This is a genomic window from Chitinilyticum litopenaei DSM 21440 (genome assembly GCF_000428145.1).
Classification (GTDB): Bacteria; Pseudomonadota; Gammaproteobacteria; order Burkholderiales; family Chitinibacteraceae; genus Chitinilyticum; species Chitinilyticum litopenaei.
The window spans coordinates 1-56,532 of record NZ_ATZJ01000024.1 but is presented as its reverse complement, the minus strand read 5'-3'; the positions used below and the strand labels follow the sequence as shown (position 1 = coordinate 56,532).

The window sequence follows — 56,532 nt, the reverse complement described above, 5'->3', positions numbered from 1 at the left end:
CATCGAGTTCTGGCGCGCAGAACAGCAGGTCCGGCGGCAGCAGGTGGATCAGCACCCATTGCCACCGCGGCATGCCGGTGTCGGCCGTGTAGCCATACACATCGTACTTGGCCTGGTAATCGGCCGGATTGTCCCGCGCGGCCTCGACGGCGGCGACAATGGGGCGGGCATCGTCGGCGTCCATGAAGCCACCGGAAATCAGATTGATCAACTCATTGATGCTGGCGGCCATCGCGGTCTCCCTCAGATGGCTGCGACGCTGAAGCCCAGCGCGCTGGCCAGTTCGGCAAAGCGCGCCACTTTGGCGCTGCGCACCAGCACGGTCTGGCGGCGCGCGTCGACGGGCTGGGCGAAGTCGAGCAGCGTGTAGCTGGGCGCCAGCTCGGCGCGAATGTGCTGCAGCGCCGTGGCGTCGTCGAGGCCTGCCAGCGCCTCGGGGGCCAGGTCCAGCTCGTCTTCGCCAAAGGCGTCGGTGATTTCGGCGTAGATCGCTGCCGGCGTGCTGCCGCGAAACACCATGCCGCCTTCGAGCTGCTCGAGCAGCACCCATTGCCACAGCGGCATGGCCGCCTCACCCAGCCTGGCCTGGAAGGCGGGATAGCCGCTGGCGCTGTCCGCTGCCAGATAGGCGTCGGCATCGGCGGCGGCCTTGCCGACTTCCGCGCTCAGCGCGTCAAGGTCGGCGGCATCCAGGCCGCCGTCGGCGAGGATTTCAAACAGTTCGTGGATTTGCTGTTGCATTGCGGTAGTCCTTCATCATGTGCGGGTGGCGGCGCGGGGCCGCGGCTCGCGCGCAGCTTACGCGTTTTCGCGCGCTTGTGCAGCGGCGGGGGCGCTGGCGCGGCGCCGTGCCAGCGAGACGGTGAACACGCCCCATTCGTCGATGCGCTGTTCGAGCTTTTCAAAGCCGGCGGCTTCGACGAGCTGGTCCATTTCCTGCTGCGTGCGCCGGCGCATCACCCAGGCCTGGCCGTCCTTGTGGCTGGTGAGCGTGCGCGCGATCAGTTCGATCTGCGGGTGCCAGGGCTGGTTGGTGTAGACCAGATAGCCGCCTTCCGGCACGGCAGCCGCCAGGCCCGCCAGCGAGTCCTTGATCGGCGCATTTTCGGGGAACAGCTCATAGAGGCCGGACACCACGGCGATGGTCGGCTGCGGATCGAGTGTGGCGAGGCTCTCGCGGTCAAACGCATTGCCCTTGGCAAAGCGCGCGACGTGCTGCATGCCGCGGTCGATGATCATCTGCTGGCCGGCCTGCACATTGAGGTCGCTGTAGTCGCGCAGCAGGATGCTGGTAACCGGCAGGCGGTTTTTGGTGATGGCGTCCATGATGTAGCGGCCGTGGCCGGCGGCAATGTCGACGATGCGGATCTCGCGGCCTGCTTCGTCGAGCTGGCGGATGGCCTTGGCGATCAATTCTTCGAGATTGATCTTGCGCTGGCGGATGCCTTTCCAGCCGACGCTGTCGAGGTAGGCGCGGTCGCCCAGCTTGCCCAAGAGCGTCGTACCCCTGGCTTCGTTGCGGTACACGTAATCCAGCGTGCTGCCCGAATCGAAGCCGGTCTTCAGGCCCAGCTTCACGCCTTCCGACAGGCGTCCCAGCGTGGCGAGCGAGCGGCGGCTGATGCCGAACTGCCAGCGCTTCAGGCTGGTAATGGGCAACGGCTGCTGCAGGCTGGTGTATTCCTTGTGGGTGTAGCCCTCTTGGTCGGCGCGGGTCAGGTCGGGGCTGGCAATACCCTGTTCGACGCGGCGGATGAAGTTGCGGATCAGCACGAAAGCCTGTTCGCGGTTCAGTTCGCCCAGCGTGTCGTGATAGAAGCCCGGCAGTTCGTGCTTCTCCTTCACCTCGCTGCCCAGCTTGTCGTAGAAGGCATGCTGCGGGCCGTGGTGGACGACGAAATCGGCGCCGGAAATCAGCAGCTGGGTCGGCACGGTGATGGCGCCGGCGTCGGCAATCACCCGTTCCGCCGTTTCGTAGAGCGCCAGCAGGATGTTCACCGAAATCGGCCGGGTGATCAGCGGATCGTTGTTGTAACTGGCGATGCGCTCCGGGTCGTGCGTGAGGTATTTGGCCTTCACGTAGGAGTTGACGAAGAAGTTGCCGCGCAGCTTTTCCAGCAGCTTCAGCCCCGGCCGGGCGGCAGGAACGTAGAGTTTCACCTTGAACGCCGGCGCGGCGAGCACCAGCGCGCGGATCTTCGGTGCGTAGTCGTGCACCCAGGTGGCCGCCAGCACGGCGCCGACGCTTTGCGCGATGACGATGATCTCGTCCTGAGCGTAGCCGTATGTGTCGCCGATGTGCCGCACGAAGCAGTCGAGGTCGCGCACCGTGCTCCCCAGGCTGGGCGAGAAGCCGCGCGGGCCGTCGTTGCGGCCATGTCCGCGGCAATCCCAGGCAAAAAACGGCGTATCGGCAAGCCCCAGTTCATCGACGATGTGCTGCACGCGACCGGAATGCTCATGCCCGCGGTGCAGCAGCACGATGGCACGGCGCGGGGGCTGGGCGTCCGTGATGGCCGGCCAGTGGCGATAGAAAAGCGGGCTGTTGTCGAAGGTGGTGAAGCGGTTTTCGATGGCGCTGCGCATGCGGCGTTTACTCCTTGGTTGGGTATTGCCATAGGGACTAGTCCTGATAAGGGCTGGATGGCAATACCTTGTCACGCAATTGCAAGAGGCAATCACGCAATCCTTGCTTGAATGCCTGGCGGTTTTCCTGCCAGTGCTGCGCGCGGCCCACGGCCACGTCGACAAAGAAGGGCACCGGCAGCCACTGTCCACGCCCGAGCGCGCGGCCCAGGCCGTGCATGTAGACGGGAATGACTGGCGCGTCGCGAAACTCGCCGGCCAGGTGCCAGATGCCGGATTTCACCTCCGAGAGCACCTCCGGCTCGCCGCGCGTGCCTTCCGGAAACAGGATGAGGATGCGTCCGTCAGCCAGCGCGTCGCGGCAGCCGGCGAGCGGGTCGTCGCCCTTTTTGGTGCCGCGCTTGACCGGGATGATGCCGACCACCTGGGTGGCGAACCACGCCACCAGCGGGTTTGCCAGAAAGTAGTCGGCGGCGGCGGCCGGCTGGACGTTGCGGATCACCGCGAGCGGAAACAGTGCGTACAGCGTCAGGATGTCCAGATGGCTGTTGTGGTTCGCCACGACAATGGCCGGGCCGGTCAGTGGCAGGCGTTCCTGGTGGCGAATGGTCAGCCCCAGCCACAGCCTGACCACAGGACGGGCGACGAGCAGGACGAAAAGGACGCGCAGCCAGGGCATGATCAAGCTGGACAAAGCTTGGCGTTCACGTTGTTGGCCAGGTCGCTCTTGAATCTTTCCACATCTTTCTGAAATTTCATCCGTCCCGCGTCCCGGTATTCGATCAGATGCATGTAGGGCAACGGGGCGGCCAGAATCTTGTTCATGTAATCCAGCTCGGCAGGGTAAACACGCCATTGTTCTCCCCTGGGGTAGCTGTTTTCAGCCTGCCAGATTTCGAATTCTTCACAAAAGCTGGCATGTTTGGGCCGGGTAAGCTTGGCAAAGAAATCTTCGCCAAGCAGTCTGGCGCAGTGGTACAGACCATGAATCTCAATGGCAAAGCATTTTTCGACTTTCTTCATCAGATAGCCCCGTTTCTGATGGGCTAGGCAGAGTTGTTGCAGGTATTCGCTGGCGGCGTTGTCGTCGCGCTGCACCAGTGCAATGAAATACAGCACAACGTAGCGTTCCCACAGGGTGAGCTTGCCAATACCGTGGCCGGGTCTGCCTGTTTCGAGGAAGTGCTGTGCTTTGGCAATGGCTTCTGTTTGCAGATCATCCTGGCTGTAATAGATCACCTTCAGCAGGTTGACTGCATTCTCGGTGTAAAAATGACCTGCCGAGTGGGGCAGGGCCAGCGGAAAGAAATGGTCGATGATCCCAAAATCATTGCAGGCAAAGGCTGCCAGTGCTTTGGGAAGAAGGCTGCAATGATCTGCGCTGCTAACAATGGTGGCAGAATCCAGCAGGTTGTGCCGCGCGTTTTGCCAGATGGCCTTGTTCAGCAAAGCGCAATCGTCTTGCTCAAAGGCCTGCAGGTAGGCAAATACGTTCAGATCACAGAGTAAACGTATATGAAGTGTGGTTTTGATTGTGCTGCCATCGATTTGGTCTGCCAGATGTTCTTTATGGATGTTGTGTTCCCAGACCAGTAATTCTTCATGGTTGCGTGGCGGGTAGTAATAGCCCCATTTCTTGAATGATTCTTCAGTGGCAGCCAGGTAGTGTTTCAGGTAGCTCTTGGTGATTTTCATGGTGGGTCTTGCCCTTAGAAGTACAGATAGCGCACGTAGTGGAAAAACAGCGGCGCGGTATAGGTCAGCGAATCGAGCCGGTCGAGGATGCCGCCGTGGCCGGGAAGCAGCGTTCCTGAATCCTTCACGCCGATGTCGCGCTTGACCGCCGAGATGACGACGTCGCCGATAAAGCCCGACACGCCGATCAGCAGGCCCGCCAGCGCGCAGTGCAGCAGGCTCATCGGTGTGAGCCAGGGGCCGATCAGGCAGGCGAGCAGCGTGGTGGTCGCCGCGCCGCCCAGAAAGCCGCCGACCGTCTTGTTCGGGCTGACCGTGGGGGCGATCTTGCGCCGGCCGGTGGCCTTGCCCCACAGGTATTGCGCGACATCGTTGCTTTGCGTGAGGGCGACCAGGAAGAACAGCAGCGACGCGCCGTGGCCGACCGGCGCGCGGTTGCTGACCTCGGGCAGGATGAGTAGCGCCGGCAGGTGCGAGAGGCTGAACACGGTAAGCATCAGCGCCCAGTGCAGGCTGGATGCCGCACGCAGGAAACCGCGGGTTTCGCCAATCAGCACCATGCGCATCGGCAGGATCAGGAAGGCGTAAACGGGGATGAAGATGATGAACATCCCGTACCAGTTCACGCCGAGCCAGAAATACTGGAAAGGGATGCTCATGTACGCCCAGAACAGCACCACATGATCGGCCTCGCGCGTGGCCGACAGCGTGAGGAATTCCTTGAAGGCCAGAAAGCTCACCAGTGCGAAGACCGTGAGCGCCAGTGCCTTGCTGCCCAGCAGCGTCAGCGCGAAGATCCCGACGATCCAGTACCAGGTGCGCACACGCTGCTCAAGTTCCAGCCAGTTCTTTTGCGGCTTGCGGCGCTTCAGCAGGGCGATGGTCAGCGAGGCGACCACCAGCAGCACGCCGACGACGGCCAGCCCCCAGCACAGCGGCGCGGGCAGGCTCGGATTGATCCAGTCATTGAGCATGGGCGACCTCGGCGAGCATGGCGCAGCAGCGCTTGATCACTGTCAGCGCGAGCAGAAGGCTGACCACGGCAAAGACCCACTCCGCGACGTGGGCCGCTGCCGGATGGAGTGCATAGGCCAGCGCGAAGGCGCCAAAGACCAAGGCCCGGTCGCTTTTGCCCATCGGTCCGTCGTAGCGGCGCGATGCGCCAAGCAGGGGGCCGAGCAGGCCGGCGAATTCGCTGAGCAGGGCGAGAAAAATGACGGCAAGCAGCCATGGGACGGCATCCGGGGCGATCAGCAGGAAGGGCAGGAAGAGCGCCGTGTCGGCAAGCACATCGCCAATTTCATTGAGAATCGCGCCCAGGGGTGACTGCTGGCCGAATTCGCGGGCCAGCATGCCGTCCATGGCATTGAGCGCCATGCGAACGAAGAGGAAGGCCGGGAGGATGAGCCAGGTCAGCGGCGTGCGGGCAAAAAACAGCAGAGCACCGACGGCGATGGACAGCAGCAGTGCCAGCAGTGTGATCTGGTTGGCGGTGACGCCCGCGCGTGCCAGCCCCGCCACCATGGGCCTTAAAAAATTCTGGAAGCGCGGCTTAAGCGAATAGATGGAAGGCATGACAGTACCCGGTCAGAAACTGAGCGGATTGAAGCATGCGCGCCGGCCTGCCGGCAATGCAGCAGGCCACTTTATGCCAGGAGGCTAAGCGAATGCGACACTGCGGCTCACCGCGTGAGCCGTGCGTGGCCTGGAGGTGAGAAAGTGAGCGTGCTCACTCCTCGTCAGGCTCGCACAACAGTGCGGCCTGCACGACCTGGCGGGTAAGGTGCGGCGCGAACAGTTCGATGAAGTCATAGGCGTAACCGCGCAGATAGGCATCCTTGCGCACACCGATGTGGGTGGTGGACTTTTCGAACAGATGGCTGGCGTCGATGGCCGCCAGGCCGTGATCGCGCTCGGGCTCGAAGGCCATGCCGGCCAGAATGCCAATGCCCAGCCCCAGGCCGACATAGGTCTTGATGACGTCGGAATCGATGGCGGTCAGCACCACATTGGGTTCCAGACCGGCATCCTCGAAGGCTCGATTGATCTTCGAGCGGCCGGTGAAGGCAAAGTCGTAGGTGATCAGCGGATGGGCGGCGACGTCGGCCAGGGTGATCGGGCGCTCCAGCTGCGTCAGCGGATGGCCTTCCTGTACGACGATGCAACGGTTCCAGTCGTAGCAGGACAGCATCGCCAGTTCACTGTAGTGATCGATGCCTTCGGTGGCGATGGCCAGGTCAGCCAGGCCTTCGACGACCATTTCGCTGATCTGGGTCGGGCTGCCCTGCTTGATCGACAGGCTGACCTTGGGATAGCGCTCCAGAAAGGCGTGCACGACCGGAGGCAGCGCATAGCGGGCCTGCGTGTGGGTGGTGGCGATGGTCAGGCTGCCCCCTTCGACGTTGACGAATTCTTCGCCGACACGCTTGAGGTTGCGTGCCTGCATCAGCATCTGTTCGGCGATGCGCAGGATTTCGCGTCCCGGCGCGGTGACGTCAACGACACGCTTGCCATTGCGGATGAAGATCTGCACGCCCAGTTCGTCTTCCAGCAGGCGGATCTGCTTGGAGATGCCGGGTTGCGAGGTGTGAAGCTTCTCGGCGGCTTCGGATACATTCAGGCCCTGCTTGGCGACTTCGACCAGGTAGCGTAATTGCTGCAATTTCATGGCGCGCTCCAAATAATCGGGGGCTATTAAGTTCTAACTTCTATTTATAAAGGATTATAAGGTTCCTTTGCTATCATTGTCATCCGGCCGCCCATTCGGGCGGTCTTGGTTTTCATTGGCAAGGCATACGGAATCGACATGGAATATGGCTACATCATTGCCGGCTTTGCCGTCAGCTTCATTGTCGGCATGACCGGTGTGGGCGGCGGTTCGCTGATGACGCCGCTGTTGCTGTGGATGGGGGTAACCCCGGGCACGGCCGTCGGGACCGATCTGCTGTATGCTGCCATCACCAAGGCCAGCGGCATTGTCGCGCATCAGCGCAACCGCAATATCGACTGGGGCATCACTGGCTGGCTGGCGCTGGGCAGTGTGCCGGCGGCGGCGATCACGGTCTGGGCGCTGCACGGCATCCATGCCGATACGCAGACGGTGAACATGGTCATCAAGCTGGCGCTGGGGCTGGCACTGCTGCTTACCGCAGTCGCCCTGGTCTGCAAGAAGGCGCTGCTGGCTTTTGCCCAGCGGCATGCCGCTGACTGGCTGAATCTGCCGCCAGGCAAGCTGAAGGTGGTCACGGTGCTGGTCGGCGTCGTGCTGGGTGTCATCGTGACGCTGTCGTCGATCGGTGCCGGTGCGCTGGGCACGCTGGCGCTGTTCCTGCTCTATCCCCTGCTGCAGACCAATCGCCTGGTGGGAACCGAAATCGCCCATGCCGTACCGTTGACGCTGGTGGCGGGTCTCGGGCATGCCGGTCTGGGTAATATCGATTGGGTATTGCTCGCTACCCTTTTGATTGGTTCGATTCCAGGCATATACCTGGGTAGTCAGCTCACTGGCCGCATTCCCGACCACTGGCTGCGCCCGGCGCTGGCCACCATGCTGGTCATTGTCGGCGTGTCGCTGGTCAAGCCCGCGCTGGCGGCGCTGGCCTGATCTCGCAATTGCGGGCATGATGCCGCGCATTCCCGATTTGAATTGTTTTTCCGGAGTTAACGCATGGACCTGCAAGCCAAACTCGACCAAACCCTGGACGTACTCCAGCAGATCGACCGCGATTTCAGTCCCGCCGTCTTCGCCAACTCCTTTGGCGCCGAAGACATGGTGCTGATGGATCTGATTGCCAGGCACAATCTGCATATCGCAGTGTTCTCGCTGGACACCGGGCGCCTGCCGGCCGAAACCTATGCGCTGATGCAGCAGGTGGCCGAACGCTATCCGGCGGCGCCGGTGCAGGTCTACTTTCCGGACACTGCCGCGACCGAGCAGTATGTCAACACGCACGGCATCAATGGCTTCTACCAGTCCATCGAGTTGCGCAAGGCCTGTTGCCATGTGCGCAAGATCGAGCCGCTGCAGCGCGCGCTCAAGGGCAAGAAAGCCTGGATTACCGGTCTGCGCCGCCAGCAGTCGCCCACGCGCACCGATTTGGGCTTTCGCGAATACGATGCCGGCAATGGCCTGGAGAAATTCAATCCGCTGATCGAGTGGACCGAAAAAGAAGTCTGGGCCTACATCAAGGAAAACAACGTTCCCTACAACGCCCTGCATGATCAGCATTACCCGTCGATCGGCTGTGCCCCCTGTACGCGCGCCATCGCCATGGGCGAGGATGTCCGTGCCGGGCGCTGGTGGTGGGAAGATCCCGAAAACAAGGAATGCGGCCTGCACGTCAAGCGCTGATCCCCGCACCACACAACGCCCGCTTTGCCGGGCGTTGTCGCTTTATCAGTATTTGTTGCATTTGCATTGATGCAGGTCGTTGACGCGAGGCTGGCGGCTGACTAGATTGGACGATTCCTTTATCGTGTGCGGGTTGTCTGCGCATAGAAAGACAGTCAAACAAGAATTTGCGGATTTGAGGCGTGTGAGGAGTAGTCCATGAGTGAAGTGAAATACCTGATTGGTGTCGATGGCGGCGGTACCGGTACCCGGATCGCGATTGCCGGATTGGATGGCGTCGAGCTGGTGCGTGCCGAAGCGGGGGCATCGGCGCTGGGGCAGGGCATCGACAAGGCTTGGACCAATATCACCGCAGCCATCAAGGATGGCTTTGCCAGGCTGGGTTTGGGTGACGTGCCATTTTCCCAGTGCGCGGTCGGTTTTGGTTTGTCCGGCGTGACCGTCAAGGCCTGGGCCGACGAGTTTGCTGGCAAAAACCCCGGTTTTGCCCGCATCGCGGTTGAAACCGACGGTTTTTCCACTCTGCTGGGTGCGCATAATGGCGAGCATGGCGGCATCATCGCCATCGGCACGGGCTCGATCGGCGAAGCCTGGCTGCCGGATGGTGCCCGCCTGGAAGTGGGGGGCTGGGGCTTTCCGACTTCGGATGAAGGGTCGGGCGCCTATCTCGGCCTCAAGGCCATCAACCACGTGCAGCGTCTGATGGATGGTCGTCGTGAGCTGACCGATTTCGGCCGCAAGCTGCTCTCGATCACCGGTGACACTCGCGAGAAGGTTTTCGAGTGGATGGGCAAGATGAAGCAGGGCGAATGCGCCTCGCTGTCGCCGGTGGTGGTCGAGTTCGGCGAAAGGGACGAGGTTGCCAAGTCCTTCCTGCTCGACGCTGGCCGTGAGGTTGAAATCATTGGCCAGGCTCTGCGCAAGACTGCACCGGAGCTGCCGCTGGCCATCTGTGGCGGTGGCTTGTCGGAAGCCTTGCGCCCCTATATTCCGGCGGGTTTTCTTGCCACAACCAGTCGCGCGCAGAAGGATTCCTGCGCCGGCGCACTGATCCTGATCCATCGCATCGCCAAAGCCTGATGGCAGGCATGACACCGGCTGTCGAGACCGAGCGCCTCGCCGTCTTGCGTCCCGATTTCGATAGCCCGGTCCCCCTGTATCTGCAACTCAGCGAGCGACTGGCGGCAGCCATTCATGCCGGTTTCTGGCGGGCCGACGAAGCCCTGCCATCCGAGCGGGCGCTGACCGAGTTGCTTGATGTCTCGCGCGTGACGGCGCGCAAGGCGCTGGATCTTCTGTGCGAGCGGGGCCTGATTTCCCGGCGTCACGGCTCGGGCACCTATGTCGCGCCACAGCTGGAATCCTTTCTGTCGCGTTACCGCACGGTTGAGCAAATGCTGGCGACGCGTGGCTTCCCGGTGCAGCCGGAAAAGCTGGAATGTCTGGCCGATCTGGCCGATCAGGACGAAATGCTGGCGCTGGGTCTGGCCGCGAATGCACGGGTCTGGCGCATCAAGCGCTGGTTTGTGGCTGGCGACGTTCCGTTTTTCTTCGAACGCGCCTCCCTGCCCGTAAGCATTCTGGATGAGGAATGCCCTGGTCGCGAAGGGGAGTGTCTGGATCGCTATCGGGCAAGTGTTGTACGGGTGATACAGAAAATTACAGCGGTGCCGGCGTCGCCAGCGCTGGCGGCCTGGTTTGGTCTGGGAGCCTGCGAGCCTCTGCTCTCGCTTGTGCAACAGGAATTTTCTTCGTCCGGACAGGTGGTTGTCTTTGCCGAACAGCTGTTTCGGGGGCGGGACTACAGTGTGCTCGCCGATCTGCGTAAATAAGGATTTGATATTACAGCGTTTATCCCCGCCCTCGCTTGAGCTGTTGTAGTTTTCGCGAGGGTGTGGGCGTGGCAGGGCTACAAGCCTGCATCGCTAGGCTGGTCGCCGGGTTGTCTCTTCCGGCAAGTCACGGCCGGCAAGCTTCGATGGCTTTGCTGACGATGTGCTTGCGCATTCATCCGACTGCCCGGATGTGCTGTTTGCGCTTGTTGGGAATTGCGGTAATCTCGCCGCGTAGGGTGTTTCACTGATTATTGTCGGGCAGACACGCTGGCGATCACAGCGCAAATTTCGATCACCAGCGGCCAAGTGTCCCGAAGAGACTCTTCTGCCCCGAAACACATTAATTTCTCGTTGACTTCAGGGAGTTGGCATGAATTTCAAGCGTTCCGTTCTTGCAGGTGCCGTGCTGTTTGCCGCATCGATGGTGACTGCACAGGCAGCCGAAAAGGTTAAGGTTGAATACTGGTCCAATAGTCTTTCGCCCAAGTTCGATGCGGTGATGAAAGACCTGACCGCGAAATTCAATGCCTCGCAAACCCAGGTTGAGGCCGTGTGGGTTGATGTGGGCTGGGATGCCTTCCAGGCGCGTGTGGTAACCGCAGTCGCTTCCGGCAAGGTGCCGGGTCTGGTTAATCTGCCCAAGCCGTGGATGGATGATTTCGCCCAGAAAAAGATGATCGTGCCGATCACCAAGGAAGCGGCTTCTTTCAAGAATGTCTACACCAAAGGCGCCCTGGCTGATGTGACCTACAACGGTCAGCAATATGGCCTGCCCTGGTATCAGGTCACTGGCGTACTGTTCTACAACAAGGATCTTTTCGCCAAGGCCGGCATCAAGGAAGCGCCGAAGAGCTTTGACCAGTTGCTCGCGGCCGCCAAGCAGGTAAAGGAAAAGACCGGTGTGACCGGCTTTGCGCCCAAGCTGCAGGATGGCTTTTCCGGCTGGTTCCTGTATGACGGTCTGCCGCTGCTGAAGGACAACAAGGCTGTCTTCAATAGTCCCGCTCACGTGAAGCTGCTTGAGAAGTTTGCCGCAGCCTACAAGGATGGCTCCATTCCGAAGGACGTCTTCAAGATGGGCTTCGAGGAGCAGATTGCTGCATACAACGCCGGCAAGATCGCCATGTTTGCCGAAGGCGCGCACGCGCTGAAGCGCACGCAAACCGACTCCAAGAAGATCTATGAAGCAACCGGCGTGGCCGGCTTCCCGCAGGGTGCGGGCAAGACGCCGTTTGGCGGCTTTCTGTTCCTGTGGTCGGTGCCGAAGGGCTTCAAGGATGTCGATGCCGCCGTCAAGCTGGGCCAGTTCCTGACCAATGACGAATCGCAGCTGGCGTTCGCCAAGGCGTCTTCCACCTTCCCGTCGACCAACAAGGCGCTGGATGATGCCTACTTCCAGGCTGGTGCCAAGTCCGCCGATCCGGTGCAACAGGCGACTGCCGTTGCCGCGACACACATCAAGGCTTCGCGTACGCTGACCATCTCCGGCCTGCCGGATGAAGCGGCAATGAACAAGAAGCTCAACGATGAAGTGGAGGCTGCCGTGACTGGTCGCAAGTCGGCCAAGGAAGCGCTGGATGCGGCCGTGGCAATGTGGAACGAAAAACTCGCAGCCAAGAAGTGAGTGCAAGGTAAGGAAGTGTGTCGCAAACTTGCACAGGTATGCGGCACATCAAGTTTTGTGACGGGAGTTTTCTGGTAGACTCGCGTCACAAATAAAATCCGCAAAGCCCCAAGGGCGGAAGTGGGTAGCAATACGCAAGGAAGCAATTCCTGCAATTTGTCGATAACTCAAGAGGAAGACAAAATGAAGCTGAAGAAGATGTTGACCGTTGGCGCTGCAGTGTTTGGCCTCGGCCTCGTTGCTGCACAAGCTCAAGCCGCTGACAAGGTCAAGCTCGAGTTCTGGACCATGAACCTCGCTCCGAAGTTCGAGCCGTACTTCAAGCAAGCCGTAACCAAGTTCAACGCCGCCAACCCGACTCTGGAAGCTGTATGGGTTGACATGAACTGGGATCAAATCCAGCCGAAGCTGATCGCCTCCCTGGCTGCTGGCAACCCGCCGGCCCTGGTTAACTTCAATGTACCCTGGGTTCACGAATTCGCTGCCCAAGGCAACATCATCCCGCTGGATCAATACCTCGGCGCTGACAAGGCTGTCTACAGCACCCAAGCCCTGGCTGACGTGACCATCAAGGGCAAGGTTTACGCCTTCCCGTGGTACAACTCCGTATCCATCATTGCGTACAACAAGGAAATCTTCGAAAAGGCTGGCGTGAAGGCTGACCAACTGAAGTCCTTCGACGCACTGCTGGCCGCAGCCAAGCAAATCAACGAGAAGACCGGCGTTGACGGTTTTGCTCCGAAGATGTCCGACCCGATCGGCATGTTCTACTACCTGGGCCTGCCGGTTGTTGAAAACGGCAAGGCTGTCTTCAACTCGCCGAAGCACGTAGCTGCCGTTCAGAAGTTTGCTGATCTGTACAAGGCTGGCGCCATGCCGAAGGACATCTTCAAGATGGCCTTCGAACAAGAAATTGCTGCCTTCAACAGCGGCAAGATCGCCATGATGACCACCGCTCCGCAAGCTCTGAAGCGCACCGAAACCGATGCCAAGGCTGTTTACGAGAAGACTGGCGTTACCCAGTTCCCGCTGGACGCAGGCAAGATGTCCTTCGGCGCCTGGATGATGGACTTCGTGATTCCGAAGGGCTTCAAGAACCCGGCTGACGCTGCCAAGCTCGGCAAGTTCCTGACTGGCGACGAACAGCAACTGCTGTTCTCCAAGGCTACCGAAACCACCTTCCCGACCACCAAGAAGGCTAACCTGGATCCGTACTTCCAGGCTGGTGCCAACAGCAAGGACGTGGTTGAACAGGCTCGTGCCGTAGCTGCCAAGTCCATGGACGGCGCTCGTACCCTGACTCTGGCCCCGGGAACACTGCCGGACGAAGCTGCCATGCAGAAGAAGCTGGCTGACGAGTTCCAGGCTGCCGTTGAAGGCCGCAAGCCGGTCAAGGCTGCTCTGGACGCTGCTGTTGCCGCTTGGAACGAGAAGCTCGCCAAGTAATAGTTAGTATTACTAGCTCGCTGCTCTAAAAACAGGGCCGTCTTTCGGCGGCCCTGTTCTATTTCCGACAAGATCAATAAAACACAGTCGAGTTACGCCGTGAAAAACTCCAGCAGTTACACCGCCGTTGCCTATCTGTTCTTGGCGCCAGCCTTGATCCTGATGGCCATCTTTACCTTCTGGCCGGTAGGTTACAACACCTATCTGGCGTTCCAGGATTATGCGATTGCCGATGGCACCGCAACCTGGAACGACTTTGCCCACTTCAAATACATTTACGAAGAAGAGCTGTTTCACAGTGCACTGAAAAACTCGCTGCTGTATCTGCTGGTTGTTCCGTGTATCCAGCTCGCCGCTCTGGTCATTGCCAAGCTTGTCAACAACAAGCTGCCGGGCATGACCTTCTTCCGTGCTACCTACTACATTCCCGTCATCACCGCCATCTCCGTGGCTGGCGTGGCCTGGGCATTCGTCTACAAGTATGACGGCATGCTCAACGGCTTCCTGACCTGGATCGGCCATGCACTCGGCATGCTGCAGGGCGAGTTCACCCGTGTCGAAATCGACTGGATCGGCAATCCCGACATCGCGATCTACTCCGTGATGGTCTTCACCTTCTGGAAGGGTCTGGGCTACTACATGGTGCTCTACCTTGCCGGCCTGCAAGCCATTCCGGCCGAGGTGGAAGAAGCGGCGATTCTCGATGGCGCCAATGCCTGGGACCGTTTCTGGAAGATCACCGTGCCCATGGTCAAGCCGACCATCCTGTTGTGCACGCTGCTGTCGACCATTGCCGCGATGAAGGCCTTCCAGGAAGTGATCGTGCTGACCAAGGGCCAGTCCGATACCTACACCGCGCTGTTCTATGTGTATGACCAGGCCTTCCGCAACTACAACTTTGGCCGTGCCGCTGCTGCCGGTCTGGTAGTGACCTTCTTCTGCATGATCCTGGCGATCATCCAGTTCCGTTTCTTCGGCGACAAGAAATAAAACAGCGAGGAATCCTGATCATGGCAATGAGTAAATCCGTACGACAAGCGCTGGGGCTGACCGGGCATTACGCCGGCTTGATTGCCTTTGCGATTTTCACCACCTTCCCGTTCGTTTGGGCGCTGTGCTCCGGTCTGTCCGTTGACGCCTCCAAAATGTACACCTTCCCGGCCGGTTTCTGGCCGCACGAACCGAGCTTCATGTGGTTCGAGCGTGTGTTCCAGGAAATGCCCTTCCTGACCTACCTGAAGAATTCGACCATCATGTCCTTCTTCACCATCATTGGTGTGGTGGCGATTTCGGTGCTAGCGGGTTATCCGCTGGCGCGCATGAAGTTCCCGGGTCGCGGTCTGATCTTCGTCGCCATCATCGCCACGATGATGCTGCCATCCGAAGTGGGTATCGTGCCGAACTTCATCACGCTCAAGCACTTCGGTGATTTCGGCAACTGGATTCAGGAAAGCATTGGCCTGGGTTCTGACTGGAATATGCGTGCGTGGATTGGTCTGGACAGCTATTTCGGCGCCATCGTGCCGAACTTCGCCGGCGCCTTCGGCATCTTCCTGATGAAGCAGGCCTTCGAAGCCATCCCGCAGGACCTGATCGACGCCGCCCGTGTGGATGGCGCGACCGAAATGCAGATCCTCTGGAAGGTCATGGTGCCGGTTACTGCTCCGTCGATCGCGGCACTGGCGATCTTCACGCTGGTGAACGCCTGGAACGACTACCTGTGGCCGTCCATCGTGATGACCTCCAAGGAAAAGCTGCCGCTGGCCGTGGGCGTGTTCAATGATCTGACCGGTCCGTTTGCGACCTCGGACAACATCCTGATGGCTGCGATTGTGATGACCGTAGTACCGGTGCTTGTCTTCTTTGCCTTCACCCAGCGCTACTTTATCTCCGGCATGGACGGCGCGGTGAAGTAAGCAGGTTACCTACAGAATCCAACACATATAAATAGCAAGGAATCGAAAATGGCTTCGGTTACACTCAAGAACATCAAGAAGAATTACACCAAGGACGTCACCGTCATCAAGAACGTGAGCCTGGACATCCAGGACGGCGAATTCGTCGTCTTCGTCGGCCCCTCGGGTTGCGGCAAGTCGACCATGCTGCGCATGATCGCCGGCCTGGAAGACATCACCGCCGGCGAACTCTACATCGGCGACACGCTGGCCAACGACGTGCACGCGTCCAAGCGCGGCATCGCGATGGTGTTCCAGTCCTACGCCCTGTATCCGCATATGTCCTGCGCCGAAAACATGGGCTTTGCCCTGAAACTCGCCGGCACGCCGAAGGCGGAAATCGACGAGCGCGTGAAAAAGGCCGCCGAAATCCTGGAAATCACCCACCTGCTGGAGCGCAAGCCCAAGGCCCTGTCCGGTGGCCAGCGCCAGCGCGTGGCCATCGGCCGTGCCATCGTGCGCAATCCGAAGGTCTTCCTGTTTGACGAGCCGCTGTCCAACCTGGATGCCGCCCTGCGTCTGAACATGCGTGTCGAACTCTCCAAGCTGCACCAGGAACTGAAGACCACCATGATCTACGTGACGCACGATCAGGTGGAAGCGATGACCCTGGCCGACCGCATCGTGGTCTTCCACGCCGGTCTGATCCAGCAGGTGGGCACGCCGCTCGACATGTATGACAACCCGTCCAACCTGTTCGTGGCCGGCTTCCTCGGTTCGCCAAAGATGAACCTGCTGGAAGCCGAAGTAGTGGCCGCCTCCGCCACGGAAGTCACCGTCAAGCTGCCCAAGGGTCTGCTGGTGCGTGCCGCGGTTGATGGCAGCAATGCCAAGGCTGGTGACAAGGTGACCATGGGCATTCGTGCCGAGCACATGCGCCTCGTCGAGGCCGGCACGCCGGACGCGCTGCCGGCGCGTGTCGACCTGATCGAGCATCTGGGCGACATCGTACTGGCCTACATCGAGATCCCGGGCATCAACCAGATCCTGTGCATGAAGCTGCCGGCTTCCATGACCAGCCTGAAGTATGGCGACGAGATCAACCTGGTCTTCCCGAAGGAAGAAACCATGCTGTTCGATGCCGAAGGTCTGGCCTTCAAGCGCATCCGCTAAGCGCTTTGCCCGACAGAACAAAAAACCCGCGCAAGCGGGTTTTTTGTTGGCTGCGAAGGAGTTCACGCTGCTCCTGCCTGGAGGGTATGTGGCCAGGGGCAATAATGGCATTGGCTTGTGTGCCAATACCCAAAGAAAAGCCGCAGGTTCTGCACTGCGGCTTTTCTGTTTTGCATGGCAGGATTCTGCTGCCATCTTGCTGCCATTGCGGCAGCACACAGCGAAAGACATCTGGCGCAGGTCTGCCCAACAGCATGCCGGCGCGTACCGGGATGGCTTGCGCGGATCAGTTGCGTTTCAGCATCCGTTACTGCTGAGCAGCAGGGGCGATCTTGCTGCGGATGAAGGCCTGTACCGCATGCACATCTGCTTCCAGAATGTCGCAGCGTTGCGGCAATTCTTCGATGCCGTGCAGGTGTTCCGGGCGGGACGGCGCGCGGCCCAATGCTTCGACCATGGTGGCCTCGAACTTGGCCGGCAGCGCGGTTTCCAGGATCACCATGGCGACCGCCGGATCACGGTGGGCCTTGGCAGCCTTGTAGCCATCGGCGGTGTGCGGGTCGATTTCCACGCCATATTTCTCGAACACTTCGCGGATGTGCGCGACGCGCTCAGTGTGACTGCTCTGCTCGGAAACAAAGCCGAAGACATTCTGCATGCGCTCGAAATCGGGCGAGGGCAGGGTAAAGCCTTCGCCCTTCTCGACGCTTTGCCACAGTTCGGCAAGCCGCTTGCTGTCGCGGCCGACCAGGTCGAACACGAAACGCTCCAGATTCGATGCCTTGGCGATGTCCATCGATGGGCTGGACGTTTCCAGCGTCTCCTGGATGGTGCGCGGGCGGTAGGCGCCGGTCTTGAAGAACTCGTCGAGCACGTCGTTTTCATTGGTGGCAACGACCAGTTTGCGGATCGGCAGGCCCATCTGGCGTGCGATGTGGCCGGCGCAGATATTGCCGAAGTTGCCGGATGGCACGCAGAAGTCCACCGGATCACCCACATTCTTGGCGACGGCAAAATAGCCCTTGAAGTAGTACACCACCTGCGCAACGATGCGGCCCCAGTTGATCGAGTTCACCGCACCAATCTTGTACTGCGCCTTGAATTCGGCGTCATTGTTGATCGCCTTGACGATGTCCTGGCACTGGTCGAAGAAGCTCTTCACCGCCAGATTGAAGATGTTCTTGTCCTGCAGGCTGTACATCTGCGCGCGCTGGAAGGGGCTCATCTTGCCGTGCGGGCTGAGCATGAACACGTTGACGCCCTTCTTGCCGCGCATCGCGTACTCGGCCGCGCTGCCGGTGTCGCCCGACGTTGCGCCGACGATGTTGACCTGCTCGCCGCGCACGCTCAGTACGTGTTCAAACAGGTTGCCCAGGAGCTGCATCGCCATGTCCTTGAACGCCAGTGTCGGGCCGTTGGAGAGTTCCTGGATATAAAGATTGTTCTCCAGCTTCAGCACCGGCGTGATTTCGCGGGCGACCAGCGGGTCACGGCCGTTGCAGTACACCTCGGCCGTGTAGGTCTTGTCGATCAGCTTTTGCAGCGTGGCGTGATCGATGTCGTCGACAAAATGATGGATGATGGCAAAGGCCAGATCACGGTATTCAAGGCTGGCCAGTTTCTTCAGTGCGTCGAGCGAGAAGTGCGGATAGATTTCCGGAATCGACAGGCCGCCATCGGGAGCCAGGCCGCCCAGCAGGATGTCGCTGAACGGAAGCGGGGCCATGCCGCCGCGGGTGGAGATGTAACGCATGGGTATGTGCCTGTAATGTAGGATGGGTGGAGGCCACAGGCCGATACCCATCATGGATGGTGTTGCAATGATGGGTATCGCTGCGCTCAACCCATCCTACGTGCTAAGCCATGTTGGGTGCGCAAATCTCGGATTTGCGCACGCGGGGCATCAATCAATTCGGTGCGCAAACCCCTGCGGGATTTGCACACCCTACGATATCGCGAATCAACCGAGGTGTTCGAGGCGCAGCTTCACCACCGGGCCGTTGATCGTTGCCAGCGCTTCGATCTTGGCGATGGCGGCATTGACGTGCTTCTCGATGGCCAGGTGCGTGACGATGATGATGTCGGTGCGGCCGGCTTCGCCCGCTTCCTTTTGCAGCATCGCGTCGACCGAAATGCCGCCATCAGCCAGGATGCGCGTCACATCGGCGAGCACGCCGGCCTGGTCCTGCGCGTTCAGGCGCAGGTAGTAGCAGGTCTCGATCTCGTCGACGGGCAGGATGGGCAGGTCGGCGAGCTTGCTCGGCTGGAAGGCCAGATGCGGCACGCGGTGTTCCGGGTCGGCGGTGTGCAGGCGGGTGATGTCAACCAGGTCGGCAATCACCGACGAAGCGGTCGGCTCGGCGCCGGCGCCCGGGCCGTAATACAGCGTCGCGCCGACGGCGTCGCCCTTGACCAGTACGGCGTTCATGACGCCATCGACATTGGCGATCAGGCGCTTTTGCGGGATCAGCGTCGGCGCCACGCGCAGCTCGATGCCGTTCGGGCGGCGGCGGGTCACGCCCAGCAGCTTGATGCGGTAGCCCAGCTCCATCGCGTACTTGATGTCGGTGGCGTCGAGCTTGCTGATGCCTTCGAGGTAAGCCTTGTCGAACTGCACCGGGATGCCGAAGGCAATCGCGCTCATGATGGTCAGCTTGTGCGCGGCGTCATGGCCTTCGATGTCAAACGTCGGGTCGGCTTCGGCGTAACCGAGGCGTTGCGCTTCCTTGAGCACGTCGGCAAACGCCGCGCCCTTGTCGCGCATCTCGGTCAGGATGAAGTTGGACGTGCCGTTGATGATGCCGGCCACCCATTCGATCTTGTTGGCGGTTAGCCCCTCGCGCAGCGCCTTGATGATGGGAATGCCGCCGGCGACGGCCGCTTCGAAGGCGACGATCACGCCCTTTTCCTGCGCGCGCGCGAAGATTTCGTTGCCGTATTCGGCAATCAGCTTCTTGTTGGCAGTGACCACGTGCTTGCCGTTCTCGATGGCCTTGAGCACGATCTCTTTCGCAATGGTCGTGCCGCCGATCAGTTCGACGACGATGTCGATCTCGGGATTGTTGACCACCGCCAGCGCATCGTCGACGACGGTGACATCCGGGCCGCAGACTTCACGCGCGCGTTCCAGGTCGCGGTTGGCGGCCATCTTGACCACAATCGGGCGACCGGCGCGGCGGGCGATTTCTTCCGCGTTGCGTTTGAGTACGGTTGCCGTGCCGCCGCCGACGGTGCCGACGCCACACAGGCCTACATAGATCGGTTTCATTGCTCGTTTCCTGATTGCCAGTGATGTTGATTGGATACGTTCTTGTGTATTGCTCTGACTGCTTTTATTAGTAAGGGCTCTGGAGGTATACCCTCAGGTGCCGTGGCGCTTGCGCCAGCCGTCCAGGAAGCGCGCGATGCGGGCAATGGCGTCCTGCAGGTCGTCGCCCTGCGGCAGGAAGACGACGCGGAAGTGGTCGGGCTGGTGCCAGTTGAAGCCGGTGCCTTGTACCAGCAGCACCTTTTCTTCCTGCAGCAGTTCCAGAATCAGCTGCTGGTCGTCGCTGACCGGATACAGCTTCGGGTCGAGTTTCGGGAACATGTACAGCGCCGCCTGCGGCTTGACGCAGCTCACGCCGGGAATGCTGGTCAGCAGTTCGTGCGCGATGTCGCGCTGGCGCGCCAGCCGCCCGCCCGGGCGTACCAGATCGTTGATGCTCTGGTAGCCGCCCAGCGCGGTCTGGATCGCATACTGCGCAGGGACATTGGCGCACAGGCGCATGGTCGAGAGGATGTTCAGCCCCTCGATGTAATCACGGGCGATCTTCTTGTTGCCGGAAACGACCATCCAGCCGGCGCGATAGCCGCAGGCACGGTAGTTTTTCGACAGGCCATTGAAGGTGACAAACAGCAGGTCGTCCGCCAGCGAGGCGATCGAGGTGTGCGTGCGCCCGTCGTAGAGCACCTTGTCGTAGATTTCATCGGCGAAAATGATCAGTTTGTGCTGGCGGGCAATCTCGATTAGCGCCAGCAGCATTTCGTCGGAGTACAGCGCGCCGGTCGGGTTGTTCGGGTTGATCAGCACCAGCGCGCGGGTGCGGTCGGTGATCTTGGCGCGGATGTCGTCCAGCGCCGGCATCCAGTCCTGCTGCTCGTCGCACAGGTAGTGGCGCGGCTTGCCACCGGCCAGGCTCACGGCGGCCGTCCACAGCGGGTAATCCGGCATCGGCACCAGCACTTCGTCGCCGTTGTTCAGCAGCGCCTGCATCGCCATCACGATCAGCTCGGACGCGCCATTGCCGATGTAGATGTCGTCCACCGTGACATCGGCAATGTTCTTTTCCTGCGTGTAATGCATGATGGCCTTGCGTGCCTGGAACAGGCCCTTGCTGTCCACATAGCCGGCAGCGGCCGGCAGGTTGCGGATCACGTCCTGCACCACTTCCTCCGGCGCGTCAAAGCCGAACGGCGCCAGGTTGCCGATATTGAGCTTGATGATGCGATGGCCGTCTTCTTCCATCTGCCGCGCTCGCTCCGGTACCGGGCCACGGATTTCGTAGCAGACGTTGAGCAGCTTGTTGGACTTCAGGATGGCTTCCATAAACGGCCTGGGGCTAAGGGTGGGGAAAACCCCATATTCTAGCGAAACTTGCCGGCCTTCGGCGGATGAATTGCGCTGATTCCCGTGGCCCGGGCTGGTAGAATCCGCCCTGTTTTTTATTGCCGCGAGAGACCGATGAAGCTGCACCAAAGCAAGGCTGGCAATCTGAACCAGTTCACCGCCTACGGCGACGATTTTGTCGAGGTCAACCAGCAACGCCACCATGGACCCGTGCTCGTGGCCAGCGCGGCTGTCGTGCCATGGTCGGCGCAGGCGCTGACTGCGCTCGGCCCCACCGAGATCGAAGCCATTCTGGCGCTGAATCCCGAGGTGGTGCTGATCGGCACCGGGAAAACGCTGCGTTTTGGCCATCCGGCCAGTTATGCCGCCCTCAGTGCCGCACGGATTGGCGTGGATTTTCTCGATAACGGCGCACTGTGCCGTACGTTCAACATCCTGTGCGCCGAAGGCCGGCAGGTGGTGGCGGCAGTGCTCTACGACTGACTTTACGCAGGGTATTGTTCTGCAGCTAAAGGCCTGCTGAGGTTGTGGGTCGATACCCGGCTAATTTTTGTTGCGGCCCTTCCGCAGTTCGGTTGCGCCTGCAAGTGCAGGCGCGCTGGTGTAGGTCGGCGCGGCAAGAAAAAACCCCCGCACAAGGCGGGGGCAAAGTGTCTGCCGTGAAAGCAGTTGATACTCGTGTCGGAGCGTCTCAGATGGCGCTCTGGCGCAGTTGCTCCAGAATCGCCGGGTTTTCCAGCGTGGAGGTGTCGGCGGTGATTTCCGCGCCCTTGGCGATGTCACGCAGCAGGCGGCGCATGATCTTGCCCGAGCGGGTTTTCGGCAGGTTGTCGCCAAAGCGGATTTCATCCGGCTGGGCGATCTTGCCGATTTCGTGGGCGACCCATTCGCGCAGTTCCTTGGCGATCTTCTTGGCGTCTTCGCCATCCGGGCGGCTGCTCTTGAGCACCACGTAGGCCACGACCGATTCGCCCTTGATGTCGTGCGGCTTGCCGACCACGGCGGCTTCGGCCACCAGCGGGTTGGCCACCAGTGCCGATTCGATTTCCATCGTGCCCAGGCGGTGACCGGAGACGTTCAGCACGTCGTCGATGCGGCCCATGATCCAGATGTAGCCGTTCTCGTCGCGGTGCGCGGAGTCGCCGGCCAGGTACAGCTTGCCGTTGTAGTCTTCCGGGAAGTAGGTCTTCTTGAAGCGCTCCGGGTCGCCCCAGATCGTGCGCACCATCGACGGCCACGGCTTGCTGATCACGAGGAAGCCGCCCTTGCCGGCTTCCACCGGTGCACCGGATTCATCGACGATGTCGGCGATGATGCCCGGCAGCGGCAGCGTGCATGAGCCCGGCTTGGTGGCGGCCGCGCCCGGCAGCGGCGCAATCATGTTGGCGCCGGTTTCGGTTTGCCACCAGGTGTCGACGATGGGGCAGCGACCGCCGCCGACCACTTCGTGATACCACATCCAGGCTTCCGGATTGATCGGCTCACCCACGGTGCCCAAGAGGCGCAGGCTGGACAGGTCGTAGTTCTTCGGCAGATCGCCGCCGAGCTTGATCAGCGAGCGGATGGCGGTCGGTGCGGTGTAGAATGTGGTGACCTTGTGCTTTTCGATCATTTGCCAGAAGCGCGAGGCATCCGGATAGGTCGGCACGCCTTCGAAGACCACTTGCGTCGCACCGATGCCCAGCGGGCCGTAGGCGATGTAGCTGTGGCCGGTGATCCAGCCCACATCGGCCGTGCACCAGTACACATCGCTTTCCTTGTAGTCGAATACCCACTTCATCGTTACCTGCGTGCCGAGGAAGTAGCCGGCGCTGCTGTGCTGCACGCCCTTGGGCTTGCCGGTGGAGCCGGAGGTGTAGAGGATGAACAGCGGATCTTCGGCATTCATCCATTCCGGCTCGCATTCACCAGCCTGATCCTTGATCAGCTCGTGCCACCAGATATTGCGGGCATCCCAGTGATCCGGCGCATTCTGCGTGCGCTGGAAGACCACAATTTTCTCGACGGAGTCGCAGCCGCCCAGGCCCATGGCTTCGTCGGTGATGGCCTTCAGCGGCGTGGTCTTGCCGCCACGCACGGTTTCGTTGGCGGTGATGACGATCTTGGCGGCGGCATCCTGGATGCGGTCGCGCAGCGCGCCGGCGGAGAAGCCGCCGAATACGACGGAGTGAATTGCGCCGATACGCGCGCAGGCCTGCATGGCGGTAATGGCTTCGACGCCGTGCGGCATGTAGATGACCACGCGGTCACCCTTCTTCACGCCCAGGCTCTTGAGGCCGTTGGCGAACTGGCAGACGCGGGTATAGAGCTCGCGATAGCTGACATGGGTAACGGCACCGTCGTCGGCTTCAAAGATGATCGCGGTCTTGTCGCCGTGCGCAGCCAGGTGGCGATCCAGACAGTTGTAGGAAACATTCATCTCGCCATCTTCAAACCACTTGAAGAACGGGGCATTGCTGTCGTTCAGTACCGTGGTGAAGGGCTTCTTCCAGCTCACCAGTTCGCGGGCCAGGTCGCCCCAGAAGCCGGCGTAGTCACTGTTGGCCTTATCGCACAGGGCGTTGTAACCGTCCATGCCGGATACATTGGCCTTGACGCGGAAATCGTCGCTCGGCGGGAAAAGGCGGTTTTCTTTCAGTACGGAATCGATAGTGCCCATGAGTGCTCCTTCTTGGCCAAACAGTAAGGATGAAATTGGTGAGCAAACTTTATGGGCGGGTCGGGTTTTTATCCAATTGTCTTTTCTGATGTGCCGAATCAGTGGCGCTGATTGTTGGCGCGCTGCGGCTTGCGCTGTCCTGAACTAAGCTCAACGGGCGAGCAACTTCGCGGTCTGCTGGACAATCCATGCTGGAACAATTGCTGAACACCATCGTTAATGCTCAAGCCGGCTTTCTGTCCGAAGGCGATGAGCAAAGCGTCTTCGACAATACTCTTGCCGATTTGCTGCATTTAACCGGCAGCGAGTACGGCTTCATTGGCGAAGTGCGTTACCTGGCTGGCGCGCCGCAGCTGGTCACGCATGCCATTACCAACATTGCCTGGAATGAGGCAACACGTGCGTTCTACGCCGAAAATGCGCCGCGTGGCCTGGTCTTTACCCGGCTTGATACGCTCTTTGGTGCGGTGCTGACCTCCGGCCAGGTGGTGATTGCCAACGATCCTGCCCACGATCCGCGACGGGGAGGGCTGCCCCCGGGGCATCCGCCGATGCTGGCATTCATGGGTTTGCCCATTCTCGCCGGGGATGAACTGGTCGGCATGATCGGTGTCGCCAATCGCCCCGGCGGCTATGAGGCAAATTGGCCGGATGACCTGCGTCCTTTGTTGCTGACGCTGGGCAACCTGATTTGCTATCGGCGGCTCAAGGCGGACCGTGAGTTGCTTGACGCACACCGGCAGCAGCAGCAACGCGCCCTGCGAGCCCTGAACCGCATTGCCGCGCTGACCGGAAATGATGAGCGCGAGCTCTTGCGCAAGGCGCTCAAGCTCGGGTGCGACTATTTTGGCTTGCCGATGGCCATCATCAGCAACATTCGGGGTGAGCTGTACCGCATCGATGTGCAGTACAGCGAGGGGAATGTGCTGCAGGATGGCATGGACTTTATGCTGGGCAAGACGTATTGCTCCATAGCCCTTGGTCACGATGATGTTTTGGCGATTACCCATATGGGTAATTCGGAGTATGCCCATCACCCCTGCTATGGCGAGTTCGGCCTGGAAACCTATATCGGCACACCATTGCGCGTGGCTGGCGAGGTAGTCGGCACGCTGAATTTTTCGGCCGCGCCGCCGCGAGCCCGGCCATTTGACGAGGCCGACATCGAGTTCGCACGTCTGATGGGGGGCTGGGTCAGTGCGGTGCTGGAACGTCTTGCCCAGCAGCGGGTGCGTGATGAGCTGCTGGCCCGTCTGCAAAAAATCGGTGACCTGCTGCCTGGCGTCATTTATCAGTTTCTGCTGCGCCCTGATGGTTCCAGCTGTTTTCCCTACGCCAGCGCAGGTATCGAGGAAGTCTATGGCGTCAAGCCGGCCGATGTGCGCGAGGACGCCAGTGCCGTCTTTGCCGTCTTGCACCCCGAGGATGTCGCAGCGGTAAGGGCCAGTATCGAGCGGTCCGTCAGCGCTCTGGAAACCTGGCACGCCGAATATCGGGTCAAGCATCCGCACAAGGGCACCATCTGGGTCGAGGGGATCGCCAAGCCGGAGCGCCAGCCCGATGGTGGTGTGCTCTGGCATGGTTTCATTGACGATATCAGTACTCGCAAACTGGCCGAAGAGAGGCTGCGCAGCAACGAGGCCGAGGCCCGCAAGCTGTCGCTGGCGCTGAGCCGTACGTCGAGCGCCGTGGTCATCGCCGATGCGGCAGGGCGGGTGCTCTGGGTCAACCCGGCCTTTGAGCGCATGACGGGCTATGCGCTGGACGAAGTGCGCGGGCAGGTGCCGGGCAGATTGCTGCAGGGCCCCCTGACAGACCCGCAGACGCGCGCCTATCTGTCGGAGCGGCTGGGCAGGGCGCAACCGTGCCGCGCAGAAATCATCAATTACCGCAAGGATGGCGCGCATTACTGGATTGCTCTCGAAATTGAGCCGCTGCACGATGAGGAGGGCAAGCTGCAATTCATCGCCGTCGAGAGCGACATTACCGACCGCAAGCGGGCGGAAATGGCCCTGCAGCATGAGCGCCAGCGCTTGCAGCAGATCATTGAAGCCACGCATATAGGCACCTGGGAATGGCACGTCCAGACGGGCGAGGTGCTGTTCAACGAGCGCTGGGCGGAAATCATCGGCTACACCCTTGACGAGCTGGCGCCGATCAGCATCGAGACCTGGCTCAAGCATGCCCATCCCGACGATCTGGCCGAGTCGGGGCGACTGCTGGAACAGCATTTTGCCGGTGAAACGCCTTACTATGATTGCGACTGCCGCATGCGGCACCGCAACGGCGAATGGATCTGGGTGCATGACCGTGGTCAGGTCGTCGAGCGCGATGCCGAGGGTAAGCCCTTGCGCATGACCGGCACTCATGAGGACATCACGCCCCGCAAGGTGCGGGAAGCCGAGCTGCAGGCAGCCCAGAATGCGGCCGAAGCGGCAAGCAAGGCCAAGAGCCAGTTTCTTGCCAATATGAGCCATGAAATTCGCACCCCCATGAATGGGGTGCTGGGCATGACCGGGCTATTGCTGGATACCGAGCTGACCGAACAGCAGCGCGAGTATGCGGAAACCATTCGGCAGAGTGGTGATGTCCTGCTGGGAGTCATCAACGACATCCTCGACTTCTCCAAGATCGAAGCCGGTCGCATGGAGCTGGAGCAGCTTGATTTCGATCTGCACGCCCTGCTTGACGGGGTGGCGGCCATCATGGCGCTGCGTCCGCGCGAGAAAGGCATCGCCCTCGCTTTTCAGTGTGCCGCAGACGTTCCGGTCTGGGTGCGTGGCGATCCCGGCCGCCTGCGGCAGGTGCTGATCAATCTTGTCGGCAATGCCATCAAGTTTACCGAGCGTGGTGGCGTGCAGGTCATTTGCAGCGTTCTTGAGCAGACTGACGCGGTCGTTCGCCTGCGATTTGCCGTGCGCGATAGCGGCATTGGCATTCCACCGGATAAGCTCCATCGCCTATTTGGCAGTTTTTCCCAGGTGGATGCCTCAACCACACGGCGCTTTGGCGGTACCGGTTTGGGGCTTGCCATCTGCAAGCAGCTGGTTGAGCTGATGGGGGGCGAAATTGCGGCAAGCAGCACCGAGGGGCTGGGCAGCGAGTTTGTTTTCGATGTGGCGCTGGTGCCAGTCAGGAATGTGGTGGCCGAGGCTTTGCCGCCGAAGCAGGGGGCCGTCAGTCAGCGTGTGTTACTGGTGGACGATAGCGAGTCGCAGCGTGAGTACCAGTCCTTGCTGTTGCGCAACTGGGGTGCTGACGTCGATTGCGCGCCAGGCGGAGTCGAGGCCCTCGCCATGATGCAGGCCGCGAGCCAGCGCGGCACGCACTATGGCATCTTGCTGATCGATATGTTCATGCCGGGGATGGATGGATTGGAGCTGGCGCGCGCCGTGCGCGCTGCCGATGGGCTGGGTGATCCGCTGCTGATCCTGCTGACGGCCGTGGGGGCTCGTGGTGATTCGCTGCAGGCCAGAGAGGCCGGGTTTTCGGGATATCTGAACAAGCCGCTGCAGGAGCAAGCCTGGCGTGCCGTACAGGAGCAGGCGCGTACGCGACCGCCGCATCCGGAATTCCTGACCCGCTACACCATTGCCGACCTGGCGCCGAGAGTCCTGCTGGCCGAAGACAATGCAGTAAACCGCTTGGTCGCGACGAAAATCCTGGAAAACCTCGGCTGTCGTGTGCAGGTTGCCGAACACGGCATTGCCGCCATTCAGGCGCTGGTCGATCAGGAATTTGACCTGGTCTTCATGGACATGCAGATGCCGGAGATGGATGGTGTCGAGGCGACTCGGCACATCCGGCTTGCCGATACGGGAGTCCGAGATCCGTCCATTCCCATCGTGGCCATGACGGCCAATGCCACCGCCGAAGACCGGCAGCACTGCCTGGCGGCGGGCATGAACGATTTCATCTCCAAGCCGGTAGCGGCGCCCCAACTGGAAGCCATGCTGCAAAAATGGCTGGGGCGTGCGGCCTGAGTCGCCCGGTCGGGATTGCCGGTGCCCGCGCTTTCAGGCGGGTGCGCAAGCGCGGTGTGGGTCGTTCTGGTGTGTTGTCCGGCTGGCTTCAGTATGGCGCGGGCCATGGGTATCTGCCTGTGGCCTTTTTATATGTTTGCTTCGGGCTTTATGGCCTGCCGGGTATGCCTTGTCCCTGCAGCTTCAGAAAGATCAGTGCGGCAAGTACCGCGTCATTGAGCGGGTCGTGCCGTGGCAGCTGCGGCAGCGCCAGCGTGGCGAGCATCGACTCCAGGCTCAGGTCCACATCCGGGCGGTAGGCATGCACCATGCGCGCGTAATACAGCGCCGATACCTCGATGCGCCGGTTGGGCAGCGACACGCCCAGCCAGGGGCGCAGCGCGCGGTCGATCACGGCCAGATCGAACTCCAGGTAATAGCCCAGCACCGGGCGCGGGCCGATGAAGTCGAGCAGCTGCGCCAGCGCCTCGCGCAGCGGCAGGCCGCCCGCCACGTCCTGCGTGCGCAGGCCGTGAATGGGAATGCTGCTGGCCGCGATCGGACCGCTGGGGCGCACCAGCAGCTGCAGGTGCCCGGACAGCGCGATGCGCCGACCGCAGACTTTTACCGCCGCGATGCTGAGGATTTCCGCGGTTCTGGGATCCAGGCTGCTCATCTCGCAGTCCAGGCTGACATACTCGCCGGGGGGCGGCGTGGCGACGAGTCCGGCAAAGCGCGGCTCGCGCAGGCGCGCCAGCCAGCGCTGCCGCTGCCAGCCGGCCAGCCAGTCGCCCAGCCGGCTCACAGCGCCCCCAGGCGGAAATGGTGGCGCAGCGCCAGCCGCAGGCGCTTGACGACGCCAAGGGCGTCCTTGAGCAGATCGCGCTCCAGCGTCGACAGCGTGCGCGGGTCGATCAGATTGTCGGCGCGCTGGCCGGCCGCTTCGAGGCGGATGCCGTGGCGCAGCTGCAGGCCCTGCAGATAGGCCAGCGCTTCGGCGACATCGCTGGCCAGCGCGTCGGGCAGCACCGGCAGCCCGCGCAGCTTTTCGATGCGCTGATAGGTATTGCTCTGCACGACTTTGTACTGAAGGGCCAGGCTGCGGATACCGTGCACGATGGGGAAGATGCCGCCCTTTTTCAGGTCAAGCAGCTCGCCATGCTCGCCAGCAGCGGTCACCAGCCGGGCAAAGAGCGACAGCGGTGGTTCGAATTGTTCGATGGGCCAGGCAAAGCGCGCCAGGAAGGCGTCGTTGTCGGCCAGCCAGCGCCGCAGATGCGCGTCCAGCCCGGCGTGGAGCGTGGCATTGCCGCACACCGGACGGGCGTCGATCCAGATCGCCAGTTGCAGCAGCTGCTCGCCGCTGGCTTCGCCGGTCCAGGCATTGATCTGGCGGCGAAAGTCGCTGACGCTGCGCCGCCATTGCGGGGTGTTGAGCATCACGCCGCCGGGGCAGGGCGGGTAGCCCATGGCGAGCAGTTCCGCCGTGAAGCGCTCGCAGACCTCGGCCAGCTGGGGATGGTCGTAGCCGTCGGCGACGATCAGCGCATTGTCCTGGTCGGTGCGCAGGATCTGCTCGCCGCGGCCTTCCGAGCCCAGCACCAGCAGGCAGACCTGTTCCAGCATGCCCGGCGGCGCCAGCAGGGTGAACAGGCGGCTCAGGAGTTTCTGGCGCAATTCGCTCACCAGCTCGGCGATCAGCGTCACCTTCATGCCGTTGCCGTGCAGCTGCACGACCAGCTGCGCCATGCTGGTGGCGGCGGCGCGCAGCTCGACCAGGCTGGTGGCGCGTTCGAGACTGCCGGTGACCGTGTGCGGGTTGTTGGCCAGGCAGGACAGCAGATCCACCTGTTCGAGAATGCCGCAAATCTCGCCCTGGCGCGTGACCAGCAGGCGCTGGATGGTGTGACGCACCATCAGCAGCATGGCCTGATGCAGGAAGTCGTCATCCTCGATGCCGATCAGGCCGTAATTGGCGTGCCACTCGACCGGTTCGGTGTGCGGGTCCAGACCGTCGATCACGAAATTGCGCAGATCGCTTTGCGTGAAGATGCCGGTGCCGCGCGCGCCGCGCACCAGTACCGCGGTGACGTGTTCCTGCTGCATGGTGCGCGCCGCGGTGATGACGGTGGCGTTGTGGTCCAGCCAGCAGGGCGGGCGGTAGGGGCACTGGCTGACGCGCAAGAGCATCAGCGCCGCCTGTTCCTGCCGGTAGGGCTTGTGCGCCAGCGTGGCCAGCCGGCGCGCGACATCGTCATAGAAAAATGCTGCGAACACGGCATTGCTGCGGGTGATGGCCAGAATCACCTCGCGGGGTATCTGCCAGAGTAGTGTGTCCTCCGTGGCTTGCAGGGCAATACCTGCTGTGCCGCTAACGAGTGCCCGGCTGTCGAACACGTCGTTCGCCGCATAGAACACCGTGCCGTGCTCGCCGCGCTCTTCGACCAGGCCCTTCATCACCACATAAAGCTGCGTCACTTCGTCGCCGGGGGCGAGGATGTCGCTGTGCGCCGGGTAGTAAAGGATGTCGAGTGCGTCGGCCACGTGCGCGCGTTCGGCGGGTGTCAGCGTGTCGAAGGGGGAATGGCTGAAATCGAAGTTGCTGCTCATGGTGCCTCCTTTTCCAGTCTAGCCCGGATGTTTCTTCAGGGCGCCCAATGCGACAACGCCCCGCAGGGCGGGGCGTTGTCGTGGTGCGGCGTAATGCTTAGTGCTTGGATGCGCCTTCCGCGCCAATGCCGGTCATCGAGCGGATGAATTGCGGCAGGAAGAGGGCGCGTTCCTTCTGTGCCTGTTCGCTGTTGTCCGTGATGGAGACCAGCCAGGTGGTGACAAAGGCCAGCGTCATCGAGAAGATGGCCGGGTTGCTGTAGGCAAACGGCGCGCTGCCCTTCGGATTGCCCAGCGTCACTTCCCACACGGCCGGGCCGAGGATGATGAGCACCACGGCCGAGATCAGGCCGAACAGGCCGCCGATCACCGCGCCGCGGGTGGTCAGCCCCTTCCAGAACATCGACAGGAACAGCACCGGGAAGTTGGCCGACGCGGCAATCGAGAAGGCCAGGCCGACCATGAAGGCGATGTTCTGCTTCTCGAACAGGATGCCCAGGAAGATGGCGACGACGCCCAGCCCCAGGGTGGTCATCTTCGAAACACGGATTTCATCGGCCTCGTTGGCCTTGCCCTTCTTGATCACGCTGGCGTAGAGATCGTGCGACACCGCCGAAGCGCCCGAGAGCGTCAGGCCGGCGACCACGGCGAGGATGGTGGCAAACGCCACGGCCGAGATGAAGCCGAGGAAGAAGTCGCCGCCGACCGCCTTGGAAAGATGCACCGCCGCCATGTTCGAGCCGCCGATCAGTCCGCCCTTGGCCGGATCGAGGAACTCGGGATTGGTGGCGACCAGCGTGATCGCGCCAAAGCCGATGATGAAGGTCAGGATATAGAAGTAACCGATGAAGCCGGTGGCGTAGAACACCGATTTGCGCGCTTCCTTGGCATCCTTCACGGTAAAGAAGCGCATCAGGATGTGCGGCAGGCCGGCGGTGCCGAACATCAGCGCCAGACCGAGCGAGATCGCGTCGATCGGGTTGGAGACCAACCCGCCCGGCGCCATGATGTTGACCTTCGCGGCGGCGGTGGCGGTCTTCGCGGCGGCTTCGGCGCTCGCAACGGCTGCCGAGGCATTCGGCGCATTGCTGGCGACGGCGGCAGCGGCCACTTCGGACGCGACCGCTGCCTTGGCGGCCAAGGCCTGGGCGGCTTGCTGCTTCACTTCCACGGCCTGGGCAAACATGGTTTCGAAGCTGAAGCCGCTGTGCTTGAGCACCATGAAGGCCATGAAGGATGCACCGGAGAGCAGCAGGATGGCCTTGATGATCTGCACCCAGGTGGTGGCCAGCATGCCGCCGAACATCACGTAGAGCACCATCAGGATGCCGACCAGAACCACGGCATAGGTGTAATCCATGCCGAACAGCAACTGGATCAGCTTACCGGCACCGACCATCTGTGCGATCAGGTAAAGGGCAACAACGACCAGCGTACCGGTGGCGGCAAAGCTGCGCACCGGAGTCTGGCCAAGGCGGTAGGAGGCCACGTCGGCGAAGGTGTACTTGCCGAGGTTGCGCAGGCGTTCGGCGACGAGGAAGGTGATCACCGGCCAGCCGACCAGAAAGCCGATCGAGTAGATCAGGCCGTCGTAGCCCTTGTCGAACACCATGGCGGAAATGCCGAGAAACGACGCGGCCGACATGTAGTCACCGGCGATCGCCAGGCCATTCTGGAAGCCGGTAATGCCGCCGCCGGCCGCGTAGAAGTCCTTGGCCGAGCGGGTGCGCCGCGCTGCCCAGTAGGTGATGCCCAGCGTGAAGGCGACGAAAATGAAAAACATGATGATCGCGTGCCAGTTCAGGTCACGCTTGGCGACGGCGCCGTCGATTGCGCCGGCGGCCCAGGTTGGGGCCGTGGCGCAGGCCAGCAATGCCGCCGCGCCCAGGGTGTGCAGGGATTTGCGCATCATTGCTTGGCCTCCTCGACCACTTCGCGGGTCAGACGGTCGAATTCGCTGTTGGCGCGGCGTGCGTAAATGCCGGTGATCACAAACGCCGACAGGATGATCAGGATGCCGACCGGAATGCCGACGGTGGTGACCGAACCTGCCGACAGCGGCGTGCCCAGCGTGGCGGGCGAGAAGGCGATCACCAGAATGAAGCCGTAGTAAATGACCAGCATGACAATGGCCAGCATCCAGGAGAAACCTCCCTTCTTGTGAACCAGTTCCCTGAATTTCGGATTCGACTGAATGCGCTCGACGAGTGCTTCATCCATGCCTGCTCTCCTTGTCCTCGATTGATTGGAATGGGTATGTCCAGCCACAAGGGGCTGTCGTGAGCAATGTATGAGAAGGCGCGGCCCGGAGGCTAATTGCAAATTCTGATGTGCGAAATCAAGCCGTCTTATGCCGTATTGCGCAGGCCTTACTTTTATTGGTGAAATCGCGTTTTTGTGACTACGTCTTTCCGGTGGGCGGCAAGACAGCCTAAGGTGAATGCCCTATCATAATGAGCATGGAAATCTACCAACTTCGCACATTCGTGACGGTGGCCCAGCAGGGGCACCTGACCCAGGCGGCCGAGTTGCTGCATCTGTCGCAGCCCGCCGTGACCGCACAAATCAAGGCGCTGGAAGAAGAGTTCGGCATGCCGTTGTTCGAGCGCTATCCGGGCGGCGTGCAGCTCACCGAGGCCGGCAAGCTCTTGCTCCCCGATGCCGAAAACATGCTGGCGCTGGCCAGAAATCTGTTGCACAAGGCCAAGGCGCTACAGGGCGAACCGCGCGGCAAGGTACGCATCGGCACCATCGGCGTGCCGGCACGCCTCAAGCTCGGGCCCTGGCTGGCGCTGCTGCGTCAGCGCCACCCCTTGCTGACCATGGAAACCACGCATGGCATTTCGGTCGGCATCCTGAATGAAGTGCGCAAGAAAACACTGGATGCGGGCTTCTATCTGGGGCGCAATCCCTATCAGAACGTCAATACGCTGCAGCTGAGCGAAATCGGGTTTTGCATCGCGCTGCCGCTGCAGCTGGCCGGTGCGCTGGCCAATGCGGACTGGAAGGAGCTGGGGCGCGCGCCCTGGCTGGGGGTGTCGCAGTTCTCCAGTCTGGCCGGCATCACGCAGGAGCTGTGGCGCAGCCACAATATCGCGCCGCTGAAGGTGGGTGAATTCGACGAGGAGGCCACGCTGCTCGAGCTGATCAAGGCGGGTGTCGGCGTTGCCGTGCTGGCCGAGCGCACCGCGCGCCGCTATGCCGCCGACGGCTCGATTGCGCTGTGGCGTGGCGGCGAGCTGGCCACGCGCGCGCCGCTGCAGTTCATCTATTCGGCCGAGCGCGAAAGCGATCCGCTGATCAGCATGTTGAAAGCCAGTTTGCGCCAGGTCTGGGATCTGCCTTGAGGCGGTGGGCGTGGCCTTGCAGCTAATGAGGCTTGGGTATTGCGCCCTGGCCTTTTTGTTTGCTTGCTTGTGGGCTGATGGGTATATGCGTATATTGGCCGTGGCCAGGCTTGCGCGGCTTGCGGGCAAATAAAAACCCCGCCGGAGCGGGGCTTTCGAGTATGGTCACCAGCCGCCGAATTACTTCAGCTTGGTTTCCTTGTAGATCACGTGCTTGCGGGCTACGGGATCGAACTTCTTGATTTCCATCTTTTCCGGCATGGTACGCTTGTTCTTGGTCGTGGTGTAGAAATGACCGGTACCAGCGGTGGATTCGAGCTTGATCTTGTCACGCATTTGGTTTTACCTCTGATTACAGTTCGCCGCGGGCGCGCAGATCGGCCAGCACAACATCGATGCCAACTTTATCGATGGTACGCAGTGCAGCATTGGATACGCGCAGGCGTACCCAGCGGTTTTCGCTCTCAACCCAGAAACGGCGCGATTGCAGGTTCGGGAGGAAGCGACGCTTGGTCTTGTTGTTGGCGTGGGAAACGTTATTCCCGGTCATCGGGCGCTTGCCGGTGACTTTACATACTCGTGCCATGATTGCTTTCCTGAAATTCTGAAGCTGGAAAAGTCGGCATTTATATCACAGCCGGGGCGAAGTCTTCAAGCACGATCTGCGCTTCCCTGTTGTTTTGCCGCATTTTTCCGTGCAAGTGTTGCGGATTGGCTTATTCCTGGCCCGGCACCAGTACCGTGCGGTTGCCGTTGGTTTCCATCGGGCTCACCAGCCCGGCGGCTTCCATCTGCTCGATCAGGCGCGCGGCGCGGTTGTAGCCGATCCTGAGCTGCCGCTGCACGCTGGAAATCGACGCACGCCGGCTTTTCAGCACGAAGGCGACGGCTTCGTCATACAGCGGGTCGTTCTCGTCACCACCTTCACTTCCGCCTGCAGCGCTGCCGCCGGCCGCCTCGGCGTCAAAGCCGCCATTGAGGATGCCGTCGACGTAATCCGGCTCGCCGAATTGCTTGAGGTACTCGACGACGTGGTGCACCTCGTCATCGGCCACAAAGGCGCCGTGCACGCGCTGCGGGTAGCCGGTGCCCGGCGGCAGGTAGAGCATGTCGCCCTGGCCCAGCAAGGCTTCCGCGCCCATCTGGTCGAGGATGGTGCGGCTGTCCACCTTGCTCGACACCTGGAAGGCAATCCGCGTCGGGATATTGGCCTTGATCAGGCCGGTGATCACGTCCACCGACGGCCGCTGCGTGGCGAGGATCAGGTGAATGCCGGCCGCGCGCGCCTTCTGCGCCAGCCGCGCGATCAATTCTTCGATCTTCTTGCCGGCGACCATCATCAGGTCGGCGAATTCATCGACCACCACCACGATGAAGGGCAGGTGTTCCAGTGGCTCGGGATTGTCCGGCGTCAGCGTGAACGGGTTGGTGAGCTTCTGGCCCAGCTTCTCGGCATCCTTGATCTTGGCGTTGTAGCCGGCGAGATTGCGCACGCCCAGATGGCTCATCAGCCGGTAGCGCTTTTCCATTTCGGCCACGCACCAGTTCAGCGCGTTGGCGGCGAGCTTCATGTCGGTGACCACCGGCGCCAAGAGGTGCGGGATGCCCTCATAGATCGACAGCTCCAGCATCTTCGGGTCGATCATGATGAAGCGCACTTCGTCCGGCGTGGCCTTGTAGAGCATCGACAGGATCATCGCATTCACGCCGACCGACTTGCCCGAGCCGGTGGTGCCGGCCACCAGCAGGTGCGGAGCTTTGGCCAGATCGGTGACGATGGGCTTGCCGGTGATGTCCTTGCCGAGCGCCAGCGTGAGCTTGGAGCCCTGGCCGTGGAAAGGTTCTGACGAGAGGATTTCGGACAGGCGGATCATCTGCCGGGTCGGGTTGGGCAGTTCCAGTCCCATGCAGGTCTTGCCCGGGATGGTTTCGACGACGCGGATCGACACGAGACCCAGCGCGCGCGCCAGATCCTTCATCAGATTGACGATCTGGCTGCCCTTGACGCCGACCGCAGGCTCGATTTCGTAGCGCGTGATGACCGGCCCCGGATAGGCGGCGATCACTTTCACATCGACATTGAAATCGGCAAGCTTGCGTTCGATCAGTTGCGAGGTGAATTCCAGCGTCTCCTTGCTGACCGATTCCTGTGCCGCTGGCGGTGCGGCCAGCAGTTTCAGCGAGGGCAGATCCGGGCTGCTGCCCAGCGGCAGGTCGTCGAACAGCATGGGCTGCACGGTCTTTTTCTGTGCTTCGGTAATGCGCTTTTCCTCGGCCTTGCTGACCGGCTTGGCCACCGGCACATCCGGTGGCGCCGGGGCGATGATCAGCGGGGCTTTTTCTTCCTGGCGTTTTTTCTCGACCGTCACCTTCTGGTCGCGCTGGCGCGCGGCTTCCTTGCCGATATGGCGATCACGCGCCGCCTGGACGCGGCGCGCCAGCCAGAGCGCCGTGCTTTCAAGGCCGGTGCCGAGCAGTTCCATCACGCGCAACCAGGACAGGCCCGTGAACAGCGAAATGCCGATGCAGAACACCACCACTGCGGCGAGTGTCGCGCCGCTGAAGCCCAGGCCATGCAGCAGCAGGCTCCCCAGCCAGTTGCCGAACATGCCGCCGGCAGCCTGGGGCAGCGGTGGCGTCAGGGTATGGAAGCGCAGCGCTTCAATGCTGGCGCTGGCGCCAAGAATGAACAGAAAGCCGGTGCAGGCCAGCAGGACGACCGGGCGTGGTGATTCGGAAATGCGGTCGATGCGGCGATAACCCCAGGCAATCGCGACGAAACAGAAGGGGATCCACCACCAGGCCGACATGCCGAACAGCGAGAGCAGGACGTCGGCAATCCAGGCGCCAAGCGCGCCGCCACGGTTGACGATATCGGGCGTGGTGGCGCTATGCGACCAGCCCGGATCGCCCGGATGATAGCTGGCCAGCACGATGAGCAGGTAGACCACGGCGGCGACCAGCAGCAGCCACCAGGATTCGCGCAGGATATTGGCCAGCTGCGGGGGGAGCGCGGCACGGCTTGAGGCATTGGCAACGTTTTTCTTGCGGAACAGGGCCATTAGCGGGCTGGCGCGAGGGAAGGAATCACAGGATTATACCGAGCCGCTTCGCTGCGGCCATAAAAACCATACGTCACCAGGTATCGCCCTGCAAATCTTTTTCGCCGTTGGTTATGGGGCAATACCCTGCCTGTTTCTGCGCCATCAGTGCTGCAGGTAGCCGGCCAGGCGGTTTTCCAGCAGGCGCGGGTTTTCGCCGTTGGCAATGCTGACCATGCCATCCATCAGCATTTCGCGGTAGGTGACTTCGCGCTGGATGTGCTGCTTGAGCTTGTTGGCGATCGGCAGGAAAAGCAGGTTGGCGATGCCCACGCCATAAATCGTTGCCACAAAGGCGACCGCGATGCCGGCGCCCAGCTTGGACGGATCGGTGAGGTTTTCCATGACGTGGATCAGGCCCATCACCGCGCCCAGAATGCCGAAGGTCGGCGAATAGCCGCCAGCCGATTCCCAGATGCGCGCACTGGCGCGTGCCTGCAGATCGAAGGCGTCGATCTCCAGCTCCAGCGCCTTGCGGATGGTTTCCGGCTCTGCGCCATCAACGACCATTTGCAGTGCGCGCTTGATGTAGGGGTCGGGCTCGCGGTTGATGAAGGCCTCCAGCGCCAGCAAGCCACCCCGGCGGGCCTGCTGCCCCCAGTTGGTGAGCACGCCCAGCAGGCGCCGGAAGTCATGCTGTGGCGGGATGAAAATCCACTTGAGCATGCGCAGCCCCGCCAGGAAGTGCCGGGGCTGGGTTTGCAGCATCACCGCGCCCGTCGTGCCGCCAATGACGATCAGGAAGGCCGTGAGCTGGATCAGCGACAGCAGGCTGCCGCCTTCCAGATACTGGCCGACGATGATGGCGGCAAGGCCGAGAATGATGCCGATGATGCTGATCTTGTCCATGGGGGCTACCGGTTGAGCCAGCCCTGAAGCCTGGCGCGCAGGCGGGCGACGGCCTGGCTGTGCAGCTGGCAGACGCGCGACTCGGTCACGCCGAGCACGGCGCCGATTTCCTTCAGGTTGAGTTCTTCGTCGTAATAGAGCGCCATCAGCAGCTGCTCGCGCTCGGGCAGCTGCGCAATCGCGTCGATCAGCTGCTGCTTGAAGCGCTGATCGCTGAGCATGTCCAGCGGATTGGCCTTGTCATCGGCTGCGTACTGGTCGAGCTGGTCGTTGTCCTCGTCGTCGGCGAAATCTTCGTAGTGCACCAGCTGATGGCCGCGTGCTTCGCTGAGCATGGCCTGGTAGTCGCTGAGCGCCACGCCCAGCGCCTCGGCGATCTCGCCCTCGCTGGCGGCGCGCCCGAGCTGGTGCTCGATGCGGTGTACGGTGCTTTCGATCTCGCGCATATTGCGGCGCGCCTGGCGTGACAGCCAGTCGGCGCTGCGCAGCTCGTCCAGCATGGCGCCGCGAATCCGTTGCGAGGCATAGGTTTCAAACTGCACGCCGGCCTCGGTGTCGAAATTGCGCGCGGCTTCCATCAGCCCCATCAGGCCGACCTGGATCAGGTCGTCCACGTCCACGCTGGCGGGCAGGCGCGTGATCATGTGATAGGCGATGCGGCGCACCAGCGGCATGTGCTGGCGAACGCGTTCGTCTTCACTGGCGGATTGGGTGCTGCGATAAAGGGAAAGTGCCTTGTGCGCCATGCGGGCCGTCGCAAGCGCCTTGCCGTCTTTTCGCTGCCGGGCAGGAAAAGGCGGCAAGCCGCATCTTGGATGTGAATCGTGCAAGCAGTGTAGCCGAGGATTCGGATCAGGGACTAGTGCGGGATACCGCCTCCGCCAGTTTGAGTTCAATTTCCCGCAATGCATCGGCCAGGGCAAGATCAAGCCCGGCCATGGCGCTGTCGGCCTGTGCGCTGGGCAGCGTGCGGCGGGTGGTGACGGGCCAGCGTGCAACAAGGCGCGGGCCGGACGTCTGCGATTGCCACAGCTCGAGTTCCAGCCCGACTACCGCCTGCGGCGACTTGGGCTCGCGTACATCGATGTAGAGCGCGTCCAGCCGCGGGCGCAACTGCCAGCGGGCATCGCTGCCACCCAGGCCAAAGCCCGCATCCTGCAGCCAGGCGGCCAGCCTTTGCCGGAGCTGCTGTGCGGGCGGCGCGTGAAAGACATGGTAGAAATCCTGCACATAGCGCTGCTCGCTCTCGCGATACACCAGCGCCCGTTCGCTGAAGGGCGCACCGCTGCCGGGCTCGGCGAGCTGCAGCGTCACGTTCCGGCTGGCGTGCTGCTCGCCGCGACTGGCGCCCAGCAGGTAGGCCTGTGCCGGCGCCGGAGGCGGGCGCAGGGCGCAGCCACCCAGGAGGGTGATGGCCAGCAGGGATGCGGCCAGCAGACGGAATGGAATGGTAAATGGGCGCATGGGGGCTTATCGCGGCGGCTGATAGGGTGGGGGCGGGTTGGCCAGCAGGCTGCCGGGGTAGCGGTTCAGCTGCTCGCTGAGCTGTTTGAGTTGCCCGCTGATGGCGTGCAGATTGTCCAGCGTGGTGCCCAGTTCGTCTTCGCGCCCGGCCAGCAAGCGGTCCAGGCGGCCCATGGTGCTGTCCAGGCGCTGGATGGCCGAATCCAGCTCGGGCTTGTCCAGCAGTTCGCGGGCGCGGCGGCTGGCGGCGGCCAGATCGGCTGGCGCCGCCTGCAGGGCCGGGTCGGCCAGCAGTGTTTGCAGGTGGCCGCTGGCCAGGCGCAGATCCTGCATGGCGGCGCTGCTGTCGCTGGCGATGCGGGCGACCGGCACTTTCTCGACTTCTGCCAGGATGCGATCAGCGCGCTGGGTCATGCGTTCCAGCGGCATCTGGTCGAGCTTGTTGTTCAGGGTTTTCAGCACGGTGTTCAGGTTGTCGACGGTTTCTTCCAGCGGCAGTTTCTGGATGCGCCCGAGAATGTCCTGCGTGCGCCCGACCAGCTGTTGCACCGTGCTGCGCGCCGAGGGGACATAGCTGTATTCGGGTGTCCAGTCCTTGGCCAGTGGCGGATTGGCGGCCGCGTCGAGGTAGTCGACCTCCAGATAGCTGGTGCCGGTCAGGCCTTGTGGTGTGATGCGGATGCGCAGGCCGCGGCCGATTTCGGTGGCCAGTCTGGACTTGGCCGCCGGCGTGTTGGCGAAAATCGGGTTGTTGACCTTGGCCAGGATGCGGACGTACTGGCGGCGATCCTGCGGCGGCAGTTGCTGCTGATAGACCTCGTAGCTGAAGCCCAGCTCGGTGACTTCGCCGATCACCACACCGCGAAAGCGCACCTTGGAGCCGACATCCAGCCCCTGTACCGATTCATCGAAATAGCTTTCCAGCATCACCGCGTCGCGTCCCAGCGTATTGCCGCCGATGATGATCATCAGCGCACCCAGGGCCAGCAGGGCGGCAAGGACGAAAAGGCCGAGCTTGAAGTGTGTGGCTTGTTCCATCGATCCTACCTGGCGGGCCGCTCGCGGGAGCTGCCCGGGTCGCATTGCTCCGCGGCAAGCGGAGAAGGTGTATGAAAACAAAGAGCGCGCGGCAAGGTGCCGGTCTTGCCCGGACCCGCTGCCGGCTGCTTATTGCGCGCGCGCAGGTGCTTCACGGCGAAAGAAGCCCGAGACCAGCGGGTCGGGATGCGTGGCCAGCTCGGCCGGGCTGCCGGTGGCAATGATACCTTGCACCGATCTGTCCAGCATAATCGCACGGTCGGCAATCGCATTGATGCTGGCCAGCTCGTGCGTGACGACGACAAAGGTCATGCCCTGGCTTGCCGCCAGCTCGCGGATCAGCTTGTCCAGTCCCGCCGAGGTGAGCGGATCCAGCCCGGCCGACGGTTCGTCGAGAAACAGGATTTGCGGGTCAAGGACCATGGCGCGGGCGATGGCCGCGCGTTTCTGCATGCCGCCCGACAGCTCGGCGGGAAAGAGTTCGGCAAAATCTTCCAGCCCCACCTGACGCAACTTCAGCCTGGCCAGGGTTTCGATGGCGCGGGCATCAAGCCGGGTGAAGGTTTCCAGTGGCAGGCGCACATTGTCCAGCACGCTCATGGAGCCGAACAGTGCGCCGGACTGGTACATGACGCCGATACGTCGCAGGATACGCTGGCGGGTAGTGCTCTGCGCCCCAACAAATTCATCACCCCCGATGCAGATACTCCCTGATGCTGGCGGGTAGAGCCCAATCAGGTGCTTGAGCAGCGTCGATTTGCCGCAGCCCGATCCGCCCAGGATGGCCAGCACTTCGCCGGCCGTCACGCTGAAGCTGACATCCTGCAGGATGGTGCGGCTGCCGTAGCGGCAAGTCAGGTCGCGCACGTCGATCAGGCTCATTTACCATCCCATCAGGTAGTAGACGACGGCAAACAGGCCGTCGGTAACCACCAGGGTCACCAGCATGTAAACCACGGCCCGGGTGGTGGCTTGCCCCACGGCGCTGGCGCCATTGCCGGCCGAGAGCCCAAAGAGGCAGCCAATGCCGGCGATTTCCAGGCCGTAAATGGCCGATTTGGCGATGCCGCTCACAAAATCGCTGACATCCACGGCGCTGGCGACCTGGTTCATGAAGGTGCTGAAGGGAATGCCAAAGCCCTTCATCACCAGTGCGCCGCCAAACAGGCCGATCAGCTCGGCAAACACCGTCAGTACCGGCGCCATCAGCGTGCAGGCGATCAGCCGCGGCAGCACCAGAAAGCGCAGGGGATCGATGCCGAAGGTGATCAGCGCATTGATTTCCTCGTTGACCTTCATCGTCCCCAGCTCGGCCGCATAGGCCGCACCGGTGCGCCCGGACAAGAGGATGGCCATCATCAGCGGGCTCAGTTCGCGGACCAGCGACAGGCCCAGCAGGTTGGCGACAAACACCTCGGCGCCAAACTGGCGCATCGGCAGCGCCGACTGGAAGGCGAGAATCACGCCCAGCAGCAGGGCAATCAGGCTGACGATGGGTAGCGCATTGGTGCCGGCATCGTTGCACAGGCGCCAGACTTCGCGCAGTCGCAGCGTGCGGGCCTGTGGCGCGACATTGCGCAGCGCCAGCAGCAGGGCGCCGACAAAGGCCACCTGGGTTTGCCAGAGCTCGATCAGTTGCGCCACGCGCCGCCCCAGCCGGCTGATGGCGTTCCCGGCCGGCGTGCTGCGTGCCTCGGGCAGGGGGCGTTGCGGCTGCAACTGGCTGAGCTTGCGCGCCAGTTCGTCCGGCAGGTCGGTAAAGCGGATGCCACCCTGTTGCAGTTCGAACAGCATGGCCGCGCCCGCGCCATCGCATTCGCGCAGGTCATGCAGGCTCAGCGCATCGCCCGCCTTGAGTTGCCTGCGCAATTGCGGCCAGAGCTCTTCCAGATCCTGCAGGCGCAGCGCGCCGCCCAGGCGCCAGATGCCCGGTCCTTCCTGCAAATGCCACTGCGGGGCGGTGCGGCCGTGTCTCATGCTTTTGCCGCCGGGTCGTCGTAACGGTCAAAACGCTGGCGGCTTGATTCGACCAGCCGGTAGACAAAACCGGCGGGCGAATCGGCCGGACTTGCCGGCGGCGCCCAGCGCAGCATGCTGTCGGCAAGCTGGCGAAACGCGATGCTGGCTTCGCTGTCCGGATAGGCATCCAGCACCGTCTGGCCCAGCCGGCCGGCGCGGGGAATGCCTTCATCCTCGGGGACAAAGCCGATCAGGCGCAGATTCAGGGCGTCGCCCAGGTAATGCAGGGCAACGGATTTCAGCCGGCGGAACAGTGCCGTTGCCTCGTCGAGGCTGTGCACGCGGTTGACGAGAATGCGGAAGTCGCGGCGGCCGTGCTCCTGGTTCAGCAGCTTGATGCTGGCGTAGCAGTCGGTCAGCGAGTCGGCACGATTGTTCATGACCAGCACCAGATCATCGGTGGCGACCGACAGGCTGGTGATGCCGTGCGAGGTGGATGGGCGCGAGTCGAGCAGGATGAAGTCGGCATGGCTGGTGAGCTGCTCGAATTCGGCGGCCAGCCAGCGCTGTTCCATGTCGTTCAGGCAGGCCAGCGCGGCAGGAGGTGTGGCGATGGGCAGTACGCCAAAGCCTTGCGCGCTGGTTTGCAGCAGATCGGGCAGGCTCACCAGTCTTTGCAGGACATGCTCCAGCCCCAGGTCCTGGCGCAGTCGCAGGCGCTGGGCTATGGCCTGCGGGCCCTTGAATTCGTCGAGGATCAGTACCTCGCGCTGGCGCTCGACCAGAGCGGCGGCCAGGTTGATGACGCAGCTGGTGGCGCCGGCCGAACCCAGGCTGCTGACAAAGCTGATGCTGCGGCTGTGCGACGGAGTGACCAGCTGTCGCAGCCCCGCTGCCTGGTCAATCTGCCGTCTAGCCATTGCCACCGCCCCAGTTCAGGCTGAAATCGCCGCCGCTGTCATGGGCGCCCATGTAGAGCGGGTATTCCTCGTTGTGCAGCTGGTAGACGCCGCTGTCCTGCTGGCCGCGGAACGCCCGGTCGATCAGATAGCCGGTGTTCGGCCGGTGCAGGTCTTCCGGAACGCGCTGGCCGTTGGTCACGAAATGCAGCGGCAGCTTGTGACGGATCGCCACATCGAGGCAGCCGCCCAGATTCATCGTTTCATCGAGCTTGGTCAGAATGCAGCCGACCAGCTGGCGGTTGCGGTAGCGCCGCGCCACATCGTCGAGCGTGGCCGACTGGGCGTTGGCCGACAGCAGCAGCAGCGTGCCGACATTGTCCTGGTTGAACAGTGCCAGCTGTTCGCTGATGCGGATGTCGCGCTGGCCCATGCCAACGGTATCGATCAGCACCAGATGGCAGTGCGCCAGCTCGCCCAGCGTCAGCTGCAGGTCGGTTTCATCCTTGATCTCGTGCACGGGTACGCTGAGGATGCGCCCGTAAATGCGCAGCTGGTCATGCGCGCCAATCCGGTAACTGTCGGTGGTCAGCAGGGCCACCGATTGCGGGCCGTGCGTCAGCGCGCAGCGCGCGGCCAGTTTGGCGACCGTGGTGGTTTTGCCCACGCCGGTGGGGCCGATCAGCGCGTAAATGCCGCCGCGCTGGATCAGGTCGTCCTGCGAGCCCACGCTGCCGATATTGTGTGCCAGCGCCGCTTTCACCCATTTGAGGCCCTGCTCCAGCGTCTGCCCCGAAGGCAGTTTGTCGATCAGCTGGCGCGACAGCGCCGGGCAGAAACCTGCGCCAAGCAGCTGGCGCAGGATTTCCAGCTTTTCCGGTGCATGCTTGGCCAGTTCACCCCAGGCCATGCCGGCGAGCTGGCTTTCCAGCAGGCCGCGCAGCATGCGCACTTCACGGGCGATGTCACTGACGGCTTCCGGGCTGACCCCCTGGGTATTGCCCTGGGGCCTAACCGTTTCGGGCTCTTCAAAGGTGAAGCGGGGGGGGGGTATGTGCGGCTGGCTGTCCGGTGGCGGCGGGTTGCGGCGCGGGCGCGGTGTTTCGGCAGGGGCAAAGGTGGCCGGCTCGACGACCGGGCGGCGATTGCTGCGCAGCACCGAGGGTGGCTCGCTGCCCACATCGTTGATGGTCGGCTCCTGATCGTCGTCGGCAATCGCGTAGGAGCGAGCCAGTGCGCGAGCTGCCGGCGCTTCGGTCTGCGCATTCTGCATCAGGCGTGCGCCATTCTGCGCGGCACGGGTAGCGGGCTTGGCCGGCGCGCTGACAGTCTGGATGCTGGTCAGCGCGGCCACGTCCGAGTCGGCCACGGCCATGATTTCGATGCCGCCTCCGGCCACCTGCCGGTTGGACAGGATGAGCGCGTCCGGGCCGAGTTCGTCGCGAACCTGCCGCAGGGCATCCCGTGTGCTTGCACCGAAGAATTTTTTTACCACCATGTCCGTGTATTGCTTGTCGCCCGTTTGCCCGCCGGCGCAAGGCCGGTTCGGGGGTCATCTTCTCCGGCCGTACCGGGGAAGGGGTATGAAAAGTCCTGATTGGCAAAACTGCCCGGCAAACCCCGGATTGTCTCAGGGATTTGCTGTCTCTGCGCCCTCTGTGTCACTGTGGTTCAAAAAGGTTTCTGACTCTTTGCCAGAAAGGCTTGCTGGTGCCGTGAAAAATCTGTGCCTGAACAGCATCCACCACCTGCGCGAGTCCCCGCGTGCGCCAGTGTCAGCGATTTTCCACAATTCTGCCATGTTCGCCTACGCTGGCGACAGCCAGAGCCGGCAATTGCCGGCTAGTGTTGTCGAATCGGTCAGCCCGCGCCCAGCAGGGCGACAATGCGTATTGTCTTGTTGTCCGGGATTTCGGTGTGCGCGATCACGCGCAAGCCCGGCACCGAGCGGCGCAGAAAGCGGCTCAGCATCGGACGCAGCTGGGCCGGGGTGATCAGCACCGGATTGATGCCCTGGTTTTCCACCTGCTCGGTGACGGAGCTGGCCTGCTGCAAGAGCCGCTCGGCAAGGCCGGGCTCCAGGCCGCCCTGGTTGCGGCCGCTGGCGGCCGAAAGCAGGATGTTCTCCAGTTGCGGTTCCAGCGCCACCACCTGCAATTCGTCCTCGCCCGGGAAAAGCTGGTGGACGATGGCGCGGCCCAGCGCAATCCGGACGGTCGAGGTGAGTTCTTCGACATCCTGGGTGCGGTGCATGTGTTCGCCCAGCGTTTCCAGAATGGTGCGCAGGTCGCGGATGTGCAGGCCTTCTTCCAGCAGGTTCTGCAGTACTTTCTGCAGCGTGCCGACTGGAATGACCTTGGGTACCAGATCCTCGACGAGTTTGGGGGACTCCTTGGCGAAGTGGTCGAGCAGGGCCTGGACTTCCTCGCGGCCCAGCAGTTCGGCGGCGTGGTTCTGCAGGGTGTTCGAGATGTGCGTGCCGACCACGGTGGCGGCATCGACCACGGTGTAGCCCATGGCCTGGGCCTGATCGCGCAGGCCGCCATCGATCCAGTAGGCCGGCAGGCCAAAGGTCGGATCCTTGGTGGGCGAGCCGTTCAGTGCGCCGCTGGCATTGCCCGGATTGATGGCCAGCCATTGGCCGGAATGCGCTTCGCCCTGGCCGATGTCCACGCCCTTGAGCTGGATGCGGTACTGGTTGGGTTTCAGCTCCAGGTTGTCGCGGATGTGCACGGCAGGTACCAGGAAGCCCAGATCCTGCGCCAGTTTCTTGCGGATGCCGCGAATGCGTCGCAACAGCTCGCCGTCCTGATTGCGGTCCACTAGCGGAATCAGCCGGTAACCGACTTCGAGGCCCAGCAGGTCGACCGTTTGCACATCCGCCCAGCTCACTTCCTGCAGAGGTGCCGCTTCGGGAGTCGCCGCGCCGACAGGACCGGGAGTGGCTCCCGGCGCGCTGGGGGGAGGCTTGAGCAGGGCCTGGCGGGCGCGTTGCTCTAGAGTCCAGGCGATGCCCGCCGCGATGGCCGCCATCAGCAGAAAGGCCAGGTGCGGCATGCCGGGAATCAGGCCCATGATGCCCATTACGGCAGCAGTAACATACATGACCTGCGGACGCATGAACATCTGGCCAAGAATCTGCTCGGACAGGTCCTGATCGGTGCCGACGCGCGAGACGACGATACCGGCTGCCACGGAAATGATCAGGCCGGGAATCTGGGCGACCAGACCATCGCCAATGGTCAGCATCGAGTAGGTCTTGGCGGCTTCGCCAAAGGCCAGATCGTGCTGCATCATGCCGATGATCAGGCCGCCGACCAGGTTGATGACCATGATCAGGATGCCGGCGATGGCATCGCCGCGCACGAATTTGGACGCACCATCCATGGAGCCGAAGAAGTCCGATTCCTGGGCGATTTCCGAGCGGCGCTTGCGGGCTTCCTCCTCGCCGATCAGGCCGGCGTTCAGGTCGGCGTCGATGGCCATCTGCTTGCCGGGCATCGCATCCAGGGCGAAGCGGGCGCTCACTTCGGCGATACGGCCCGCACCCTTGGTGATGACCATGAAGTTGATGATGGTGAGAATGACGAAGGCCACGATGCCGACCGTCATGTTGTCGCCGATCAGCACGTGGCCGAAGGCCTCGATCACCTTGCCGGCGGCGTCGCTGCCGGCGTGGCCTTCGGTGAGCACCAGTTTGGTCGAGGCCACGTTCAGCGACAGCCGCAAGAGCGTCGTCAGCAGCAGCACGGTCGGGAAGCTGGAAAACTCCAGCGGCTGGCGCGTGTAGAGGCTGACCATCAGCACGATGATCGACAGCGCGATATTGAAAGTGAAGAAGAAGTCCAGAACGAGCGGCGGCAATGGCAGCACCATCATGCCAAGGACCATCAGGATCAGGACGGGGCCGGCCAGCCGGCTCAGATTGATATTGCGCACTGCGGTTCGCTACTCGTGGATGGCTCGGGGGTTGCGATCAGTCGCTGGGTGCTTCGGGGTCAAGCTCCTGGGGAACAGGCAGCTCGTCGTTCAGCTGCGGCTCCACGCCGCCATAGCGGTGATAAAGGCGCAACTGATAGATGTAGGCGAGCACTTCGGCTGCGGCAGTATACAACGCGGCCGGAATTTCCGAGCCGAGATCCGCGTGGTGATACAAGGCCCGCGCAAAAGGAGGCGTGCGGATCACCGCCACCTTGTTCTCGCGGGCAATGTCGATGATGCGTTCGGCGAGCAGGAATGAGCCCTTGGCGACGACCTGCGGAGCGCGCATGTTTTCGGTATAGCGCAGGGCGACGGCATAGTGGGTCGGGTTGGTGACCACCACATCGGCCTTGGGGATTTCGGACATCATGCGCTTGCGGGCGGCTTCGCGTTGCAGCTGGCGGATGCGCCCCTTCACATGCGGGTCGCCTTCCGAATCCTTGGATTCCTGGCGCACCTCTTCCTTCGTCATGCGCAGGCCCTTGTAGTAATCCCAGATCTGATAGGGCACATCGATCAGCACGATGACGGCCATGGCGCCCACGACGCTGAGCAGGGTGAAGCGGATCATTTCCCACAGATAGAGAAAACTGCTGTCAGGCGGCATGGTCAGCAGCGCAATGAACTGTTCGCGTTCGATCCACAGTACATAGGTCGCCACCCCGCCGATGAGGCCGGACTTGAGGATAGTCTTGATCATCTCGACGAGGCTGCGCACGGACAGCATCCGTCCTATCCCGCTCAGCGGGTTCATGCGCGCGAAATTCGGCGTGAGCGATTCGAAGGTAAAAAGCCAGCCGCCGATCAGCAGTGGCGTGATGATGCCGGCCAGCGCGGTGGCGCCCAGGATGGGCAGAATGGCCATGATGGCCGCCTGCATGCTGGCCACAAAAAGCTCCAGCGCCGTTTTCGGGTTCTCCAGCAGCTCGCGCTTGAAGGAAAAGCTGGTTTGCAGCGTTTCCGCAAGCATGCGGTAGAGCTCGGAGCCTTGCATGAAAATCATCAGGATGCCGACCATCAGCGTCGCGAAGGTGGTCAGCTCCATCGAGCGGGGAACCTGCCCCTTCTTGCGGGCTTCTTCGAGCCGCCTTCCCGAGGGCTCTTCCGTGCGTTCCTGATCGGAATCTTCTGCCATGTGCGTGCTGTCGTCGTGTGGCGGAGGTGCTTGGCATCATACTTGCTTTGAAGTGGCCGTACCGCATTTTCGAGGTGAGCCATGACCGCAGCAGTGACTGCCCTTCCCAAACTGAATGCCTCGCCGGCCAAGGGCGCCGAGAGTCGTCCAGCTATCGCCGGGGGCTCGGGTGAGCCAGGCTCGCGTTTTGAGAATGTACTGGCCGAGCGCCAGCAGGGGCAGTCCGCGCCGGTCGCTGGTCCGGGCGCCGGTGAAAAGGCCGCTGCTGCCGCGACGGCCAGCGTTGAAGATGCTCCGGCAGAAACGGCGCTGACCCCCGAGCAGGCCGCCCTCCTTGCCGGACAACCCCTGCTGTTGCAGGCTGTTGCAGCCCATCTTGCCCAGGCCGCAGGCCTCGGTCAGCAGCACATGGAGTCGCAGGAAGGGCAGACGTTGCCGGCCGAGGCCGGGCTTGGCGAAACGTCACAACTGGCCACCATGCTGCTGCCGGCTGGGCAGCCGCTTGCCCTTGATCAGCAGCAGCCAGCAGGCCTCGTGCCTGCCGGGATTGCTGCGCAGGCAGCTGGTGTTGCGGGGGGGCGGCTTGGCGCCGAACAGGCCGATGCCGCCATCGTGGTGCCAGGAATGACGGCGCAGCTGCCCGATGCCCTGGCCCGTCCGGATCGCGAGCGCGGACAGGATTTGTCGGCAAGTTTTGCCGGCTTGCTGCAGGGCTTGCCGCAGGATGAGGACATCGAAGCGCTTGCCGGCGAGAAGCCGGGCAGTGGTTCCTTCGCCGTGACTACCCCCTTGTTGCAGGAGCACAAGAGCACGGCCTCCCAGGAGTCGGGACGGCCGCAGGCGCACATTCCCGAGCCCGTCGGCTCCGGGCGCTGGGGCGATGCGATTGCCCAGCGGGTCGGATTGATGCTGGGCAAGCAGGAGCAGCAGATCGACATGCAGCTCAATCCGCCGCATCTGGGGCCGATGGAAGTGCGGCTTAATCTCGGTGGTGAACAGGCCAGTGTTGTATTTACATCGCAGCACGCGGCTGTACGTGAAGCACTGGCTGCCGCCACGCCCAGGCTGACCGCGCTGCTGGCTGATCAGGGCATCCATCTGGTGGATGTGCAGGTGGCCAGCGACAGCCTTCAGCAACAGCAGCAACAACAGCAGCAGGCCGCCCAGCAGCAGGCTTCGCGGCAGGGCTCAGGCCATGAGCGGCACGCTCTTGCCTACGGCGCGCGCCTGGGGGGCGATGGCGGGGTGAGTGAAACGGTTCTGAGCGAAATGCGCGTCCCGGTGGCCCGCAGTGGAGTAAGTCTCTACGTCTGAACGGCTTCGCCGGCCTAGGCTTTACCTTAGCTTTCGCGCCTTAGTGCTTGTTTCGTGAAAATATTTGCTTTATAAACAACGAGCCGCATTAGCTTTTGCCGATGCGGCTCGTTTGCGTCCCGCTGCGGGTATAATCCGCCAGCCAGCAAGGCTGGATTTTTTCTCAGGTGAACCCATGTCCGAAGCCAAGGCAGAAGCCGCTGCCCCGTCCAAGAAAGGCAAATTGCTGCTGATCATCGTGATTGTCCTGCTTACCCTCTTGCTGGCCATGGGCGGCGCCTTGTTGTATTTCATCATGAAGCCGCCGGCCGACGGTGGTGCTGACGAGGCGGTTGCCGAGGCGCAGGCGCACGACGAGAAGAAGGAAAAGAAGAAGCCCAAGAAGAAGGAAGAGGGCGTGCCGCCCGTTTATGAAAAACTGCAGGCCGATCCCTTCACCGTGAACCTGTCCGGCGAAGGCGATTCCGTGTTGCAGGTCGAGATTTTTGTCGAGCTGGCCGACGAGACCGACAAGCAAAGGCTCAAGGAAATGCAGCCCAAGGTGCAGAGCGCCGTCATCCGCCTGATCGGCTCCAAGACGCTGGATGAAGTGCGCACGACCAAGGGGCAGGAAGATCTGGCCCGCCAGATTCGCGAGCAGATCAACCTCGTGCTGGAAGCCGAAGGCAAGGACGAGGGGGTGCTCAGCGTCAACTTCACTAAATATTTCTACCAATAGTCCGATCTAGCGGCTCAACACAGGGTTTTCGCGACAAGCTGGTGTCATGGCAGACGATATCCTTTCCCAGGAAGAGGTCGACGCGCTACTGCGCGGGGTGACCGGCGAAGAGGACGACGGCGACGAAGCTGTCGACACTTCGGCCGTCCGCGCCTATGACATCGGCCGCCAGGAACGCATTGTCCGCGGGCGGATGCCCACGCTTGAAATCATCAACGAGCGTTTTGCCCGCAATCTGCGCATCGCACTCTTCAATTTCATGCGCCGCAATGCCGAGATTTCCGTGGGCCCGGTGCGCGTGCAGAAGTACAGCGAATTCATCCGCAACCTGGTGGTGCCCACCAACCTCAACCTGATCCACATGAAGCCGCTGCGCGGCACCGGCTTGTTCATCTTTGACCCGGATTTCGTGTTTCTGGTTGTCGACAATCTCTTCGGTTCCGATGGCCGCTACCACGTACGCGTGGAGGGGCGTGATTTCACGCCGACCGAGCAGCGCATCATCCAGCGCCTGCTGGAGGTGGTGTTCGAGGAATACCAGAAGGCCTGGAAGCCGGTGTTCGAGTGCGAGTTTGCCTATGTGCGCTCGGAAATGAACACGCAGTTCGCCAATATCGCCACGCCCACCGAAGTCGTGGTTGCCTACACCTTCAAGATCGAGCTGGGCGCCGGCGGTGGCGATTTCCACGTGTGTTTCCCGTATTCGATGATCGAGCCGATCCGCGATACGCTCTACAGCACGATGCAGGCCGACCGCATCGAGGCCGACAACCGCTGGCTGTCGCTGCTCAAGAAGCAGGTGCAGAATGCCGAGGTCGATCTGGTCGCCAATCTGGGCAATGCCAACATCACGCTGGGCGACATTCTCAACCTCAAAGTTGGCGATGTCGTCTCGCTGGATATCCCCGAGGCCATCATCGCCGAGGTCGACGGCGTGCCGGTGCTCGAGTGCAAATATGGTATTCTCAACGGCCAATATGCACTGAAGGTCAACAAGATCCTGAGCACCAGCGAACTGCTGGGCGCCTCGGACGAGCCTGGCCCGGGAGACAACAATGGCTGAAGAAATTGGCGCGGGACAAGAAGACGCCGACTCCGTGATGGACGACTGGGCGGCCGCACTGGCCGAGCAGGAAGTTGCCGAAGCGGCTGCCGGCAGCAGCGCGCCGGAAGCGCAGGCCGCCAATATTTTCCAGAATTTCGACGCAACGCCGCCTGCCGGCAACCTGCCCAACAACATCGACATGATTCTCGACATCCCGGTCTCGCTGACCGTGGAGCTCGGGCGCACCAAGATCGCCATCCGCAGTCTGCTGCAGCTGGCGCAGGGCTCGGTGGTGGAGCTTGACGGCCTGGCCGGCGAGCCGATGGACGTGCTGGTCAACGGCTGCCTGATTGCCCAGGGCGAAGTCGTGGTCGTCAATGACAAGTTCGGTATCCGCCTTACCGACATCATCACCCCGGCGGAACGCATTCGCCGCCTGCACAAGTAATCATGCCCCGCATCATCCCCTTGCTGGCCGGCCTGCTGCTGCCGTGCGCTCCCGTGCTGGCCGCCGCGGCCTCCGGCATTCCCGCCGCCACGGCTGGCAGCGGTCTGGCCGCGCTGGCACAGGTGGCGCTGGCGCTGATTGTGGTGCTGGGCCTGATCGTGGTCGGCGCCTGGCTGATGCGGCGCTTTTCGCTGCTGCCGCGCGCGGCAGGCGGCCAGTTGCGCGTGGTGTCCGGCGTCATGGTCGGCACGCGCGAGCGTGTGGTCATCGTCGAGCTGCGCGACACCTGGCTGGTGCTGGGGGTGACTGGTGAACAGGTCAATCTGCTGCATACGCTGCCCAGACCTGCTGACGCCCCGGATGCGGCGGCGGCCATGCCGCCCTTTGCACAGTGGCTGCAGCAAGCCATCGCGCGGCGCAACGCCTCTGCGGCCACGGAGTCTTCCGATGCGCGCTAGGTGGCTACTGCTGGCAGGTATGGCGCTGCTGCCCTTGGCGGGCGCGGCCGATCCCGGCATACCCTTCATGAATGCCGCGCCGGGCGCTGCCGGTGGCACCAATTACAGCCTGCCCATCCAGACGCTGCTCTTCATCACCGCCCTGGGTTTCCTGCCGGCGGTACTGCTGATGATGACGGCGTTTACCCGCATCGTCATCGTGCTCTCGCTGCTGCGCCAGGCCATGGGCACGATGCAGTCGCCGCCCAATCAGGTGATCGTCGGGATGTCGCTCTTTCTGACGCTGTTCGTGATGGGGCCGGTGTTCGACAAGATTTATGTCGAGGCCTACCAGCCGTATTCCGAGCAGAAGATCAGTTTCAACGAGGCCATCGTCAAGGGCAGCGTGCCGCTGAAGGAATTCATGCTCAAGCAGACGCGGCAAAAGGATCTGGCCTTCTTTCTCGAAGTGTCCGGCTCGGCCAAGCCCAATGGTCCGGAAGATGTGAGCCTGAAGGTGCTGGTGCCGGCCTTTGTCACCAGCGAACTGAAAACGGCCTTCCAGATCGGCTTTCTGATCATGATTCCCTTCCTGATCATCGATCTGGTGGTCGCCAGCGTGCTGATGGGCATGGGTATGATGATGGTGTCACCGATGATCATCTCGCTGCCCTTCAAGCTGATGCTGTTCGTGCTGGTCGATGGCTGGACGCTGCTGATGGGCTCGCTCGTGCAAAGCTTCTATCTCAGCGGATAGTCACGCTCGCGCCGGTTTTACTATTGCGGGTATGTGCCTGGGGCCTATCTATGGTAAAGGCTCTGGCGATATACCCTGTTGGGTTATCTGGTTGTTCCCATTCTGAATCGAGCCTGGCATGAGTCCCGAAGCCGTCATCACCGTCGTGCAGCGTGCGCTGGAAGTGACCGTCCTCCTGGGCGGGCCGCTGCTCTTGGCCATGCTGGTTACCGGCCTGATCGTCAGCATTTTCCAGGCGGCCACGCAGATCAACGAAGCGACGTTGTCCTTCATCCCCAAGCTGCTGATTGCCTTTCTGGTGATGGTGCTGGCCGGGCCTTGGATGCTGGAAACCATCATGGATTACACCGTGCGCCTTTATCAGAGCATTCCGCAGCTGATCGGCTAGACCTTTTGCCGCGCGCGCGGCCGCGGCTTTTCCATCCATTCTTGCCGGTTTTGCCAGAAGTGTGGATCGCAGCGATCCGGCTTGCCGGCCGGCCGGAACCCACGGGAGGGGCATGTTCGAGTTTAGCGACGCGCAGATGAATGGCTGGCTGGTCATGTTCTGGTGGCCATTTCTGCGCATTTTCGGCTTGATGCTGGCCGACCCGGTGCTGTCGATGAAGGTGGTGTCGGTGCGCGTGCGCGTGGGGCTGGCCATCCTGATCGCCATCCTGGTCAGCGTGCAGCTGCACCCGAGCGCCGTCAGCGTGGAAATCGTCTCGCCGCTGGGCATCCTGCTCGCCGTGCGCGAGCTGGTGATCGGCATCGCGCTCGGCTTCATCATGCGCCTGATCTTCACCGGCATGGAAATGGCCGGCCACCTCACCGGCCTGCAGATGGGCCTGGGCTTCGCCACGCTCTACGATCCGCTGCACTCGACCAATACCGCCGTGCTGGCGCAGATCTACAGTCTGCTGACGCTGCTGATTTTTCTCGCGCTCGACGGCCACCTCATCGTGCTGCGCGCCGTGCTGGAGAGCTTTGTCACGCTGCCCATCGGCAGCCCGCCTGCGGGCTACGGCGCCTTCAAGCTGCTGGCCGATTACGGCGCCACGATTTTCCGCACCGGCGTGATGCTGTCGCTGCCGGTGCTGGCCGCGCTGCTGATCACCAACCTGGCGATTGGCGTCATGACGCGTGCGGCGCCGCAGCTCAATGTGTTTGCTGTCGGCTTCCCGCTGACGCTGGGCATTGGCCTGGTTGCCCTGCAGTTGTCGCTGCCCTACTTGCCGCAATTCATCGAGCGCATGCTGGCCGATTTCACTCGCCTGGCCACGCGGCTGCTGCCGCTGTTCGCCACGCCATGAGCGTCCGGCCGGCGTGTCAGCCGCATCCGGGCGATGGGCAGCGGCTATCGCCGGCATAGCCAGCGCTAATTCCCGACTGGTTTACTCGGGTATTGCCGGTCAGTTATACTGCTGCCCTGTTTCTGACTGGAGTTTCTGCCATGACCGTGGCGATTGCCGACGTACAAAGCACCCCGGACCAGCGCAATATTGCAATCAACAAGGTGGGCATCAAAGCCATCCGTCATCCGGTCAGGGTGGCCGATCGCAGCGAGGGCGTGCAGCACACGGTCGCCGTTTTCGACATGTATGTGTTCCTGCCCCAGCATTTCAAGGGCACGCACATGAGCCGCTTCGTGGAAATCCTCAACAGCCGCGAGCGCGAGATTTCCGTCGAATCGTTCGAGAGCATCCTGCGCGAGATGTGCGAGCGGCTGGAGGCCGAATCCGGCTATCTGGAAATGCGCTTCCCCTTCTTCGTCAACAAGGCCGCGCCGGTGTCCGGCGTGCAAAGCCTGATGGATTATGAGGTCACGCTGATCGGTGAAGTGAAGGACGGCCGCATCGAGCAGCGCCTGCGCGTGCTGGTGCCGGTGACCAGCCTCTGCCCGTGCTCGAAGAAGATTTCCGCGTATGGTGCGCACAATCAGCGCAGCCACGTGACCATCACCGCCACGCTGGGCGAGCAGGTGTGGATTGAAGACATTGTCGACCTGGTCGAAAAGCAGGCGTCCTGCGAGCTGTACGGCCTCTTGAAGCGTCCGGACGAAAAGTTCGTCACCGAGCGTGCGTATGACAATCCGAAGTTCGTCGAAGACATGGTGCGTGACGTTGCCGCCCAGCTCAATGCCGAGCCGCGCATCGTGGCCTACACGGTGGAAGCCGAGAATTTCGAATCCATCCATAACCATTCGGCCTATGCGCTGATCGAATGCGACAAGCGCAGCCAGTAACAAGCAATGGGTATATGGCTGCGGCCTTTTCTGGAAAAAGGCTGTAGCTTGATTCCCATCCGGGTATATCGATGTACATCCTGCTGATCGGCTATCTGTATGTGATCCTGATGTTCAGCGCCGCACTGGTGCCTGGCAAGGGCGTGGTCTATGCCCTGCTGGTGTTTGGCCTGTTGGGCTTCCTGCCGGCCTGGCTGCTGTTCTGGATCAAGCGGCGCGGCCAGATCGTGCGCCAGCGCAAGGCCGCAGAGCAACTCGCCGACGAGCCTGCCGCCGGCGAATCCGAGCCTGGAACGCGCAGCGAATAAGCCTGATTAGCAAGCCTTTTCAGCAAAACCCAAATCAACCACAGAGACACAGAGACACAGAGACACAGGGAGCGCAGAGAAAAGCGGGAGCACGTCATTGGCATTTCTCAGGGTTGTGCCTTCTCTGTGCCCTCTATGTCTATGTCTATGTCTATGTCTATGTGGTTCAATAGGTTTTGCCTGGTAGCTACCGCAGCAAAGTCCAGTTCGTCATTCCGGCGAAAGGGAATCCAGCTGCAAGGCCTGTTCGAGCGATGCTCTGGATACCGGCTTTCGCCGGTATGACGGCGTGCTGAGCTGGCTACCTATTGATCCGGCCTTCTGAAGTTTGAATTTTCGTGGGAGCGAGCTTGCTCGCGAAGCCCTGTTGATCGCGAGCAAGCTCGCTCCCACGACTTAAACAGGCAAGGGAAATCCCCCGGCTCTGCCGGGGTGGCAGTAGAAGTTTGACTTTTGCGGGAGTCGCCCATCAGTAACACTGCACTTTGTGAGCCGCCAAGCACACTTAAGAGGAGTATCAAAGATGGACGACTTCGAAAGCCTAAGCCACAGCCGCTGGGAGTGTAAATACCACGTGGTCTTCATTCCCAAGTGCCGCAGGAAGGTGCTGTACGTACAACTCAGGCAGCATCTCGGAGAAATTTTCCGGAAGCTGGCAGAGCAGAAGGAAAGCCGGGTGCTGGAAGGGCATCTGATGCCGGATCATGTGCACATGCTGTTATCGATTCCACCGAAATTCGCGGTGTCGCAGGTAGTCGGGTACATGAAGGGCAAGAGTGCGATTCATCTTGCGCGGGTGTATGGGGAGCGCAAGCGTAATTTCGTCGGGCAACATTTCTGGGCCAGAGGCTACTTTGTCTCAACGGTGGGTCGTGATGAGACGATGATTCGGGAATACATCAAGAATCAGGAAAAAGAGGACCAGAGGCTGGAGCAGTTGCAGCTGTGGTCATAGGGCTTGCCACCTTGGGTGGCATTTGATTGGGGCGCGTTAGCGCCACCATTTAGCCGCTTTGAGCGGCTCACATTACGAAAGCCCCCGGCTTTGCCGGGGGATTGTTAC

Annotated in this window: 52 protein-coding genes (1 of these 52 only partly in view); 23 read left to right on the top strand and 29 right to left on the bottom strand. The window is 62.0% G+C overall.

Going from position 1 to position 56,532, the window contains the following annotated elements; translation table 11 throughout:
• The 8 genes from C515_RS0110755 to cysB form a co-directional block, all read right to left on the bottom strand.
• Positions 1-232, bottom strand: partial view of a hypothetical protein gene (locus C515_RS0110755; protein ID WP_028455545.1) — the start only. The gene continues 251 nt to the left of window position 1, outside the view; the window shows 232 of its 483 coding nt (coding positions 1-232); the start codon lies at positions 230-232; its stop codon lies beyond the left edge, outside the window.
• Positions 233-243: 11 nt separating this feature from the next.
• Complete coding sequence (locus tag C515_RS0110750; protein WP_028455544.1) at positions 244-741, bottom strand: hypothetical protein; 498 nt, start codon at positions 739-741, stop codon at positions 244-246.
• Between the two features lie 57 nt (positions 742-798).
• Positions 799-2,586 (bottom strand): bifunctional alpha/beta hydrolase/class I SAM-dependent methyltransferase, encoded by a 1,788-nt coding sequence (locus C515_RS20630; RefSeq protein WP_051304850.1) that lies wholly within the window; start codon positions 2,584-2,586, stop codon positions 799-801.
• Between the two features lie 37 nt (positions 2,587-2,623).
• Positions 2,624-3,265 carry a lysophospholipid acyltransferase family protein gene (locus tag C515_RS20625; RefSeq protein WP_043649124.1) on the bottom strand — a complete coding sequence of 214 codons (642 nt, stop codon included), beginning with the start codon at positions 3,263-3,265 and terminating at the stop codon, positions 2,624-2,626.
• Between the two features lie 2 nt (positions 3,266-3,267).
• Complete coding sequence (locus C515_RS0110735; RefSeq protein WP_028455543.1) at positions 3,268-4,281, bottom strand: hypothetical protein; 1,014 nt, start codon at positions 4,279-4,281, stop codon at positions 3,268-3,270.
• A 14-nt stretch (positions 4,282-4,295) separates the two neighbouring features.
• Positions 4,296-5,255, bottom strand: a complete 960-nt coding sequence (locus C515_RS0110730) for a phosphatidate cytidylyltransferase (protein ID WP_051304849.1) — start codon at positions 5,253-5,255, stop codon at positions 4,296-4,298.
• Complete coding sequence (locus C515_RS0110725; RefSeq protein WP_028455541.1) at positions 5,245-5,856, bottom strand: CDP-alcohol phosphatidyltransferase family protein; 612 nt, start codon at positions 5,854-5,856, stop codon at positions 5,245-5,247. The genes C515_RS0110730 and C515_RS0110725 overlap by 11 nt, the downstream gene beginning before the upstream one ends.
• A 154-nt stretch (positions 5,857-6,010) precedes the next feature.
• Positions 6,011-6,949 (bottom strand): HTH-type transcriptional regulator CysB, encoded by a 939-nt coding sequence (cysB, locus tag C515_RS0110720; protein WP_028455540.1) that lies wholly within the window; start codon positions 6,947-6,949, stop codon positions 6,011-6,013.
• A gap of 138 nt (positions 6,950-7,087) precedes the next feature.
• Between cysB and C515_RS0110715 the strand changes: the two genes are divergently transcribed.
• The 9 genes from C515_RS0110715 (at position 7,088) to C515_RS0110675 (ending at position 16,605) form a co-directional block, all read left to right on the top strand.
• Complete coding sequence (locus C515_RS0110715) at positions 7,088-7,885, top strand: sulfite exporter TauE/SafE family protein (protein ID WP_211234040.1); 798 nt, start codon at positions 7,088-7,090, stop codon at positions 7,883-7,885.
• A gap of 63 nt (positions 7,886-7,948) precedes the next feature.
• Positions 7,949-8,632 carry a phosphoadenylyl-sulfate reductase gene (locus C515_RS0110710; protein WP_028455538.1) on the top strand — a complete coding sequence of 228 codons (684 nt, stop codon included), beginning with the start codon at positions 7,949-7,951 and terminating at the stop codon, positions 8,630-8,632.
• A 198-nt stretch (positions 8,633-8,830) separates the two neighbouring features.
• Positions 8,831-9,712 (top strand): glucosamine kinase nucleotide-binding domain-containing protein, encoded by an 882-nt coding sequence (locus tag C515_RS0110705; protein WP_028455537.1) that lies wholly within the window; start codon positions 8,831-8,833, stop codon positions 9,710-9,712.
• 8 nt (positions 9,713-9,720) lie between these two features.
• Complete coding sequence (locus C515_RS20620) at positions 9,721-10,464, top strand: GntR family transcriptional regulator (protein ID WP_051304848.1); 744 nt, start codon at positions 9,721-9,723, stop codon at positions 10,462-10,464.
• Between the two features lie 373 nt (positions 10,465-10,837).
• Complete coding sequence (locus C515_RS0110695) at positions 10,838-12,091, top strand: ABC transporter substrate-binding protein (RefSeq protein ID WP_028455536.1); 1,254 nt, start codon at positions 10,838-10,840, stop codon at positions 12,089-12,091.
• A gap of 183 nt (positions 12,092-12,274) precedes the next feature.
• A complete protein-coding gene (locus tag C515_RS0110690) occupies positions 12,275-13,537 on the top strand; it encodes an ABC transporter substrate-binding protein (protein ID WP_028455535.1) in 1,263 nt (420 codons plus the stop codon).
• A gap of 99 nt (positions 13,538-13,636) precedes the next feature.
• A complete protein-coding gene (locus C515_RS0110685) occupies positions 13,637-14,527 on the top strand; it encodes a carbohydrate ABC transporter permease (protein WP_028455534.1) in 891 nt (296 codons plus the stop codon).
• A 26-nt stretch (positions 14,528-14,553) separates the two neighbouring features.
• Positions 14,554-15,453, top strand: a complete 900-nt coding sequence (locus C515_RS0110680) for a carbohydrate ABC transporter permease (protein WP_051304847.1) — start codon at positions 14,554-14,556, stop codon at positions 15,451-15,453.
• A gap of 48 nt (positions 15,454-15,501) precedes the next feature.
• Positions 15,502-16,605 (top strand): ABC transporter ATP-binding protein, encoded by a 1,104-nt coding sequence (locus C515_RS0110675; protein WP_028455532.1) that lies wholly within the window; start codon positions 15,502-15,504, stop codon positions 16,603-16,605.
• A gap of 307 nt (positions 16,606-16,912) precedes the next feature.
• On the opposite strand, the gene thrC is transcribed toward C515_RS0110675, so the two are convergent.
• The 3 genes from thrC to C515_RS0110660 form a co-directional block, all read right to left on the bottom strand.
• Positions 16,913-18,358: a threonine synthase gene (gene thrC, locus C515_RS0110670; RefSeq protein WP_028455531.1), complete on the bottom strand. Its 1,446-nt coding sequence runs from the start codon at positions 18,356-18,358 to the stop codon at positions 16,913-16,915.
• Positions 18,359-18,565: 207 nt separating this feature from the next.
• Positions 18,566-19,873, bottom strand: coding sequence for a homoserine dehydrogenase (locus C515_RS0110665; protein ID WP_028455530.1), 1,308 nt, complete (start codon positions 19,871-19,873; stop codon positions 18,566-18,568).
• Between the two features lie 93 nt (positions 19,874-19,966).
• Positions 19,967-21,193 (bottom strand): pyridoxal phosphate-dependent aminotransferase, encoded by a 1,227-nt coding sequence (locus C515_RS0110660; protein WP_028455529.1) that lies wholly within the window; start codon positions 21,191-21,193, stop codon positions 19,967-19,969.
• 135 nt (positions 21,194-21,328) lie between these two features.
• On the opposite strand from C515_RS0110660, the gene C515_RS0110655 reads away from it, so the two are divergent.
• Positions 21,329-21,697 carry an Mth938-like domain-containing protein gene (locus C515_RS0110655; protein WP_028455528.1) on the top strand — a complete coding sequence of 123 codons (369 nt, stop codon included), beginning with the start codon at positions 21,329-21,331 and terminating at the stop codon, positions 21,695-21,697.
• Between the two features lie 208 nt (positions 21,698-21,905).
• Here C515_RS0110655 and acs read toward each other — a convergent pair whose 3' ends face one another.
• On the bottom strand, positions 21,906-23,873 hold the full coding sequence (gene acs, locus C515_RS0110650; RefSeq protein WP_028455527.1) for an acetate--CoA ligase: 1,968 nt from the start codon (positions 23,871-23,873) through the stop codon (positions 21,906-21,908).
• A 188-nt stretch (positions 23,874-24,061) separates the two neighbouring features.
• Here acs and C515_RS22550 point away from each other — a divergent pair, with 188 nt between their 5' ends.
• Positions 24,062-27,856: a PAS domain-containing protein gene (locus C515_RS22550; protein ID WP_051304846.1), complete on the top strand. Its 3,795-nt coding sequence runs from the start codon at positions 24,062-24,064 to the stop codon at positions 27,854-27,856.
• 148 nt (positions 27,857-28,004) lie between these two features.
• On the opposite strand, the gene C515_RS0110640 is transcribed toward C515_RS22550, so the two are convergent.
• The 4 genes from C515_RS0110640 to C515_RS0110625 all read right to left on the bottom strand — a co-directional run bounded on the left by C515_RS0110640 (position 28,005) and on the right by C515_RS0110625 (position 32,665).
• A complete protein-coding gene (locus C515_RS0110640) occupies positions 28,005-28,640 on the bottom strand; it encodes a 3'-5' exonuclease (protein ID WP_043649121.1) in 636 nt (211 codons plus the stop codon).
• Positions 28,637-30,445 carry a putative nucleotidyltransferase substrate binding domain-containing protein gene (locus C515_RS0110635; protein WP_028455525.1) on the bottom strand — a complete coding sequence of 603 codons (1,809 nt, stop codon included), beginning with the start codon at positions 30,443-30,445 and terminating at the stop codon, positions 28,637-28,639. The genes C515_RS0110640 and C515_RS0110635 overlap by 4 nt, the downstream gene beginning before the upstream one ends.
• A 97-nt stretch (positions 30,446-30,542) precedes the next feature.
• Complete coding sequence (locus tag C515_RS0110630) at positions 30,543-32,354, bottom strand: cation acetate symporter (protein ID WP_169719578.1); 1,812 nt, start codon at positions 32,352-32,354, stop codon at positions 30,543-30,545.
• On the bottom strand, positions 32,354-32,665 hold the full coding sequence (locus tag C515_RS0110625; protein WP_028455523.1) for a DUF485 domain-containing protein: 312 nt from the start codon (positions 32,663-32,665) through the stop codon (positions 32,354-32,356). The genes C515_RS0110630 and C515_RS0110625 overlap by 1 nt, the downstream gene beginning before the upstream one ends.
• A gap of 239 nt (positions 32,666-32,904) precedes the next feature.
• On the opposite strand from C515_RS0110625, the gene C515_RS0110620 reads away from it, so the two are divergent.
• Positions 32,905-33,792, top strand: coding sequence for a LysR family transcriptional regulator (locus tag C515_RS0110620; RefSeq protein ID WP_028455522.1), 888 nt, complete (start codon positions 32,905-32,907; stop codon positions 33,790-33,792).
• A gap of 180 nt (positions 33,793-33,972) precedes the next feature.
• Here C515_RS0110620 and rpmG read toward each other — a convergent pair whose 3' ends face one another.
• The 13 genes from rpmG to flhB form a co-directional block, all read right to left on the bottom strand.
• On the bottom strand, positions 33,973-34,128 hold the full coding sequence (gene rpmG / locus C515_RS0110615) for a 50S ribosomal protein L33 (protein ID WP_028453358.1): 156 nt from the start codon (positions 34,126-34,128) through the stop codon (positions 33,973-33,975).
• Between the two features lie 16 nt (positions 34,129-34,144).
• The gene (rpmB, locus tag C515_RS0110610) at positions 34,145-34,378 is read right to left on the bottom strand and encodes a 50S ribosomal protein L28 (protein ID WP_028455521.1); all 234 of its coding nucleotides are present in this window, start codon (positions 34,376-34,378) and stop codon (positions 34,145-34,147) included.
• 130 nt (positions 34,379-34,508) lie between these two features.
• Positions 34,509-36,854 (bottom strand): DNA translocase FtsK, encoded by a 2,346-nt coding sequence (locus C515_RS0110605; protein ID WP_028455520.1) that lies wholly within the window; start codon positions 36,852-36,854, stop codon positions 34,509-34,511.
• A gap of 144 nt (positions 36,855-36,998) precedes the next feature.
• A complete protein-coding gene (locus tag C515_RS0110600) occupies positions 36,999-37,742 on the bottom strand; it encodes a flagellar motor protein (protein ID WP_028455519.1) in 744 nt (247 codons plus the stop codon).
• Positions 37,743-37,747: 5 nt separating this feature from the next.
• Positions 37,748-38,488 carry an RNA polymerase sigma factor FliA gene (locus tag C515_RS0110595; protein ID WP_028455518.1) on the bottom strand — a complete coding sequence of 247 codons (741 nt, stop codon included), beginning with the start codon at positions 38,486-38,488 and terminating at the stop codon, positions 37,748-37,750.
• 106 nt (positions 38,489-38,594) lie between these two features.
• Positions 38,595-39,206 carry an ABC-type transport auxiliary lipoprotein family protein gene (locus C515_RS0110590; RefSeq protein ID WP_028455517.1) on the bottom strand — a complete coding sequence of 204 codons (612 nt, stop codon included), beginning with the start codon at positions 39,204-39,206 and terminating at the stop codon, positions 38,595-38,597.
• A gap of 6 nt (positions 39,207-39,212) precedes the next feature.
• Positions 39,213-40,244 carry an MlaD family protein gene (locus C515_RS0110585; protein WP_028455516.1) on the bottom strand — a complete coding sequence of 344 codons (1,032 nt, stop codon included), beginning with the start codon at positions 40,242-40,244 and terminating at the stop codon, positions 39,213-39,215.
• A gap of 129 nt (positions 40,245-40,373) precedes the next feature.
• On the bottom strand, positions 40,374-41,126 hold the full coding sequence (locus C515_RS0110580; RefSeq protein ID WP_028455515.1) for an ABC transporter ATP-binding protein: 753 nt from the start codon (positions 41,124-41,126) through the stop codon (positions 40,374-40,376).
• The gene (locus C515_RS20610) at positions 41,127-42,221 is read right to left on the bottom strand and encodes an ABC transporter permease (protein ID WP_051304845.1); all 1,095 of its coding nucleotides are present in this window, start codon (positions 42,219-42,221) and stop codon (positions 41,127-41,129) included.
• Positions 42,218-43,123 carry a MinD/ParA family ATP-binding protein gene (locus tag C515_RS0110570; RefSeq protein WP_028455514.1) on the bottom strand — a complete coding sequence of 302 codons (906 nt, stop codon included), beginning with the start codon at positions 43,121-43,123 and terminating at the stop codon, positions 42,218-42,220. Before C515_RS0110570 ends, C515_RS20610 begins: the two co-directional genes overlap by 4 nt.
• Complete coding sequence (gene flhF / locus C515_RS20605; protein WP_051304844.1) at positions 43,116-44,600, bottom strand: flagellar biosynthesis GTPase FlhF; 1,485 nt, start codon at positions 44,598-44,600, stop codon at positions 43,116-43,118. Before flhF ends, C515_RS0110570 begins: the two co-directional genes overlap by 8 nt.
• 362 nt (positions 44,601-44,962) lie before the next feature.
• Positions 44,963-46,993 carry a flagellar biosynthesis protein FlhA gene (gene flhA, locus C515_RS0110560; RefSeq protein WP_081686894.1) on the bottom strand — a complete coding sequence of 677 codons (2,031 nt, stop codon included), beginning with the start codon at positions 46,991-46,993 and terminating at the stop codon, positions 44,963-44,965.
• Positions 46,994-47,078: 85 nt separating this feature from the next.
• Positions 47,079-48,218: a flagellar biosynthesis protein FlhB gene (gene flhB, locus C515_RS0110555; RefSeq protein WP_028455512.1), complete on the bottom strand. Its 1,140-nt coding sequence runs from the start codon at positions 48,216-48,218 to the stop codon at positions 47,079-47,081.
• A gap of 93 nt (positions 48,219-48,311) precedes the next feature.
• Between flhB and C515_RS0110550 the strand changes: the two genes are divergently transcribed.
• The 11 genes from C515_RS0110550 (at position 48,312) to tnpA (ending at position 56,424) form a co-directional block, all read left to right on the top strand.
• A complete protein-coding gene (locus C515_RS0110550; RefSeq protein WP_158380810.1) occupies positions 48,312-49,532 on the top strand; it encodes a flagellar hook-length control protein FliK in 1,221 nt (406 codons plus the stop codon).
• 175 nt (positions 49,533-49,707) lie between these two features.
• Positions 49,708-50,250: a flagellar basal body-associated FliL family protein gene (locus C515_RS0110545; RefSeq protein WP_043649119.1), complete on the top strand. Its 543-nt coding sequence runs from the start codon at positions 49,708-49,710 to the stop codon at positions 50,248-50,250.
• A 46-nt stretch (positions 50,251-50,296) separates the two neighbouring features.
• Positions 50,297-51,313: a flagellar motor switch protein FliM gene (gene fliM / locus C515_RS0110540; RefSeq protein ID WP_028455509.1), complete on the top strand. Its 1,017-nt coding sequence runs from the start codon at positions 50,297-50,299 to the stop codon at positions 51,311-51,313.
• Positions 51,306-51,743: a flagellar motor switch protein FliN gene (gene fliN, locus C515_RS0110535; RefSeq protein WP_028455508.1), complete on the top strand. Its 438-nt coding sequence runs from the start codon at positions 51,306-51,308 to the stop codon at positions 51,741-51,743. The genes fliM and fliN overlap by 8 nt, the downstream gene beginning before the upstream one ends.
• 2 nt (positions 51,744-51,745) lie before the next feature.
• Complete coding sequence (gene fliO / locus C515_RS0110530; protein WP_245575023.1) at positions 51,746-52,201, top strand: flagellar biosynthetic protein FliO; 456 nt, start codon at positions 51,746-51,748, stop codon at positions 52,199-52,201.
• Positions 52,191-52,937, top strand: coding sequence for a flagellar type III secretion system pore protein FliP (gene fliP / locus C515_RS0110525; protein ID WP_028455506.1), 747 nt, complete (start codon positions 52,191-52,193; stop codon positions 52,935-52,937). The genes fliO and fliP overlap by 11 nt, the downstream gene beginning before the upstream one ends.
• 118 nt (positions 52,938-53,055) lie before the next feature.
• A complete protein-coding gene (gene fliQ, locus C515_RS0110520; protein ID WP_028455505.1) occupies positions 53,056-53,325 on the top strand; it encodes a flagellar biosynthesis protein FliQ in 270 nt (89 codons plus the stop codon).
• 112 nt (positions 53,326-53,437) lie between these two features.
• A complete protein-coding gene (gene fliR / locus C515_RS0110515) occupies positions 53,438-54,229 on the top strand; it encodes a flagellar biosynthetic protein FliR (protein WP_028455504.1) in 792 nt (263 codons plus the stop codon).
• A gap of 140 nt (positions 54,230-54,369) precedes the next feature.
• Positions 54,370-55,161 carry a GTP cyclohydrolase FolE2 gene (gene folE2 / locus C515_RS0110510; protein WP_043649117.1) on the top strand — a complete coding sequence of 264 codons (792 nt, stop codon included), beginning with the start codon at positions 54,370-54,372 and terminating at the stop codon, positions 55,159-55,161.
• Positions 55,162-55,232: 71 nt separating this feature from the next.
• Complete coding sequence (locus tag C515_RS0110505) at positions 55,233-55,469, top strand: hypothetical protein (RefSeq protein ID WP_028455502.1); 237 nt, start codon at positions 55,233-55,235, stop codon at positions 55,467-55,469.
• A 523-nt stretch (positions 55,470-55,992) separates the two neighbouring features.
• Entirely contained in the window at positions 55,993-56,424 is a 432-nt protein-coding gene (gene tnpA, locus C515_RS0110500) for an IS200/IS605 family transposase (protein ID WP_028455501.1), read from the top strand.
• The last annotated feature ends 108 nt before the right edge of the window (positions 56,425-56,532 follow it).

Bases quoted from the DNA above. Each gene is read 5' to 3' on its own strand.
- C515_RS0110750 (WP_028455544.1), bottom strand. From the start codon at position 741: ATGCAACAGCAAATCCACGAACTGTTTGAAATCCTCGCCGACGGCGGC.
- C515_RS20630 (WP_051304850.1), bottom strand. From the start codon at position 2,586: ATGCGCAGCGCCATCGAAAACCGCTTCACCACCTTCGACAACAGCCCG.
- C515_RS20625 (WP_043649124.1), bottom strand. From the start codon at position 3,265: ATGCCCTGGCTGCGCGTCCTTTTCGTCCTGCTCGTCGCCCGTCCTGTG.
- C515_RS0110735 (WP_028455543.1), bottom strand. From the start codon at position 4,281: ATGAAAATCACCAAGAGCTACCTGAAACACTACCTGGCTGCCACTGAA.
- C515_RS0110730 (WP_051304849.1), bottom strand. From the start codon at position 5,255: ATGCTCAATGACTGGATCAATCCGAGCCTGCCCGCGCCGCTGTGCTGG.
- C515_RS0110725 (WP_028455541.1), bottom strand. From the start codon at position 5,856: ATGCCTTCCATCTATTCGCTTAAGCCGCGCTTCCAGAATTTTTTAAGG.
- cysB (WP_028455540.1), bottom strand. From the start codon at position 6,949: ATGAAATTGCAGCAATTACGCTACCTGGTCGAAGTCGCCAAGCAGGGC.
- C515_RS0110715 (WP_211234040.1), top strand. From the start codon at position 7,088: ATGGAATATGGCTACATCATTGCCGGCTTTGCCGTCAGCTTCATTGTC.
- C515_RS0110710 (WP_028455538.1), top strand. From the start codon at position 7,949: ATGGACCTGCAAGCCAAACTCGACCAAACCCTGGACGTACTCCAGCAG.
- C515_RS0110705 (WP_028455537.1), top strand. From the start codon at position 8,831: ATGAGTGAAGTGAAATACCTGATTGGTGTCGATGGCGGCGGTACCGGT.
- C515_RS20620 (WP_051304848.1), top strand. From the start codon at position 9,721: ATGACACCGGCTGTCGAGACCGAGCGCCTCGCCGTCTTGCGTCCCGAT.
- C515_RS0110695 (WP_028455536.1), top strand. From the start codon at position 10,838: ATGAATTTCAAGCGTTCCGTTCTTGCAGGTGCCGTGCTGTTTGCCGCA.
- C515_RS0110690 (WP_028455535.1), top strand. From the start codon at position 12,275: ATGAAGCTGAAGAAGATGTTGACCGTTGGCGCTGCAGTGTTTGGCCTC.
- C515_RS0110680 (WP_051304847.1), top strand. From the start codon at position 14,554: ATGAGTAAATCCGTACGACAAGCGCTGGGGCTGACCGGGCATTACGCC.
- C515_RS0110675 (WP_028455532.1), top strand. From the start codon at position 15,502: ATGGCTTCGGTTACACTCAAGAACATCAAGAAGAATTACACCAAGGAC.
- thrC (WP_028455531.1), bottom strand. From the start codon at position 18,358: ATGCGTTACATCTCCACCCGCGGCGGCATGGCCCCGCTTCCGTTCAGC.
- C515_RS0110665 (WP_028455530.1), bottom strand. From the start codon at position 19,873: ATGAAACCGATCTATGTAGGCCTGTGTGGCGTCGGCACCGTCGGCGGC.
- C515_RS0110660 (WP_028455529.1), bottom strand. From the start codon at position 21,193: ATGGAAGCCATCCTGAAGTCCAACAAGCTGCTCAACGTCTGCTACGAA.
- C515_RS0110655 (WP_028455528.1), top strand. From the start codon at position 21,329: ATGAAGCTGCACCAAAGCAAGGCTGGCAATCTGAACCAGTTCACCGCC.
- acs (WP_028455527.1), bottom strand. From the start codon at position 23,873: ATGGGCACTATCGATTCCGTACTGAAAGAAAACCGCCTTTTCCCGCCG.
- C515_RS22550 (WP_051304846.1), top strand. From the start codon at position 24,062: ATGCTGGAACAATTGCTGAACACCATCGTTAATGCTCAAGCCGGCTTT.
- C515_RS0110635 (WP_028455525.1), bottom strand. From the start codon at position 30,445: ATGAGCAGCAACTTCGATTTCAGCCATTCCCCCTTCGACACGCTGACA.
- C515_RS0110630 (WP_169719578.1), bottom strand. From the start codon at position 32,354: ATGCGCAAATCCCTGCACACCCTGGGCGCGGCGGCATTGCTGGCCTGC.
- C515_RS0110625 (WP_028455523.1), bottom strand. From the start codon at position 32,665: ATGGATGAAGCACTCGTCGAGCGCATTCAGTCGAATCCGAAATTCAGG.
- C515_RS0110620 (WP_028455522.1), top strand. From the start codon at position 32,905: ATGGAAATCTACCAACTTCGCACATTCGTGACGGTGGCCCAGCAGGGG.
- rpmG (WP_028453358.1), bottom strand. From the start codon at position 34,128: ATGCGTGACAAGATCAAGCTCGAATCCACCGCTGGTACCGGTCATTTC.
- rpmB (WP_028455521.1), bottom strand. From the start codon at position 34,378: ATGGCACGAGTATGTAAAGTCACCGGCAAGCGCCCGATGACCGGGAAT.
- C515_RS0110605 (WP_028455520.1), bottom strand. From the start codon at position 36,854: ATGGCCCTGTTCCGCAAGAAAAACGTTGCCAATGCCTCAAGCCGTGCC.
- C515_RS0110600 (WP_028455519.1), bottom strand. From the start codon at position 37,742: ATGGACAAGATCAGCATCATCGGCATCATTCTCGGCCTTGCCGCCATC.
- C515_RS0110595 (WP_028455518.1), bottom strand. From the start codon at position 38,488: ATGGCGCACAAGGCACTTTCCCTTTATCGCAGCACCCAATCCGCCAGT.
- C515_RS0110590 (WP_028455517.1), bottom strand. From the start codon at position 39,206: ATGCGCCCATTTACCATTCCATTCCGTCTGCTGGCCGCATCCCTGCTG.
- C515_RS0110585 (WP_028455516.1), bottom strand. From the start codon at position 40,244: ATGGAACAAGCCACACACTTCAAGCTCGGCCTTTTCGTCCTTGCCGCC.
- C515_RS0110580 (WP_028455515.1), bottom strand. From the start codon at position 41,126: ATGAGCCTGATCGACGTGCGCGACCTGACTTGCCGCTACGGCAGCCGC.
- C515_RS20610 (WP_051304845.1), bottom strand. From the start codon at position 42,221: ATGAGACACGGCCGCACCGCCCCGCAGTGGCATTTGCAGGAAGGACCG.
- C515_RS0110570 (WP_028455514.1), bottom strand. From the start codon at position 43,123: ATGGCTAGACGGCAGATTGACCAGGCAGCGGGGCTGCGACAGCTGGTC.
- flhF (WP_051304844.1), bottom strand. From the start codon at position 44,600: ATGGTGGTAAAAAAATTCTTCGGTGCAAGCACACGGGATGCCCTGCGG.
- flhA (WP_081686894.1), bottom strand. From the start codon at position 46,993: ATGGTCCTTGGCATGATGGTGCTGCCATTGCCGCCGCTCGTTCTGGAC.
- flhB (WP_028455512.1), bottom strand. From the start codon at position 48,218: ATGGCAGAAGATTCCGATCAGGAACGCACGGAAGAGCCCTCGGGAAGG.
- C515_RS0110545 (WP_043649119.1), top strand. From the start codon at position 49,708: ATGTCCGAAGCCAAGGCAGAAGCCGCTGCCCCGTCCAAGAAAGGCAAA.
- fliM (WP_028455509.1), top strand. From the start codon at position 50,297: ATGGCAGACGATATCCTTTCCCAGGAAGAGGTCGACGCGCTACTGCGC.
- fliN (WP_028455508.1), top strand. From the start codon at position 51,306: ATGGCTGAAGAAATTGGCGCGGGACAAGAAGACGCCGACTCCGTGATG.
- fliO (WP_245575023.1), top strand. From the start codon at position 51,746: ATGCCCCGCATCATCCCCTTGCTGGCCGGCCTGCTGCTGCCGTGCGCT.
- fliP (WP_028455506.1), top strand. From the start codon at position 52,191: ATGCGCGCTAGGTGGCTACTGCTGGCAGGTATGGCGCTGCTGCCCTTG.
- fliQ (WP_028455505.1), top strand. From the start codon at position 53,056: ATGAGTCCCGAAGCCGTCATCACCGTCGTGCAGCGTGCGCTGGAAGTG.
- fliR (WP_028455504.1), top strand. From the start codon at position 53,438: ATGTTCGAGTTTAGCGACGCGCAGATGAATGGCTGGCTGGTCATGTTC.
- folE2 (WP_043649117.1), top strand. From the start codon at position 54,370: ATGACCGTGGCGATTGCCGACGTACAAAGCACCCCGGACCAGCGCAAT.
- C515_RS0110505 (WP_028455502.1), top strand. From the start codon at position 55,233: ATGTACATCCTGCTGATCGGCTATCTGTATGTGATCCTGATGTTCAGC.
- tnpA (WP_028455501.1), top strand. From the start codon at position 55,993: ATGGACGACTTCGAAAGCCTAAGCCACAGCCGCTGGGAGTGTAAATAC.